Raw genomic sequence first — 56,556 nt, 5'->3', positions numbered from 1 at the left:
ATCTGTATCGTCGAAGCTATGAAAATGATGAACCAGATTGAAGCTGACAAGTCCGGTGTTGTTGAAGCTATCTTGATTGAAGATGGTCAGCCAGTAGAATTTGATCAGCCGCTGGTCACTATTGTTTAATCGTCCGAATATCGCTAAAGGAACTTAACCAGATGCTGGAAAAAGTTGTTATTGCCAACCGAGGCGAAATTGCTCTGCGCATTCTGAGAGCCTGTAAAGAGCTTGGTATTAAAACCGTTGCTATCCACTCTCAGCCAGATCGCGACCTTATGCACGTACGACTGGCCGACCAGGCCGTTTGTATTGGCCCTGCATCCTCTGCAAAAAGCTATCTAAACATCCCTGCTATTATCAGCGCAGCAGAAGTAACTGATGCTACCGCTATCCATCCAGGGTATGGGTTTCTTGCCGAGAATGCTGCATTTGCAGACCAAGTAGAGCAATCAGGCTTTGTATTTATTGGCCCTACTGGCGACGTTATTCGCAAAATGGGTGACAAGGTTTCTGCCATTGCAGCCATGAGAGAAGCAGGCGTACCTACGGTTCCTGGTTCTGACGGCGCCTTGCCAACAGACCCCGACAAAATTCACGCTATAGCGAAACGTATTGGCTACCCTGTTATTATCAAAGCAGCATCAGGCGGCGGTGGTCGCGGTATGCGCGTAGTGAATTCAGAAGCCTCACTCATTAGCTCCATTCACGTGACCCAGTCTGAAGCAGCTGCTGCATTTGGCGACCCGACGGTCTACATGGAAAAATTTCTTGAAAATCCACGTCATGTGGAAATTCAGGTATTAGCTGACGGCCAAGGCAATGCAATCCATCTTTATGATCGCGATTGCTCAATGCAGCGCCGTCACCAAAAAGTTGTTGAAGAAGCACCTGCGCCTAAAATTGACCCTGAAGCTCGTCGCCAGGTCTTACAGTCCTGTGTTGATGCATGCATCAAAATTGGTTACCGCGGCGCCGGTACTTTTGAGTTCTTATACGAGAATGGCGGCTTTTACTTTATCGAAATGAACACCCGTGTTCAGGTAGAGCACCCTGTAACAGAGATGATTACAGGCGTTGATATCGTAAAAGAACAGCTACGTGTCGCTGCAGGTCTTCCGCTTTCTTATAAGCAGGAAGATATTGTTGCTCGCGGACATTCATTTGAGTGTCGCATCAATGCTGAAGACGCTAAAACATTCTTACCAAGCCCAGGTAAGGTTGTTCATTTCCATGCTCCTGGCGGCAATGGCGTTCGTGTTGATTCTCATTTATACGATGGCTATACAGTACCTCCACATTACGACTCACTCATCGCTAAACTCATTACTTATGGAGAAGACCGCGAAACGGCCCTTACTCGCATGAGAAATGCATTAGATGAAATGCTGATTGAAGGTATTCGCACCAACATAGCCCTACATCAAGAGATTGTTCGTGACGCTCACTTTATGGAAGGCGGTATGAATATTCACTATCTTGAAAAGAAACTAGATATGTAAATATCTAATGTCACTTTTAAAGCCCGCACAGCGGGCTTTTTTGTTCTCAGAAGGGAATCTTTGCGCAATACTTTAACCCAACCGTTCGAATAGGATTCTAGATACTATGCCCTGGCTTCAACTCAAAATGGAAATCAAACCCGAATTATCAGAACAGTTCGAAGATATTCTCTTGGCTGCAGGATGCGCAGCTGTCACTTACGAAGACAGCGCAGACCAGCCTATTTTTGAGCCAGACCTAGGCACAACTCCTCTATGGCAGCACACCACTATCACCGGTTTATTCGCTGCAGAGCATGATCTTCAAGTAACCGAAGAGTTTATCCAGCAAGCGCATAAACAGATTTTTGACAACTCACCTTTCCCCCCTTTTAAGGCTGAAATCTTGGAAGATAAAGACTGGGAGCGGGAATGGATGAAAAACTACCACCCAATGCAGTTCGGCAAACGACTATGGATCTGCCCGAGCTGGAGAGATGTACCTGACCCTAAAGCTGTTAACCTAATGCTAGATCCAGGACTCGCCTTCGGCACAGGCACTCACCCAACCACTGCACTTTGCCTCGAGTGGCTAGATGGCCAGAAGCTCGATAATAAAACAGTCACTGATTACGGCTGCGGTTCGGGAATTTTAGGAATCGCATCACTCTTATTAGGTGCGACACACGTAACTTCAGTTGATATCGATCCACAAGCACTACAAGCAACCCGTGATAACTTACAGCGCAACAAGCTACCAAATAAGCTCATGGATGTTTACTTGCCGGAAAATGCTCCATTAATTGAAACAGATGTATTGGTCGCTAATATTTTAGCCGGCCCACTGACGTCACTAGCGCCCGTATTAGCCCAGCGTGTTCGCCAAGGTGGACTCATCGCATTATCCGGCTTACTAAAGCAGCAAGCCGAAGAGATACAAAACACATACGGTGAATGGTTTGATTTAGACCCTGTTACCGAACGTGAGGAATGGATTCGTATTACTGGCAGGAAGCGATGAATGAAAAATCTATAAAAACCTGCTGCCCGGCGTGCAATACACACTTCAATGTTACCACCGGGCAGCTTAAAGTAGCTGCCGGAATGGTACGCTGCGGCAGTTGCTTACATGTTTTTAATGCGACACCAATAAACACCGCCAACAAACCTAAAGCGAGTACTCCTTCTAAAGTGACGAGTACGATACCCACTGTCGCACAAAATAATCAACCTGTTAAAAGCCAGCAGTTATTACGACAAAAACCTATACGCAGTGAATTACTCAATATCCCAGAAGCGGATCTGGCATCTGATATTCTACCCGCCACGCCACCGACTTCATCCACGGCACTGGGGTATATTTCCTATACTTGCATTTCAGTACTTATTGCCCTTTTGATAGCCCAAACATTATGGTTTAAACAAGAGCAGTGGGCTCAGCACAACTTACTAAGGCCCGTATACTCAACACTATATGAACTTGCTAACTTACCATTACCCGAAAAGAAAGCTTCTCAGCTCATCCTAAACAAAAAATTTATTATTCAGCCACATGAAGAATTTGTAGATGCTATCAGGGTGTCACTGTTACTAGAAAATGCGGCACACTTCCCCCAGCCTTTTCCAGGCTTACAAATACTTTTTACCGATTTAAAGGGCCGCACAACCTCACAACGAACCTTAACCGCAGAAGAATATGTAAATACTGCTTTATTTCCAAATCAGCTGATGCCAAGTAACCAACCCATTCAAATACAGATAGATTTAATGGCACCCGGTCGCCGAGCCGTTGGCTACCAATTGAACATGATTTTCGACTAAAACTACTTCGCTCTAAAAAACCTACATGATCAAAAAATCATCAAAACGTCTTGGAGCCTCAGGCGCAAATGGAGTATCATTACGCCCTTCCCTTGAATAAACATTTTCACTGTCCTTTATGGAGAGTGGTTAACTATTGTTTCTGACAACTAAGGCATGTCATGTTCCAAATTGGTCCCTACAACATCGACAGCCAAGTAATACTTGCCCCTATGGCTGGCGTTACTGACCAACCCTTTCGACAGCTATGCCGTCGTCTAGGTGCGGGTCTTGTTGTATCCGAAATGGTGACCTCTGATACGCGCTTATGGAATAGCCGCAAATCAGTTAACCGGCTAAACCATACCGGCGAAGATGAACCTCGTTCAGTACAAATTGCCGGTGGCGACCCTCTCATGATGGCAGAAGCTGCCCGCATGAATGCAGAGCGCGGGGCTCAAATTATTGACATCAATATGGGCTGCCCAGCCAAAAAAGTCTGCAATAAAGCGGCGGGATCTGCCTTATTAAAAGATGAGCCGTTAGTGCTTTCTATCTTACAAGCCGTTGTAGGTGCTGTGGATATTCCAGTAACACTTAAAATTCGTACTGGCTGGTCTACTGATCAAAAGAATGCCGAAACGGTCGCACGAATGGCTGAAGACACTGGCATCCAAGCACTTGCTATTCACGGAAGAACCAGAGCATGTGGGTACAAAGGTGAAGCGGAGTACGACACAATAGCAAATGTTAGAAAAATTATTGAAATACCTCTGTTTGCAAATGGTGATATTTCTTCCCCTGAAAAAGCAAAAGAAGTATTGAGTTATACCGGTGCTGATGCCGTTATGATTGGCAGAACAGCACAAGGGAACCCATGGATTTTTAAGGAGATCGATCATTATCTCCGCCATAACAAACGATTAGAGAAGCCTGCTCTACAAGAAGTTCGAAACACTCTTCTTTCGCATTTAGCCGCTTTACATCAATTTTATGGTGAATATTTAGGCGTCAGGATAGCCCGTAAACACGTTGGTTGGTACTTGCATCATCAGCCAAAAGGCGTATCTTTTCGCGCTCACTTCAACCAACTGGAATCAGCAGTCGAACAGGTAGCCGCTATCGAGCAATATTTTAAACAGGCTCATGTGACAATTGCTGCTGCCTGATTCAAGTCAATGGGTATAGGGTATATAAGTACTGTGGATATTAAAGAAAACTCAACAATAGCTTTTACCAGAACAACCGGATCTCAGGAAGAGACACAACACCAAACATTACGTGACAGCGTTCATACATCGCTGGGGCATTACTTTAAACAGTTAGATGGCCAACCTGTTACTGATGTTTACCAAATGGTATTAGCCGAAATCGAAGCTCCATTATTTGAAACAGTGATGGCATATACCAAAGACAATCAGACAAAAGCCTCTGAGTTACTCGGTCTTAACCGCGGTACTCTTCGCAAGAAGCTGAAACAATACGGCTTACTGTAATTTTTTTCATTTCCAACGATAGTGACATTACCAATGGCTGAGCAAAACTACACACCTATCCGTCGAGCACTGATTAGTGTCTCAGATAAAACCGGAATCATTGAGTTCGCACGCGCACTACAAGCACAAGGCGTAGAAATCCTTTCGACAGGCGGAACATACAAACTTCTGTGTGACAACCAAATTCCTGCGGTTGAAGTTTCCGACTACACCGGCTTTCCTGAAATGATGGATGGGCGTGTGAAAACTCTGCATCCTAAAGTTCACGGTGGAATTTTAGGTCGTCGCGGTAAAGATGACGCCATCATGAACGAGCACGGTATCAATCCAATTGATATGGTAATCGTCAACCTTTACCCGTTTCAAGAAACCATAGCACGCCCTGATTGCGACCTAGCGCTTGCTATTGAGAACATTGATATTGGCGGCCCTACCATGGTTCGCTCTGCGGCCAAAAACCATAAAGATGTTGCTATCGTTGTTAACGCTAATAGCTATGAAGTCGTACTTGAAGAGCTTGCTGCTAACAAAGGCTTGTCTCACAAGACTCGTTTTGACTTAGCCGTGCAGGCATTTGAGCATACTGCTGCATACGATGGCATGATTGCTAATTACCTAGGCGCTATTGTTGAAAGCGACGATATTGAAGACCCTGCTACTTTCCCTAGAACATTTAACACTCAGTTCATTAAAGCGCAGGACATGCGATACGGTGAAAACCCTCACCAACGCGCAGCCTTCTACGTTGAAAGTAACCCAGTTGAAGCCTCTGTAGCCACTGCTCGCCAACTACAAGGTAAGGCACTTTCTTACAATAACGTTGCCGATACTGATGCAGCCCTTGAATGTGTTAAACCTTTCCGTGAGCCTGCTTGCGTTATTGTTAAGCATGCTAACCCTTGCGGTGTTGCCGTTGGTATCGATCTTCTAAGCGCATATAACCTTGCTTTCCAGACAGACCCAACATCGGCATTTGGCGGCATTATTGCCTTTAACCGTGAACTTGATGCAACCACTGCCCAAGCCATTGTTGATCGTCAGTTTGTAGAAGTAATCATTGCGCCAAAAGTGACACAAGCAGCATCTGATATCATCGCAGCTAAGCCGAATGTTCGCTTACTAGAATGTGGCGAATGGGACTCTGAGCGTTCACATGGATTTGATTACAAACGCGTTAATGGCGGCCTACTTGTCCAAGACCGCGACATGGGTATGGTTAACGCTTCTGAATTAAAAATTGTTACTGAAGTTGCTCCTTCTGAACAAGAGATTCGCGACCTATTATTCTGCTGGGAAGTTGCCAAGTTTGTTAAATCAAACGCCATCGTATACGCCAAAAATGGCCAAACGATCGGTATAGGCGCGGGCCAAATGAGCCGCGTATATAGCGCCAAAATCGCAGGCATAAAAGCAGCAGACGAAGGCTTGGAAGTTAAAGGTTCCGTTATGGCGTCTGATGCATTTTTCCCATTCAGAGACGGCATCGATGCCGCTGCAGCTGCAGGTATTAAAGCAGTTATTCAGCCAGGTGGTTCAATGCGCGATCAAGAAGTTATTGATGCTGCCAATGAAGCTGGCATGGCAATGGTCTTTACTGGCATGCGTCACTTTCGCCATTAATCGTTAACGTCAGTGCAGCTTTCGAGCTGCACAAGTAAACAAGAGTAGATTCAGATGAAAGTATTGATTATTGGTTCTGGCGGGCGTGAACATGCACTGGCTTGGTCTGCAGCAAAAGACACCCAAGTGAGCGATGTTTTTATTGCTCCAGGTAACGCGGCAACCGCTTTAGAAGACAAAATGAATAATGTTGCTATTGATGTGATGGACATTGATGGTTTGATCACATTTGCTAAAAGCAATGCGATTGACCTCACCATTGTTGGCCCTGAAGCACCATTGGTTGCCGGAGTTGTTGATAGTTTCCGCGATGCAGGTTTAGCTATTTTTGGCCCAACAGCAGGCGCTGCGCAACTTGAAGGCTCTAAAGCTTTCACAAAAGACTTCTTAGCTCGTCATGTAATCCCTACTGGCTGGTATCAGAACTTTACTGAAATCGAGCCTGCTCTTGCTTATGTTCGTGTAAAAGGCGCTCCGATTGTTATTAAAGCTGACGGCTTAGCCGCTGGTAAAGGTGTTATCGTTGCGATGACATTAGATGAAGCTGAAGCCGCTATTCGCGATATGCTAGCCGATAACGTATTCGGAGATGCCGGCAGCCGTGTAGTTATTGAAGAGTTTCTTGATGGTGAAGAAGCCTCTTTCATCGTTATGGTTGATGGCGACAACGTACTTAGTATGGCCACCAGCCAAGACCATAAACGTGTGGGAAATGCTGATACTGGCCCCAACACAGGCGGCATGGGTGCATACTCACCTGCTCCAGTGGTCACGCCAGATATCCATCAACGCGTTATGGATGAAGTTATCATGCCAACGGTTAACGGCATGAAGGCAGAAGGAAATGAGTACACTGGCTTTCTTTACGCTGGTTTAATGATCATGGCAGACGGCACACCTAAAGTCATTGAGTACAACTGTCGTTTTGGTGATCCAGAAACACAACCCATTATGCTTCGTCTAAAAAGTAGCATTGTTGAATTATGTCAGGCCGCTTTAGCTAAAAAGCTCGATACTACAACCGCAGACTGGGATCAACGAAGTGCAGTAGGCGTTGTAATGGCAGCCGGTGGTTACCCTGCTGACTACAAAAAAGGTGATGTTATTTCACTACCGTCTTCTACTCCTGAAGGAACTAAAATCTTCCATGCTGGCACTAAAGAACTCGACGGTAATGTTGTAACGGCAGGTGGGCGTGTACTATGCGTCACTGCGTTAGGTGATAGTGTTACCCAAGCTCAACAACGCGCTTATCAGCTACTAGAAAAAGTCAGCTGGAAAGATGCTTATTTTAGAACAGATATTGCATACCGAGCCATTGCCAGAGAGCAATCATAGTTCGCTCTATATAAAGCCACTTACGAGTGGCTTTTTTGCACTTATATTTTACCGGAATTAACAACCAGTTAAGCCAAAATTGTCTGCACTTTCAGACGCTACGCATCAACTGAATATTCAGGTTATAATCAATAAAAAAAGCATGTCAGTTATTTGGGTTTTTCATTATTGACACAAACAGCAAGCGAATTCATCAGCGGACTAAACAGCGATTCATGGATATTAAACTAACACCTATTGCTCTATTTATTGCTGCCAGTATGGCAACCACTGGTTGCAGTGCGGATAGCCGAGAAGCCAACAACAGCGAGTACTGCCGTAATGGCGGCTTCAGCACTGACTACACCTGCGATCAGGACAAACAAGTTCCTGATAAAAAGATGATCAATGTAAGAGCATTACCATCCACCGATGAAGCATGGATGGAAGGCAAGCTGGCCGAGATAAAAGCATGGCTTCAGCAAGAGCAAGGGCCATCAGCATCTACTAAAACACTCGCTAACCAGTCTTCTCTAACAACACAAAAAACTCTTGCTGTAAGAAGCCCATCTGCCACTGATCCTGAATTGATGCGCATAGAGACAATGTCGCGCGAAAAAAACCATCGCGCAGCTATGTCCGCAATTAACAGCTTTTTGGCAACCCACCCCAACAGTCTTGAAGGCAAACTTACAAAAAGCCTTGTATTGAATAACATGGGGCAATTTAAAGAAGCCGAAGCACTTCTAAAAAATACCATTGCACGCTACCCAAGTTCACCAGAACTCTACAATAACCTTGCTGTTCTATACTCAGGGCAAGGAGACTATGGCAAAGCCATAGAAACTTTATTACAAGCGTTCAGCACGCACCCTACGTACGCTCAAGTACACCAAAACTTACGTGAATTATATGCGACCGTTGCTTCACAGGCTTACAATCGCGCACTAGACTTAAATGAGACAAATACTGCTCCTCAGTTAGTCATGTTACGCCGGACTTCAAACAACAATGCCCCAGAATTGAACTATCAACCGAGTGCTATTTTGGCCAGCAGTACGACAACTTCTACAAAAAAAGCACCGGTTAGCCAACCAACGGTTGCACTTGTACAACCCACACCTAAAAAGCCAATCGTTACAAAACCGGCTATTAGCAAGCCTGTTATTAAAATACCTAAACAACCCAAGCCGGTTATTGCCAAAGTAGCAGTTAAACCTATAAAAAAACTAGTCGTAGTTGAAGCCTCTACTCCAGCCAAAACAAAACCCATCAACACAAACCAGTTAGCGAAAGAAGCGGCAAACCATGTCACAAACTGGGCTACAGCATGGTCTGAGCAAAACGTTTCGGGCTACTTGAATGCTTACACTACAGGCTATCGTCCGTTAAATGGCTTAACAAATAAGTCGTGGAAGTCACAGCGTAATCAACGCCTAACGAAGCCTACTTTCATCAAGGTTAAACTAGGTAACATCCGTACTAGCATCATAAATGCAAGCACGGCCAAAGTGACTTTTAAACAGTCCTACCAATCTAATACATTTAAAGACTCGTCTACAAAACAAGTAATGTTAACGCGCGTGAACAATGCGTGGAAAATTAAAGAAGAGCGTTCTCTTTAGTAGAACGTCACTCTTTTGATAATAGGCGAACTTCCTGATTAGTTTCGCCTATTATTTTCCAAGTACCGCCTTCTTTTCTGAACGACAGTATTTTGAAAGTATTATCTTGATACCCATCAGAGCGATATAGCTGCCAGAACCTTGCATGTATTTCTACTTCATTTACCCGTTCCAGCTGCACAGGGCCAACTTCAATACTAATCCACGTAGGCTGCTTTAACCTTTTTTTACGCCACCGACGCCACTCTCTTGGCAACATACTTTTGTACGCAGAATACCCTTGAGCATACATCGAAAAGTACTTATCAATGTTTTGTACCTGCCATGCAGTAGACCACTCATTAATCACTTCATTCAGCTGTGTAGTTTCATTCACCGACACAATTTCAAATGCATCGACAGTACTTCCTTGTTCGAATGATTCACTCTTCACAGTCTGCTCTATAGCTTTAGCCTTCGCTTCAGTAACATCGAATGGCGTTGGCGTTGACGAAAACTTTTCCAGCATCGCCAATGACAGCATGCCTGTCATCATGATGCTGCCAGCAAAACATAGTGCAGGTATTTTATAGCGCGACAATGCAGATTGATCAGAGTGAGAACCAGAGATTGAGACTAAACTGCCTACACGCTCATGGACCACGCTAAGAAGAGGCTTATATGACACAGAATGAAGTGTAGTATCAGATATTTTCAGTAATACTCGAACAGAAAACTGGCCTGCCTTTGATACAGGAGCATACCTTTGTATTTGCATGAGAAGATCAACTGGAAGCTTTTCTCCGTCAGCAATAACCCAAAGTACCTCCCCTCTTTCAGACCACTTCCTAAGGCTATGCTGGAGAACAGCATGGTCAGTCGTCGAGATATTTAGTGCATCAACTAATAGTTCAGCAAAGCTGGCGTACTGGCTTGAAGAATGCCAATAGACTACCGTTCCTTCAACTTTACGCTCAAACGCTAATTGTATTGCGTCAGACCCACTGCCTGTTAATTGGACCAGACCAAAGTCAGGTAGAGCCTGCACCAACCACTGAGCTCTTGACTCATCCCTTGCTGATGACTCAGCTGAGCGGCGGTAATTTGGATTGAAAACTGATCCTCGTGTCATTCATATCTCTAGCATACAGAATGATGGTTCTAACAACAGAGTGCTTCTTATGGCTTCCCTTTAGAAGGCGCGCCTTCATAGGCAATCTTCCATTGACCATCCTCTTTCACCCAGTATTGTCGTTTAATAGACTCACCTGCATAATTATTTGATTCATAATCTTGATTGAAAGTGGCTACCATTAAACTAGGGTCATTTGGGTAACGAAAAAGACTCATGTCTTTCAGGTCAATTTTAATGAATTCCTTACTAGAATTGACGCGTTCCTTATACTCAGAGAATGCTTGGTAATCTCGTTCACCATCACGATACTTTTTGGAGTAATGAGTAATATAGCGACTATGCTCTTGGCTTTCCCAATCAACACGCCATTGTTCTATATTTTTTTGAATTGTATTCTGTTGCGCCACCCAGCTTTTTTGATCTATCCAATCAAAACCACTACCAATAAGCACTGGTGTATTTTTTATATCAATCAATTTATCAAGATCAATAAAATCTGGATTTGTTAAAGAGATACAGCCTTCGCTGGCTTTAGGAGGTCGGCTATATGTGTCCACAGGAGAACCATGAACCCATATTCCGCTGCCTGTACGGCCTTTACGAGAATCCCAGACATTTGGGTAGTTAATAGGCAAAGCCCCTGACCCATAGCGCTCAGGAAGCCGATCATCGAAAAAACGATTCGTTACAAAGTAAACACCTAGCGGTGTTTTCAAATCCCCTCTTTTCTGTTTTTCCGTTCCACCTCGACCATATGATGCGTAATAGTCTTTTATGAGTGTTGGCACTCCTTTACGGTTTTCAAAAACAAATAATCGAGAAAATTTTGTATCTATTCCGATCAGATACTTCTGATCCTTACTCATTTTAATCAGACTGCTTGGTATCAATCCAGATTGAGGTTTATCTTTGCTAATCAATAATCGAGCACGCGCTTCATCAATAAGCCCATTTATCTCTTTTTTTCGCTGACTTCTTTCACTACCAATTTGGCCTAACGGATTAGCTTGAGATGCCATCAAATCAGCATAAACTAGCTGAGCCAAGCGAAAATCTGGTCGCTTGGTCGTCAATTCCTTAAACTGAGATAACGCCGTATCAAATTGCTGAGAAGCTAAGGAATCCAAACCCTTCAGTAGGAGTTCTTCATTCCCCTCTGAAATGCCATAATCTGATGCAGCTTGCAACGAAAAGGAGCAGCATAAAAATGAACTAAGGACAATTTTTTTAAGCTTGCGCATGAATAACCCGAATCACTTTGGTCTGAAAGAAATTAATAATCCATAATGTACCATTTATATTCTAGTACAACCGATTATATATATTTTTATTTATTGCAACTCTACTTTAACAACCAAAATACTTAAAAATTCCATTTAATGTGTTTAATTTTTTTTATTTGCTTCATTGCACAATAATTATACGAACAACTCTGCATATTCTTGAACTAGCTTACATGATTCGCCAGTTTGCAAACTTTTTTGCGCCGCAAAATAAACCTCTTTGTAAAACCAAAAGAATTAAAAACTGGCGGAACTTTCTTCCAAACTGTGCTATCCAGATAATAACCCTTTTAAAAAAATGAGTGCATTAAACAACCTGATTTCCACAGTCAACAAGAACGGAGGATCCCGTTATGTTTACCCAGATGGAATACGCAGGCACTTCTGATCTGCATTTATATCATGACAAGGCAAGTAGCCTAAAAGCGGTCATTGCCATCCATTCAACAACGCTGGGCCCTGCAATTGGCGGGTGCCGCTTTCTTCCTTACTCCAACAGTAAGGATGCAATTAAAGACGCCCTCCAACTGGCAAAAGGCATGAGTTACAAAGCAGCCTTAGCGGGCTTACCACACGGCGGTGGAAAATCAGTCATCATGCTACCCGATAATGCCTTTGATCGTCAGGTTTTAATGCGCTCCTTTGGCCAGTGTATCGAACAACTCCAGGGGCGTTATATCACCGCCATGGATAGTGGCACACTTACTTCCGATATGGATGAAATAGCCAAAAGCACTCGCTGGGTAACATGTACAAGCACCTCGGGGGACCCTTCACCTTATACCGCACTAGGTGTAATCGAGGGCATGAAATCAGCAGTAAAACACTTATTTGGAAAAAATAATTTAGAAGGCATTCGCATTTCTATTCAAGGGCTTGGACATGTAGGTATGGCTGTTGCTTCACATTTATCGCTTGAAGGCGCACACCTAACAGTAACCGACATTAATAATGATCTGATTAAAGCCGCTTTAGAGGAATTCAATGCAAAAGCAGTTTCACCTGACGATATATACGCTGCGGATGTTGATATCTTTTGTCCTTGTGGCTTAGGCGAAGTCCTTAATGAAAAAACGATAGGTTCTATCAAAGCACAAATTATAGCGGGCTCCGCCAACAACCAACTTCTCAGCCCCAAGGATGGTTATGCACTCCACCAGCGCGATATCCTTTATTTGCCAGATTATGTCGTCAACAGTGGAGGCTTGATTTTTGTTGCCCTGACTCATGCAAGTGAAGACCAACAAACAATTCACCATCAAGTGGCAAATATCGGCAAAACACTGACAAATTTTTTTTCAACCTCTCAGTCCAGCTCCATTCCACCTTTCGCCCTAGCCAATCAAAAAGCCGAAGCTATTTTAAATAATGCAGCCTCACCCACTCACTCAGATACGAGGGCTAACTTATGAACATTTCTTATGAAGGGAGCATTTCTTTCACACAGTTCATCAATGAACAAAGCGAGGTTGTTAATCCATTACCTGAGTGGGCTCTCGTTGATAAAGTGTTAGTTCATTATTACCAACAAATGGTCATTGCCCGACAGTTCGATAATAAGGCCATCGCTTTACAGCGGACCGGACAACTGGGCACCTACGCTTCTTCGGCAGGTTGTGAGGCCATAGATATTGTCATTGCATCCTTGATGCATAAAGAAGATGTTTTAGTGCCTTACTATCGTAATCATGCCATGCAGATGGTCCGCGGTATGAAATTATCTGAAATTTTACTCTACTGGGGGGGAGACGAAAGAGGTAACAGTTCGCCAGCACAAAGGGAAGACTTTCCAAACTGCGTGCCCATCGCCACACAATGCCTTCATGCATGTGGTATTGCCAGCGCTATAAAAATACGGAATCAGCAGCGCGCTACTGTTTCTATACTCGGTGATGGCGCTACTTCCAAGGGCGATTTCATGGAAGCGTTAAACGTTGCGGGAGTCTGGCAGTTACCTGTGGTGTTTATCATCAACAATAACCAATGGGCTATTTCTGTTCCTCGCGCATTGCAATCTATTGCCCCGACACTTGCTCAAAAAGCTCTCGCTGCGGGCATTCGTGGCGAGCAAGTAGATGGCAATGATGTTGTTGCTCTTCACCAAAGTGTGGAACAAGCACTACAACGAGCACGTGAAGGTAAAGGGCCTACTCTTATTGAAGCGGTTAGCTATCGTTTATCCGACCATACCACAGCAGACGACGCGACCCGGTACCGTCATCCAGATGCTTTAAAAATGGGCTGGGATAAAGAACCCATTAAACGCTTACGTAATTATTTACATGGCCAAGGATGGTGGCATGAAAGTGATGAAACTCAGTGGCTACAGCACTCATCTGCGCTTATCCAAGATGCTGTTGATCAGTATTTGGACACCCCCCCTCAACCCGTCAGCTCCATGTTCGACTATCTCTATGCAGAACTGCCTTTACAGCTTAAGAAGCAACGCGAAGCTGCCATTTCGCGCAGTGAAAAGGAGGCATCATCATGAGTGGTCAAGAAGCTATATGCATGGTGGAAGCGATCAATTTGGCGTTACACCACGCCATGAGAAATGATAACGATGTCATTGTACTTGGGGAAGATGTCGGTACTAACGGCGGGGTTTTCCGCGCCACTGTTGGTCTAAAAGAGAACTTCGGCATTAAGCGTGTGATGGATACCCCCCTCGCTGAAAATATGATTGCAGGACTTTCAATAGGCATGGCCGCTCAAGGATTAAAACCGATTGCAGAAATTCAATTCATGGGATTTATTTTCCCTGCAATGGAGCACATTGTTTGCCACGCCGCCAGATTACGAAATAGAACTCGCGGAAGATTAAGCTGCCCTCTCGTTATTCGCGCACCCTATGGTGGCGGTATTCATGCGCCAGAGCATCACTCTGAAAGCACCGAAGCTATCTTTGCTCAAATACCAGGCTTAAGAGTAGTCATCCCATCATCGCCTCAACGCGCTTACGGATTGCTATTATCTGCAATACAAAATCCTGATCCTGTCATATTCCTAGAACCAAAACGCATTTACCGTAGCCAGAATCAGATCGTAGAAGATAATGGGCACACACTTCCATTAGATACGTGTTTCACGCTCAGGGAGGGCAATGATATTAGCCTTATCAGCTGGGGTTCTATGATTAAAGAAACCTTAGAAGCCGCGAGCCTATTAGCAGAAGAAGGTATTCAGTGTGAAGTGATCGATGTTGCTACTATGAACCCTCTCGATAGGGAAACCATTCTCGCATCTGTCGGCAAAACGGGTCGGTGCGTCATTATCCAAGAAGCTCCGCTGAACTGCTCAGTAGGCTCAGAAATCGCCAGTATATTAGCGTGCGAAGCGTTATTAGACCTACGAGCACCTATCGCGCGCGTGGGTGGCTACGATACCGTCATGCCGTATTTTCGATTAGAGAACCAATACATGCCGCAAACAGACCAGATCATCGACGCCGCAAAGCGCACTATGGAGTTCGATTAATATGAAATACTTCAAGCTACCAGATCTAGGTGAAGGGCTACCAGAAGCAGATATTTTAGAATGGCATGTCAACGAAGGTGACCACATTGCTGAAGACCAGTTATTGGTTTCTGTTGAAACAGCTAAAGCAGTGATTGAAGTCCCCTCTCCGCAGTCTGGAGTGATAGCTCACCTTTTTGGTGCGCAAGGCGATACAGTTCATACAGGCGAACCCTTGGTCGAGTTTATTACTGATGATGAGGAAGAAGACAGCGGCACAGTTGTTGGCTCGCTGGTGACTGCAGAAGCAGCGAGTCAGGAGGATTCATTTATTATTGGGGCATCGCCAAGTTCTCTTGCTCATAGGCAGCAGCGAGCTACTCCAGCAGTGAGAGCACTCGCTAATCGCTTGGATATTGATCTTGATACCATACAAGGTTCAGGTCAGCAGGGCGCGATAAATACGCATGATGTAGAGCACGCCGCTCGTTTCAATAAAGCTTTTGGCGCACCTGAACGCTTAAAAGGTGTACGCAAACATATGGCTATTAATATGAGCCAGGCACATGCCCAAGTAGTGCCCGTGTCTCTTTTTGAAGATGCTCATATTAGCCATTGGCCCGATAAGACAGACATCATGATGCGCCTTATTCAGGCGATTGCTGCGGCCTGTCAAAAAGAGCCTATTATTAACAGCTGGTTTGATGGCCAACAACTAACACTACGCCAACACCAACATATCGACCTCGGTGTTGCTGTTGATACTGATAAAGGCTTGTTTGTGCCTGTATTAAGAGATATTGCAGGCCGCTCAGAAACGGCATTGCGAGAAGGACTGAATAAGTTACGCGATGATGTTTCAGCCAGGACGATACCTGCAGCAGAGCTACAAGGTGCAACCATTACATTAACCAACTTTGGAACCATGGCTGGCCGGTACGCAACACCTATTATTGTACCGCCGCAGGTAGCGATTATCGGAGCAGGTGTTATCCGTGAAGAAGCCGTAATAAAAAATAAAAAATTAGCCATTGGAAAGATATTACCTATCTCTCTAACTTTTGATCATCGGGTAGCTACAGGAGGCGAAGCTGCTCGTTTTCTACGTGTTTTCATACAGTCGTTAGAAGATAACTTAAACTAAAATGAAACCAAGGCCTGATACAAAAGGTCTAAAAATTAGCGAATATAAATGTAAAGTGTGAGCTACACTGAAATTATAGGTGCTTCAAAATAAAGCTTTTCTATGCAGTGCCTTGACCAGCTCGCCAGCAAACATAAGGGTGAATGCAATGGGTATTTTTGAGAATTATAAATCACGTTATACCTCTACTGTACAAGAAGAAATGTCTCTCACAGAGTATCTTGAACTCTGTAAAACCGACCCTATGGCATACGCTAGTGCGGCTGAGCGAATGCTTAAAGCAATAGGAGAGCCTGAGTTAATTGATACCGCAAAAGACCCGCGTCTGAGCCGTATATTCTCTAACAAAGTAATGAAGCTCTATCCAGCATTTCATGAGTTTTACGGCACTGAAGATGCTATAGAAAATGTCGTTTCCTACTTCCGTCATGCAGCACAAGGACTCGAAGAGCGTAAACAAATTCTTTATCTATTGGGCCCCGTTGGTGGAGGTAAATCATCTCTTGCTGAACGTTTGAAGCACCTAATGGAAAAAATTCCTTTCTACGCTATTAAAGACTCTCCGGTATTTGAATCGCCATTAGGATTATTCAACCCTGAAGAAGATGCTGTCATTCTTGAAGAAGAATTCAATATTCCACATCGCTACTTAAAGGGCATCATGTCACCTTGGGCAGTGAAAAGATTACATGAGTTTGGAGGAGATATTTCCAAGTTCAAAGTTGTCAAACTATATCCCTCTATTCTGAACCAAACAGCGATAGCAAAAACCGAACCCGGTGATGAAAATAATCAAGATATTTCCTGTCTTGTGGGCAAAGTTGATATTCGTAAACTAGAAGAGTTTCCACAACATGATCCAGACGCATACAGCTTTTCCGGTGCTTTATGCCACGCAAACCAAGGGGTCATGGAGTTTGTGGAGATGTTTAAAGCGCCAATCAAAGTACTCCACCCTCTATTAACAGCAACTCAGGAAGGTAATTACAACAGTACCGAGGGTATGGGGGCCATTCCTTATGACGGTATTATCCTAGCCCACTCCAACGAATCTGAGTGGCAGACATTCAAAAACAATAAAACCAATGAAGCATTTATTGACCGTGTTTATATTGTCAAAGTACCTTATTGCACACGTATCTCTGAAGAGATAAAAATATATGAAAAACTCTTAGAGAACAGCTCTCTATTTGCTGCACCCTGTGCTCCAGATACATTAAACATGCTAGCGCAGTTTTCTGTACTATCACGTATGAAAGAGCCAGAAAACTCAAATCTTTACTCTAAAATGCGAGTGTACAACGGTGAAAACCTGAAAGACACTGACCCCAAAGCAAAATCCATGCAAGAATATAAGGACTTAGCGGGTGTCGACGAAGGCATGAGAGGTTTATCTACCCGTTTTGCTTTTAAAATCCTTTCAAAAGTCTTTAATTTCGATCCATCAGAAGTAGCAGCCAACCCTGTTCACTTAATGTATGTATTAGAGCGTGAAATAGAACAACAACAGTTTGCACCCGAGGTCCAAGAAAAATATATTGGCTTTATTAAAGAATACATCGCGCCCAAATACATTGAGCTTTTAGGTAAAGAAATTCAAACCGCATATTTAGAGTCATATTCTGAGTATGGTCAGAATATTTTTGATCGCTACGTAACCTATGCTGATTTCTGGATTCAAGATCAAGAGTATCGCGACCCTGAAACGGGCGATATTCTAAACCGTCAGGCAATTAGCGAAGAGCTAGAAAAAATTGAAAAGCCTGCTGGTATAAGCAATCCAAAAGATTTTCGTCATGAAATTGTTAACTTTGTTTTACGTGCACGCGCCAGTAATGATGGTAATAACCCATCATGGTCAAGCTATGAAAAAATGCGCTCAGTTATCGAGAAAAAAATGTTTTCCAACACTGAGGATCTACTACCCGTCATCTCTTTCAACGCAAAAGGTTCAAGTGATGAGCAAAATAAGCATGGCGAATTTGTACAACGGATGACTGAACGCGGTTACACAGAGAAACAGGTGCGCTTGTTATCTGAATGGTATATCCGCGTAAGAAAATCCCAGTAACAGAGTTCGGTTTCTCGCCGAGAAGGAGTACGGAACATGAGTTACATCATTGATCGCCGTCTCAATAGTAAGAAAAAAAGTGCTGTCAATCGACAGCGCTTTCTTCGACGATACAAAAAACAGATAAAACACGCTGTTGAAGAATCGATCAAAAAACGTTCTATCCAAGATATGGACCGCGGAGGAGAGATAACTATTCCCCGCAAAGGCACGTCTGAGCCACTTCTTCATCATGGTCAAGGAGGAAAGCAAACACGCGTGTACCCTGGCAATAAAGAGTTCGATACAGGTGATGAATTCCAGAGACCACAAGGGGGTGGAGGCGGCGGCGCTGGACAAGGGCAAGCTAGTAACCAAGGTGAAGGAGAGGATGACTTCTCGTTTTCCATCAACCAAGAAGAGTTTCTAGACTTTATGTTTGATGGATTAGAGCTTCCCTACCTTGTTAAAAAGCAATTAATGGATGCGACACAATTTGAAACTCATCGCGCTGGCTATACACAGGCAGGTTCACCGGACAAACTCAATATTGTTCGCTCTCTTAGAGCCGCACACGCTAGACGTATAGCCCTTTCGGGTTCTGATAGAAATGAAATACGAGAATTAAAAAAGCAATTATGGTCCCTTGAAAAAGAACCTATTTGCGATGTGAACAGTCAAAAAATACGCGCATTACAGGAACAAATAAAAGCATTAGATATTAACAAAAAACGTATACCCTTTATTGACGATTTTGATCTGCGCTACAATAATATTGTTAAGACGCCAGTCCCTTCTAGCAAAGCCGTTATGTTTTGTGTCATGGATGTTTCTGGCTCCATGACACAATCTATCAAAGAGATTGCCAAGCGCTTCTTTATTCTTTTATATCTATTTCTTACGCGAAATTACAAACAAATAGAAGTGGTTTTTGTTCGACACCACACGCATGCAAAAGAGGTTGATGAAGAAGAGTTTTTCTACTCCCGCGAAACAGGAGGTACCATAGTTTCTAGTGCATTAGAGCTCACAGCCGAAATTCTTCAAGAACGTTACCCTCGTAGTGATTGGAATGTTTATGTTGCGCAAGCATCCGACGGTGATAATTGGGATGGTGACTCGCAGCGATGTTGTAAGCTTCTTAGTGAAAAAATTTTACCGCTGGTTCAGTATTATGCCTATGTAGAAATCACTAATGGGCCGCACCAGAACCTTTGGAATGAATATCAGGAGATCCACCAGAAAAACCCTGAACAATTTGCTATGCAACACATTGAAGACGTTGCAGATATCTTTCCCGTTTTCCGTAAACTATTTGAGCGTAAAACTAAGGGGGCCGCATGAAAAAACAGCCTATTTCAACCGGTGCGGAATGGACCTTTGAATTAATCGAAAAATATGACCAAGAAATTGCTCGTATAGCAGCCGGCTTTGGCTTAGATACCTACCCTAACCAAATTGAAGTGATTACTTCTGAACAAATGATGGATGCCTACGCGTCCGTTGGGATGCCTCTTAATTACCATCACTGGTCATATGGCAAACAGTTCGTTGAGACTGAGCAACGTTATAAGCGTGGTCAGATGGGCCTAGCATACGAGATTGTTATCAATTCCAACCCTTGTATTTCATATCTGATGGAAGAAAACACGATGACCATGCAAGCACTGGTCATTGCACATGCTTGCTATGGGCATAATTCTTTCTTTAAAGGTAACTATTTATTCCAAACATGGACGGATGCTTCTGCCATTGTTGACTACTTAGTCTTCGCGAAACGTTATATCGCACAATGCGAAGAGCGACACGGTATTGATGAAGTGGAGTCTATTCTCGATGCTTGCCATGCATTAATGAATTACGGTGTGAATCGTTACTTACGGCCTAAGCCGCTCACCGCTGAAGAGGAAAAAGAGCGGGTTAATGCACGCGAAGAATATAACCAGCGCCATATAAACCAGCTGTGGAACACCATCCCGAAAAAGGAAGAAGGAGACACTGATTCAAAACAAGCACGTTATCCATCCGAGCCTGAAGAGAACATCCTTTACTTCATTGAAAAAAACGCACCTTTACTTGAACCTTGGCAAAGAGAAATTGTGCGTATCGTCCGAAAAATTGCACAGTATTTTTACCCTCAGAAACAAACTCAAGTAATGAATGAAGGCTGGGCTTGTTTCTGGCATCACACATTACTGCATCAGCTTTATGATGAAGGGCTAGTCAATGATGGCTTTATGATGGAATTTCTTCACTCACATAGCAGCGTGGTCTACCAACCGCCCTTTGACAGCCCCCACTTCTCAGGTATTAACCCTTATACACTCGGTTACAACATGATGCAGGATATACGGCGCATTTGTGAAAAACCAACGCCTGAAGATCGTGAATGGTTTCCGGATATTGCCGGTAGTAACTGGCAAGAAACGCTTGACCATGCCATGCGAAATTTCAAAGATGAAAGTTTTATACAGCAGTTTCTTTCGCCTCATCTCATCAGAGAGCTTAGATTGTTTTCCATCGTTGATGATTCTGACCAACCTACGTTGAAAGTGTCAGCTATTCACAACGAACCGGGCTATCGTAGAATCCGAGAAGAGCTATCAGCCCAATACAACTTGGGGAATCGAGAGCCAAACATTCAGATATACGACGTTGATGTTCGAGGTAATCGTTCGCTAACGCTGCGTCATTTTATACACAATAATCAGCCGCTAGGAGAAGACACTGAAGAAGTGTTGAAACATATTCATACCTTATGGGGATTCGATGTCCACTTAGAATCAGTGACATCAGACAAAGTAACATCTGCCAATTATCATTGCCCATCAAAAGAGAAACTTGAGCTCTACTAACCCACCTCGTTATACTCAAACCACTCGAAATGTATCAGCAACACGGTAGCAGCTTCACCGCTACCGTTTCTATTCACACATAATTAGAGAATAAACAATGGATTGCCTTTTTTGTAAAATAACTAATAAAGAAATTCCTGCTCAGATTATTTATGAAGACGAACATGTTATCGCTTTTAATGATATTAACCCACAAGCGCCATTGCACTTTTTAGTCATTCCTAAAAAGCATATTAGCACCCTGAATGACATCACTGAGGACGACCGTGAACTGGTTGGACATATGATAATGAGTGCTAGTAAAATCGCCAAAGATCAAGGTGTTGCTGAAAATGGATACCGTACGGTTTTCAATTGTAATAACCATGGAGGGCAAACTGTTTACCACATTCATTTGCATGTTTTAGCCGGAAAATCATTAGGCTGGCCTCCTTATCAAGACACACTGAAACAACCTATATGAATGTTTTTTAAGGAAAAAATGAACAAGATATGAACAATTCCATTCATATTTCCTTCATTAATTTATGTATAGACTTCCCCTACCCCAAAAAAATCAATGTGCAGGGAAGTCTGTCATGAAAAAGCAAATTTTTACTTTTACCGTTTCAGCTCTAGCGATTGCAGTTCTCTCAGGCTGCTCAGCTACTAACAACCATTCTACTCACGTGGACATTAAAGATTCTTCTGAGTATAGAGCGCTTCAACAAGAACTCGCTTCTGTAAGAAACGCTAAAGGCGACACTTCTCAACTAGAAACTGAAATTGCACGTCTTACTCGTGAAAGCCAAACTACGAGCCTGCTTCCACCTAACCCTAAAGCAGGTGAATGTTATGCACGTGTCGTTATTCCTGCTAAATATACATTAGCATCAGAAACTGTTCAGGTTAAAGCCGCTGGCCAACGTATTCAAACAACCTCACCACAATACGGTTATGTTGAGCAACGTGTTCTTGTTAAAGAAGCCTACGAGCGTTTGGAAGTTATTCCAGCAACATACAAAAAAGTGACAGAGACTATTGAAGTTGCTGAAGCATCTGAGCAGCTAGTTCGTGTACCTGCAAAATATAAAACAGTCACTGAAAAAGTGCTGGTCCGTCCTGCGCATACTGAATGGAAAAAAGGTACGGGGCCAATTCAGAAAGTTGATTCTGGCACTGGCGAAATTATGTGTTTAGTTGAAGTTCCTGCTGTATACAAAACAGTTACTAAAACAGTCATGATCGCTCCTGAATCTGTAAAAACTGTTGCCATTCCTGGTAAAAGCCAAACAATCACGCGTCGTGTCGTTGCCGAACCAGCAACAACCCGTAAAATTGTTGTTCCTGCTGAATACAAGACTATCAAAGTTCGTAAGCTTACCAAAGCAGCTCAGCAAACAGCTATCGCAATCCCTGCTGAGTACAAAACAGTTGAGAAACGTGCAAAAGTTAGCGATGCTTATCTAGAATGGCGCTCTATTCTTTGCGAAACAAACACTCAGCCAAGCCTAATTCGTGACCTGCAACGTGCACTAAGAGCTAAGGGCTACAACCCTGGTAGCATCGATGGAATTTTAGGTAAGGGCACAATGTCGGCTATTAACTCTTACCAAACAGCTAAAGGCATGGCTTCTGGCCAGTTAACGATTAATACGTTGAAATCATTAGGTGTTTCTATCTAAACGCATATTTATTCCCTTCAAAAGCCCACTTATGTGGGCTTTTTTTTCACCTTCGAATAAACATTACATTAACAATTCACTTAGCAACCAAGCCGCTATAGTCCACATCATTAGCGCTACCAGCGCTTCCACCCACCGCCACACCGAAGGCTTACTCAACCAAGGAGCTAGCGCTTTTGCTAACAGTGTTAAAAAAACAAACCACGAAAACGAAGCGAGTACCGCTCCCATCCAAAAGCTGTATTTTTCGCTTCCTGTAAATTGATTACCAATACTGCCTAGCAAGACTACTGTATCTAAATAAACATGAGGGTTTAAGCAACTAACTCCTAACGCCATTATCAATGCTGACTTGAGGTCACCTTTCGCTTGTCCCGCTGTTAGTGCCTTCACGGATAAAAATGCCTTGAACGCGATGAAGCCATATCCACTCAAAAAAACAAAGCCTAAAACTTGAATTGCTTTCATAGCAATTGGCCACTGTTGAATTACAACTCCCGCGCCAATCATCCCAAAGCTGATCAATAGAACATCAACAAAAATACAAATAGCAGCAACAGGCCAGTGATGTTGTCGCTTAACACCCTGAGCTAGCACGAAAGCATTTTGTGCCCCGATAGCAATAATTAATGCTGCAGCAGCCAAATAACCTTTTGCCATGTAAATAATCATATTTTCACCTTGAATTAAGACTGGTAGATATGATGCTTGAAGAATAGAATTAAACAAAACTAATGATTTTAATATTTAATTAGAAATACTTATGATCGACTATAAACAACTAAAAGCACTTTCCACCGTTATTGAAGAACAAAACTTCGAAAAAGCAGCACTACGGCTACACGTTACGCAGTCTGCTGTGTCCCAGCGCATTAAACAGCTAGAAGAAGTAATCGGCCAAACACTCGTTATTCGATCACATCCCATCTGCCCTACTCGTGCTGGACAAGCTTTACTCAAACACTACAGACAGATCGAAATGCTGCAGAACGAGGTAATGTCAGAGCTAAATCCAACCTTGCAGTCAGGGCATATACGATTAGCAATTGCTGTTAATGCTGACAGCCTTGCTACGTGGTTCTTACCTGCTGTAGACCCAATTCTAAGACAACATAAGGTCTTATTTGATCTAAAAGTTGATGATCAAGATCAAACTCAGCAACTATTGCGTAGCGGTGAAGTGATGGGCTGTATTACCTCTAGCTCATCACCATTGCAGGGCTGTCATTGCATCCCCTTAGGAGTAGTGGTATATCGCTGCCTCGCCTCTCCTGAGTACGTTAATCACTATTTATCTAATGGTTGTAATAGAAATAATTTAATGCAGGCTCCGATTGTTGAATACAATCATAAAGATGCACTGCAACATCGTTATTTGAATCGTTTTTTCGATTTATCTCCAGGCGACTATCCAACTCATCGCGTACCTTCGTATAGTGCTTTTATTGATATGGCAGTTAGAGGATTTGCAGCTGGAATGATACCCGACCAGCAAGCTGATTTTCATATAAAAACAGGCCAACTTGTTGATATAAATCCAGGTTATTACTTATCAGTACCGCTTTACTGGCACGTTTGGAATCTGAAAACACCTTTGGAGAACGAGCTAACGGATGCCTTATTAAAACAAGGGAAAATTGATTTAGCACCTTTTTCTGCCCATAAGGAACTTACATCTCCCTGATAATCATTAGACTTTATGATATAGGTCACCAAAAGCAATTGCTGCACCGCGTCATTATGATGATTTTGTACTAAACTACACCCCAAATACATTCCAAAATATCAACAAAGCAGGATCGTCCTGAGTTTAGGTAAATGAATAATGATTCTTAAAGAAAAGCCTCCAGTACACAATCAGCTTGAATTTTTTATCGAGGAAGCAGTTAAAGCCCGCCCTATTCGTACAGCCGTGGTGCACCCGGTTGATCATAACGGCTTAATGGGCGCCATTGAGGCAGCAGAACACAACTTAATTATTCCTATTTTAATTGGCCCGAAAAGTAAAATATTGGCAGCGGCAGAAAAAGATAGTCTCAATATTACCGATTATGAAATTATTGATGTTGAACACAGCCACGCCGCTGCAGAAAAAGCATGCGAGCTAGCACGCCAAGCTGATGCTGAAGCTATTATGAAAGGCGATTTAGGTAGCTCAGAGCTCATTAGCGCTGTTATTCATAAAACTAAGGGCATTCGTACTGAGCGTCGCCTTAGCCATGTTTTCGTCTTTGATATCCCCAATTACCATAAGCCTTTAGTCATCACTGATGCGGCTATCAATGTTCTACCAAATTTAATGACTAAGCGTGACATTGTGCAAAACTCTGTCGATTTTTGCCGCGCTCTTGGAATTGCAGAACCCAAGGTAGCTCTTCTAGCCGCAGTCGAAAAAGTTAAAGCCTATATGCCGAGCACTATCGATGCGGCATGCCTTTGTAAAATGGCAGATCGTGGTCAAATCACTAACGCTCTATTAGACGGACCGTTAGCATTTGATAATGCTATTTCACTACAAGCAGCCATTGATAAACACATCACTTCATCTGTATCGGGTGATGCCGATATACTCCTTGCTCCAGATTTGGAGTCTGCCAATATGATAGCTAAACAATTAATTTACCTTGCAGATGCAAAATCAGCCGGTATTGCCTTAGGCGCTAAAGTACCGATTATCCTGACCAGCCGTGCAGAGACACCATTAGGACGCATGGCTTCTTGTGCACTAGCCTCACACATGGTTCATCACCCGGTATCGTAAGAAGATAATATGCAAACAATTCTGACTATTAACGGCGGCTCCTCGAGCCTCAAGTGCTCTCTCTTCAAATCAGGAGAGCATCAGGTCACCCCTATTTACCAATTTAAACTGGGAAATATTATGGGAGAACCTCGTATTACGTTAACAGACGGTGGTGGCAATAAAATCGCTCCACCAAAAGTTGATTTTAGTGACATAGAGCAAAATCAGCGCCATAAGGCATCGTTAAGCACCGTCTTAAGCTGGCTTGCACAGAATGTGCCTCATTTAAAGCTAACCGCTTTTGGACACCGTGTTGTACATGGAGGTGAACATTACAGCGCTCCAGTCTTAATTGATGAGCATAAAGTCAATCAACTAAAAGCATTTATTCCTCTCGCGCCACTTCACCAGCCTTATAACTTATTACTCATTGAAGCCTGTCATTTACTTGCTCCAGAACTCCCGCAAGTTGCCTGTTTTGATACAATGTTCCATGTAGGCCAACCTGCTGTTGAGCGCCATTATGCGATTCCTCGAAAATTCACTCAGGAAGGCATACAGCGTTATGGTTTTCACGGATTATCTTATGAGTATATTCAAAAAAATCTAAAGACACTTTCCAATGAAGCGGGTGTGGCTAAAACAATTATTTGCCACCTAGGTGCTGGCGCTAGTATGTGTGCAGTAAAACAGGGAAAAAGTATAGCCTCAACGATGGGGTTCACCGCTGTGGACGGATTACCTATGGGTAGTCGATGCGGAAACCTTGACCCTGGAGTTCTACTATACTTGCAACGTCATCACCACATGGATACTGATGCACTTGAAAAAATGATCTATAAAGAAAGCGGCTGGTTAGGTGTCTCAGGCGTGTCTTCTGACATGCTGGCACTGCATAAGGCTAATTCACCCGAAGCAGAAGAAGCTATTGATATGCTGGCTTATCGAATTGCTTTAGAGCTAGGTCGCCTATCTGCCGCCCTCGAAGGACTGGAGCAAATAGTCTTTACTGGTGGCGTAGGAGAAAATGATGCAAATTTACGTGAACGAATTCTTAGCCGAAGCCAATGGCTAGGAGTAGCACTTGATAGTAAAGCCAATACTAGCAACCTTGGCATTATTAGCGAAGAATCTAGTCGTGTTACTGTTCGGGTTATCCCGACCAATGAAGAAGCCATGATCGCAATCCATACTACAGAGGTTATTGGTAGCTAATTATCAAAGCCAGACCAAAAAAGAGATTAATAAAGTTACCCTGGTAAAAGCATATCCAGGGTAATTTGATCAGTGCTCATTACCCCCGTAAATCCACATAGCTTTAGCTACCCCTGCTTTATCAAAACCTAGACGTTTATAAAAATCTACTGCCTCGCCATCGGCCGTTAACATTTGTTGGTGAAAGTTCGAATATTTCGTTTGCATCGCTTCCATGAGCTTACGACCAATTCCCTTGCCTTGGTGAGCAGGGTGTACCAACATATGAGGGTAATAAACAACGAGATAACCATCAGAAATAGCATTTGCCAATCCGACTAGCTTTCCAGAAATTCGAGCTGTGACTAAAGCATCAGAGTTACGCAAAGCCTTCATCAGCAAATCGGGTTTCTCCGCAGAGGACCAGTGATTTTCACAGTACAGCTCCAAAATTTCATTTTGTTCGATTTCATCAGCCATGTTGACATCAATCACGTTATTTCATTACTCCTGTAATTCAAGAATGCACTTAAGCACATCGGCTAATGCAAGTCCTAGTGTCTGATGCTGATCTTCATCGAGATGTATTCCATCCACCCGACTTGCTTCTGTTGCATCTGCAGAATTATAAAAATAGACCTGCTGCTCTTCTGTTACAGATTTTAAAGCGTCAGCCAATCCAACACACTTACGCTGAGCTCCTTCAAACTTTGCAGCAACGGGACCTTTTGGTGCAAGCATTTGAGGCGGTGCTACTACTAAAATATCAGGTACAGGCATACCAGGTTCTATTGGGGCCTGGCGAATAATATTAATTAACTTCACCGTGCCCTGAGCAGACATCCAAGCATTGTTAGTATGCATAACTTGGAAATCATTGGTTCCCAGCAGCAAAACAATTAGTGATAAAGGTGAGTTTATTTCGATAAGCTGAGCCAATCCCTCGGAGCCGTCGCGGCCAGCTTTAAAAGGGTCACTCCATACAGTACGGCGTCCATTAAGACAGTTCTCAGTTATCCTAACGTTTACGCCTTGGCCTTGTAGCTGATTTTCGACCACACCAGGCCAGCGTTTATTAAAGGATAAACGCCTTCTGCTATTAGGAATAATTCCCCATGAAAGAGAATCCCCATACACTAAGATATGCTTCATCATGTCATCCTTAACAAAATAGCCTTTTCAGAGGCGTTATCGTTGTTTACTGACTATACCTGACGTTGTCGGGTTGCTTCAAACAAACAAACGCCTGTTGCTACAGATACATTCAAACTACTGACTTCACCAGCCATCGGGATTTTAACTAAAAAATCACAGCCTTCACGTGTTAGCCTACGCATTCCCTTCCCTTCTGCCCCCATAACCAGCGCCATAGGCCCCGTTAGGTTTGCTTGATATATCATCTGCTTAGCTTCGCCCGCTGTGCCTGTGACCCAAATCCCTCTTTGCTGTAGCTCTTGCAAAGTACGTGCGAGATTTGTTACTTGGATATACGGAATGACTTCAGCGGCACCGCAAGCCACTTTTGAAACAGTCGCATTCAGCGGAGCTGATTTATCTTTGGGCGCGATAACCGCATGCACACCAGCAGCATCTGCTGTGCGCAAACAAGCACCCAAATTATGAGGGTCAGTGACGCCATCAAGTACCAATAAGAAAGGAGCCTCATCTAGTTGATCTAATAATTGATAAAGAAAGCGCTCTGTTTTGGACTCAATAGGCTTACAGAAAGCAATGACACCTTGATGCACACCGCCCTGAGCTAATTCATCGAGCTTGGGTCTTGATACGCGCTCAACACTAATGTCTCCTATTTCTTCCAATAGTTGGTTAAGGCGTTCATCTTCCCGTCCTTTAAGCAGCATGATGCGTTGTACACGAAACGCATCATATTTAAGCGTGGTCTTTACCGCATGAAAACCAAAGACTAATTCAGACTGCATTACTTTTCTCATCTGCTTGATTATCTAATTTCAGCCAGTCAGCTGCCTGCTCTTGCACTAGCATCATCATCGCAGCAATAAATGCCGGCGAGCTATTTACTGCTGGAATATATTGATATGACTCTCCACCCGCTTTCTCAAAGACCTCTTTGTTTTCTTCTGCTATCTCTTCCAGCGTTTCAAGACAGTCTGCTGTAAAAGCTGGACAAACGACATCAACCTTTTTTACGTTTTTCTTAGCAAGGCTTTCGAGGGTCTTATCCGTATATGGCTGTAACCACTGTGCCGGACCAAAACGTGACTGAAACGTTGTTATCCATTCGTTTTCAGTAAGACCTAACGCACTAGCTACTAATACAGATGTTTGGTGACACTGCTGCGGGTAAGGGTCACCCTTGTCTGCATATTCCTTTGGAATTCCGTGATAAGACAGCACTAACTTATCAACTGGCTGCGTAGGCTGGTGAAATGAGCGAATACTTTGTGCCAAAGCATTGATATAAGCCGGGTGGTTATAAAATGACTTCACGATGCGAATATCGAGCACTTCACGACGGCTTAACTGAAACCTCGCCACTTGATCATAGATAGGAGCAGTAGTCGTTGCAGAGTATTGCGGATACATAGGAATAATTAACACACGCTGGTAGCCATGGCCAGCCAATGACTCCAATCGCTCTTTTAAACTTGGAGAACCATAGGTCATTCCAGCAAAGACACACGGTGCTGTTTCATAACTCTGCTGCAAAAGGAGCTGTAGCTCAATTACTTGTTCATTAAGGATTTTGCGCATAGGGGAATCATCTTCCCATATAGAACGATATAATTTCGCTACCTTACGTGGTCGCAAATTTAAAATAATGAAATTAAGAACAGCTAACCACAGAAGGCGTCTTAAGCCTTTTCCTTCGACAACACGCGAATCTGAAAGAAATTCTCGAAGATAACGTTTTACCGCACCTGCTTCTGGTTTATCAGGCGTTCCAAGGTTTGTCAGTATAACTGCTGTTTTTATTGAATCCGACATGTGGACTATCTGCTTAAAATGAAAAGCATCTATTATCCAGAAGAAGTGCCCAAAAACCCAGTACTGCTTTCACTGATCAGACTAAAATAAAAAAGCCGCATAAAGCGACTTTTTATATTCAATGTTTATTAAAGTACTTTTGAGGCTAAGCTAAGCCAGCAAATACTCCGTCACGAATATCATTAACACTGCCAACACCCGCAACATAAACATACTTAGGTGCGTTAGCTTCCTTCGCTTCAACCCAGCCTTTGTAGTAAGAAATTAATGGAGCTGTCTGATCATGATAAATTCGTAGACGATCACGCACAATGCTTTCAACATCATCTGCACGTTGTACCAGGTCTTCTCCAGTAACATCATCTTTACCTTCCACTTTTGGTGCATTAAACACTAAGTGATAAGTACGGCCTGAACCAGGATGAACACGACGCCCGCTCATACGTTTGATGATTTCTTCATCAGCCACATCAATTTCAACAACAGCGTCAATAATTACACCAGCATCTTTCAAAGCATCTGCTTGAGGAATTGTACGTGGGAAACCGTCAAACAAAAAACCGTTGTCACAATCAGCTTCGCTAATACGCTCTTTAACCAGCCCAATGATAAGGTCATCAGAAACCAGCTCTCCAGCATCCATGACTGCTTTGGCTTTAATACCTAAAAGCGTTCCTGCTTTTACAGCCGCCCGCAGCATGTCGCCAGTTGAAATCTGAGGAATACCGTACTTCTCGGTTATGTACTGCGCTTGAGTGCCTTTGCCAGCGCCTGGTGCGCCAAGAAGAATAATACGCATTAAGGATATCCTCTGCTCTAACTGTTAAAAATGAATTTTTTAGTGTATTCGATCAAACCATTTTTAAGCGGCCTGTTTCGCTCTATACGCTTAAAGCTCAACGCAACTTACACAATATTGGATAAGAACCATACTGGGGCATGTGAATGCCGACAATTCGACATTAGCACTAGCACCACGTCCAACTAATGGTGTAAACCGGTAATTATCCAGCTAAAAAACGTATATATTTCAAATACCGACACGCGAGAGTAAGCCAAAGTGGCCTTTGGCTCAACCCCACATACAAATTATCCCGTATTACGCATACCTGCAGATATACCGGCCATTGTCACCATCAAAGCATGCTCAAGACGCTGGTCAGGATGATTTCGATCACGATAAAGCAATTCGGCCTGCAAAAAATGCAGCGGATCTATATAAGGATTTCGGACATCAATGGACTGCTGAATAACGGGGTTGGCCATCAATAAACCTTCGCTCTGCTTAATATCCAATACCTTTTCTACTGCCACATTCAAACGATGCCGAAGGCTGGAACCTAACACTTTAAGCTCTTCAGAAACTAGTCGAGATTCATAATACTCTGTCAGTCGCGTATCACTTTTTGCCAACACCATTTCCAACATGTCGACATAGGAGCGAAAAAAAGGCCATTTTTCATACATATCATGAAGCAAGGGCAACTCATTATTTCGCACAGCCGTTTCCAATGCCGTATCTGAACCTAGCCACGCCGGTAACATCAGGCGAATTTGCGTCCATGCAAAAATCCATGGAATAGCACGTAAGCTTTCAACACCACCATCCGCTTTGCGTTTAGCCGGGCGAGATCCCAAGGGTAGCTTACTAAGCTCTTGCTCCGGTGTTACCGCTCGAAAGTAAGGTACGAACTGCGAATCATGACGTACAACTGACCTATATGCTTGCAGTCCCGTTTCTGCCATTTTTTCCATCTGATCACGCCACACGTTTTGCGGCAAAGGCGCAGGAGAAAGCGTTGCAGCCAATACCGCTCCCGTATAAAGCTCCAGATTTCGGATAGCTAACTCCGGTATTCCAAACTTAAAGCGGATCATTTCACCTTGCTCTGTAACACGAAGACTCCGATCTACAGATCCCGGTGGTTGAGCTAGTATAGCTGTATGACTCGGACCACCGCCGCGACCAACAGTACCTCCTCGCCCATGAAACAAGGTGAGATGAACATCATGCGCTTGGCACAGTTCTGTCAACGCTTCTTGCGCTTTAAACTGCCCCCAAGCAGCAGCTAACTGCCCTGCATCTTTTGAGGAGTCAGAATATCCAATCATGACTTCTTGATGACCATGCGTGTACTGTTTGTACCAAGGCACCGATAACAAAGCATCGATACAGTCACGTGCATTATCAAGATCATCTAATGTTTCGAATAGTGGCACTACACGGATATCATGACTGATACCCATTTCACGTAGTAATAAAATAACTGACAACACATCAGATGGTTGACTTGCCATTGAAATCACGTAAGAGCCTAATGAGGCAGGATCAGCGTCTGCGACAACCTTGCATGTATCCAGCACTTCACGCACTTCAGGTGATGGCTGCCAGTCATGTGGTATAAGAGGTCGCTTGCTTTGTAACTCTTTTAATAAGAAAGCTTGTCGTCCTTCTTCTGTCCAATGATTGTATGAGCCTAATCCATAAAACTGAGATATTTCCTCAAACACTTGCGCATGACGATCTGAGCTTTGCCGAATATCCAACCTGACAAGCGTCATACCAAAGCAGCCGATACGTCGAATGATATCTTCTAACGGTCCCTCAGCTATGATATCCATACCGCACTCAACTAAAGAGCGATGACACAGCATTAAAGGATCTAGAAGCTTATCCGACGTAAGCATTGGACAGGTGTCATTACTATCACCACTTGGTTTACCTAAACGTTGTTTTATCCAATTTTTAGTGCAATCCAGAGAGTCACGCACCTCACTCAGCAAATGACGATACGGCTCGGCCGCATCCCCTACTTGTTCGCGTAACTCTTGATTACAGTTATACATTGATAACTCAGCACGCAGAGCATCTATATCTCGTATATACAGATCCGCAGCCATCCAACGAGATAGCATTAACACCTCTTCGGTAACAACCGCCGTTACATTAGGGTTACCGTCTCGGTCGCCTCCCATCCAAGAGGAAAAGCGTACAGGGGAACAATCCAACGGCAAACCTTGCCCAAGAATTGCCCGTGTTTGTCCATCTAAGCGTTTTAAGAATTTTGGGACAGCTTCCCACAATGAGTTCTCGATGACGGCGAACCCCCATTTAGCTTCATCTATGGGCGTAGGCCGGATTTGCCGAATCTCATCGGTGTGCCAGATCTGGCTAATCAATTCGTTTAAACGATGGTGTTGAGGCTCGCCTCGGTCTAATCCCTGTAAGCAATCAGTAATAGAATCATATTTTTGGATCAAGGTGCGGCGATTAACTTCAGTAGGATGCGCAGTAAGCACTAAATCAACATGCATCTCTTGTACTGTTTGCAAGATTTGCTTTTCCGGGAGGCCTTCTTTCTTCAGTTTTTTAAGCAACTGGACATAAGAATCTGTCGCCTCTAAATCACAAATTTCTTGATGTCGACGAACCCGATGGTGCTCTTCAGCAATATTCGCAAGATTCAGAAATTGTGTAAAAGCACGTGTAACCGGGAGCATCTCATCTTCACTTAGCTCTTTCAGTTCAGCCAGAAGATTTTCTCTATCACTCTCTGCACCTGTTCGGCCTGCTTTAGCCAGTTTGCGAACTCGCTCAACTTTTTCTAGAAAACCTTTACCTAGATGTTTTTCTATCGTCTGCCCAAGACTATCACCCAACATCCTAACATCATCGCGTAAGGCTTCATGCAGATCATTCATACTAGCTCCTTAGTGAAGATTCCAACAACAATCAACAGAGCATAGATATTATTTATGTTTTGCACAAATTTGTGTGCTAATCATTCAATACAAGTTTGAGTAATAATAGGAAAATCAAAATAATAGGGTAGTCTCGACAAGTTGCACGAACTTAGCGCATAGTACCTTGCAGCTTGTCCAAAGCCGCTTTAGCTAGTGTTTCATTCTCAAAAACAATAGAAACAGGCACAGAATCCTCTAAGCGAAGCTCGATGCGAAAATTCTCATCCATATGCATGCCTCGGTCTAGTAAAGCTTCACTTGAAACAACCGCGCTCATTGGGATTACCCGATAATTATCCACTGTCACTAGCGCGAGCTTTTTATTCGTACGATCAATAACTAGTCTGGGTTCTCCTTTGAGGTCGTCTGTGACATTAAAACCGCTACTTTTCAAACTGGATAATTGCTCTTGGCCTTTCTGCCACCCCCAATAACCCAAACCTGCCATTCCTATGATGGCTAATATAATCCATGTCATTTTCATAGTCCTTTCCGCTTTGCCTCATCCCAAAACTGATCGAGTTCATCCAAAGCATACTCATCCCAGGCTTTACCAGAGCTTTCTACACATGCTTCAACATGATTAAAACGTCTCTCAAACTTTTGATTAGTCGAGCGTAATGCTATTTCAGCCTTAACACCAAGGTGGCGTGCTAAATTAACCTGAGCAAAAATAACATCACCCATTTCATCAAGAATTTCAGCTTGGTCACCTTTCTGAATTGCTTCACGCAGCTCAGCAATTTCTTCTTCTATTTTATCCAGTACCAATAACGGATCATTCCAATCAAACCCCACTTGTGACGCTCGCTTTTGAAGCTTATCAGCGCGACTCAATGCAGGCAGCCCTTTGGGAACGTCATCCAAAATACGATCTTTCTTTTTTCCGATACGTTCTTGCTGCTTAATTTGCTCCCACGCGACATTAACTTCTTCACCTGAAAGTGTTACTGAACCAGGCAGCGTTGTTAGCTGCCCATCAGGAAATACATGCGGATGACGGCGGACAAGCTTAGTGACGAGCTGATTAACAATCGAATTAAACTCAAATAAGGACTGCTCTTTGCCAAGCTGACTATAAAAAACAACTTGGAATAACAGGTCTCCTAATTCATCTTCCAAATGCGCCCAATCTTTGCGCTCAATCGTGTCAGCTACCTCATACGCTTCCTCCAACGTATGAGGAACAATCGAGCCAAAATCTTGCTTAAGGTCCCAAGGGCAACCATGCTCTGGATCACGAAGCCGTTCCATTAAATAGATCAAATCCGGCAATGTATAAGAGCGACTCATTGAGAAAATCCATTACGTTGGCGGTGTACATCAACCACATTTGGTAGCTGGTTAATTTTATCCATAATACGTCCCAACAATTCCAAACGTGAAATCTCCACAGTAAGGGAGAGACGTGCAATATTACTGTTCTTATCCGTTAACGTATTAGCTGATAATATATTAAGTTTTTCATTTGCTAATACCATCATGACATCATGCAGTAAACCCGAACGATCATAGGCTTCAATAATAATATCTACCGGGTATGTCGCTTCATTTCCTTCATCCCAGTCAACCGCTACAACGCGCTCTGCTTCATTTTCACGAAGACTCAGTAGATTTACACAGTCTTCTCTGTGTATTGACACTCCCCTTCCCTGAGTAATAAAACCAACAATCAGATCGCCTGGAACTGGCTTGCAGCACGAGGCTATCGTCGTTAACAAGTTACCCACACCCAGAATGCGTATTCCTGCACCTGTAGGCCTTTTCAGTTTTTCTCTAGCTATCGTTGGTAAGGCTAAGTCTAACTGCTCATCATGGGACGTTGTTTCTACTTGTCTCTGCGCAGCATTTAAAATTTGCGATAAGCGTATATCCCCTGCGCCTAATGCAGAAAACATATCCTCTGGAGACTTATAACTCACTTCCTGAGCAAGCAAACTCATGTCAACTTCGTTCATTAGGATAGCCAAACGCTTAAACTCTCGTTCAATTATGTGACGTCCAGCTTCTTCATTTTTGTCTCTATCTTGCAATTTAAACCAGTGCGCTACTTTGGCTTTTGCTCTGGATGTTGTTAAGTAGCCAATATTTGAGTTAAGCCAGTCTCGACGAGGCTGTTCCTCTTTACCCGTTAATATCTCTACTTGATCACCCGTTTTCAACGGCTTATTCAAAGAGATAATACGACCATTTACCTTAGCCCCTCGGCAACGGTGCCCAATTTCAGTATGAACCCTATAAGCAAAGTCCAGTGCAGTAGAGCCTAAAGGCATATCAATGACGTGCCCATCAGGGGTGAACACATAAAGACGGTCTTGGACTACATCACCCCGCAAGATGTCACCAAACCCTTCGGTATCACCAAGATCTTCATGCCACTCTAATACTTGCCTCAACCAAGCAATTTTATCTTCGTAGGCATCACTTTTGGAATGCGTATCTGTACCTTTATAAAGGTGGTGAGCACACACGCCTAATTCAGCTTCTTCATGCATCTCTGGTGTGCGAATCTGTATTTCTAATACCTTGCCCTCCGGCCCAAACACCGCTGTATGCAAAGAACGATATCCATTAGGCTTTGGGGACGCTATGTAATCATCAAACTCGTGCGGTATATTTCGCCATAAACCATGAACAATACCTAGAGCTGTATAACAATCTCTAATTTCAGGCACCAATATTCGAACAGCTCGGACATCGTATACCTGGCTAAACTCAATATTTTTTCGCTGCATCTTCCGCCAAATACTGTAGATATGCTTGGCCCGGCCATTCACATCCGCATCAATATTCTGAGCACCAAGATCCCTTTTCAGAGTAGTTACAACTGTCTCAATGAAATCTTGACGATCTAAACGCTTTTCATCAAGAAGCTGGGCAACATGCTTGTAGTCATTTGGTTTTAAGTACCGAAAAGAAAGGTCTTCCAATTCCCATTTGATATGCCCAATACCCAAACGGTGAGCGAGAGGAGCATAAATATCAAACACTTCTCGAGCAACGAGGAAACGTTTTCTGCGAGAGGATTCCTTAACGCCACGAATAGCACTCGTACGCTCGGCAATCTTAATGAGTGCAACACGCACATCATCAATCATCGCCACCAGCATTTTACGCACGGTATCAATTTGGCGAGCGTTAGCGCCTAAGACAGTATGTTCTACACGCGGGTTAGCTCGGCTACCAATAGCAGCCATCTGTAGCACACCATGAATCAACGAACCGATAACCGGCCCAAATTGATTCTTAACTGTATCGAGTTTTAGCTTATCTTCACGAACACTACGATACAAAATTGCAGCAACAATTGACTCTTGATCCTGCTGCAGTTCAGCCATAATTTGAGCCATTTCAAGGCCCGTAAGATAACTATTATTAGATGTTGCTTCTGCTTGGTCATGAACTTGTTTTGCAATATCACAAGCCAGTCGTACCTGCTCTATATCATCAATCTCAACTTGCTGCTCTAAACGCCACAGCCACAAATCAAGATCAACAGTCCCATCATCATGAATGGGATGATCATCACGCACTTTAACCATGGCTAATTGCCACTCCTCTGGTCACGACTCTGCCGCTTTTATGGCGGTTCTTTTTCTTATTTCACAGTGAAGAAAAACAAAACTCGGTAGCACACGGATTTTCTGTCACTGTGAAGAGTCGAATATTCTATTCATAAGACATAAAATAATGAGCAAGTTCCATGCTTTTTCAGCTTGCTCTATACACGATTATGAAAAAAGCCGCTGTTGCGGCTCTTTCATTATAGATTATATGGGGTCAAACACCCCGGTTGACAAGTACCTATCACCACGATCGCAAATTATACAAACAATGACAGCATTTTCGACTTGCTCGCTGAGCTGTATCGCACCAGCTACTGCCCCACCGGATGAAACCCCACAAAAAATACCTTCTTGCATCGCTAAATCCCGCATCGTAACTTCAGCATCTTGCTGAGAAATATCCAATACTTTATCAACGCGGGATTCATCATAAATGCTAGGTAAATATTCTTTAGGCCAGCGGCGAATACCAGGAATTTGAGAGCCGTCTTCTGGCTGCAAACCTACAATACTAACTGAAGAATTTTTTTCTTTTAAAAAACGAGACGTACCCATAATTGTTCCAGTAGTACCCATGGAGCTTACAAAGTGAGTAATACGTCCTTGGGTTTGCTCCCACAGCTCCGGCCCTGTTCCTGTATAATGCGCTACAGGGTTATCTTGGTTTGCAAATTGATCTAATACCGTACCTTGCCCATTTTTCTGCATGTCCAAAGCAAGATCACGGGCAAACTCCATGCCTTGCTCTTTTGTTACTGATATAAGTTCAGCACCATATGCTGTCATTGCAGTCTTGCGCTCCATGCTCATATTATCTGGCATGATAAGCACCATCTTATAGCCCTTAATCGCTGCTGCCATAGCCAAAGCAATACCCGTATTACCTGATGTAGCTTCAATCAATGTATCACCCGGCTTAATATCGCCGCGCTGCTCTGCTCGTTCAATCATACTTAACGCGGGGCGGTCTTTAACCGAGCCTGCTGGATTATTACCTTCCAACTTACAAAGAATCACATTACCACGCGAATTACCGCCAAGGCGTTGTAAACGGACCAATGGGGTTTTTCCTACATAATCAGCTATTGTGGGAAACTCTCTGCTCATTTAATTTACCTGCCCGCGTCTTAAAACAAAATGGACTAAAAATCTAAGAGATTATTACTTAACATTCTACTAAGGAATAATAAAGCTCACCAAAACAGGAGTCAAACAATTAGAGGGGGCAAGATACACAACAAAACAGACAACTTAAAACCAAGCAAAGGCATTAAGCCTTAGTATGCACTTCTAGCTTATTGAGTGATCGAGAGAGCGAAAAACCTAACTGCTGACTCAACTCACGCGCCTGTATTTTAAGCTGCTTTGCCGACCGTGTATCAATACTCGTACCCGCGAAAATCAACCAATTACCACTTTGAGTTGCACAGCTGCGTATATCTGGAAATAGTTCACGTAACGTATCGATAGTGGCTTCGCCTTGATGATCACGCCAACAGTTTAATACCAGCCAGCCTCCGGGTTTTAAGCGGTAATAGCACTCATGAATAAAGTCAGGTCGAAGCTGCTGTTCATCTATTCCATCAGCGCCATAGATATCACTAAAAATGATATCTGCTTTTTTACTGTCAACACATTGCAAAAAATCTTGTGCATCCATCTGATGCAAGAGCAGCCTTTTACTGCGTGGTAATTGAAAATACTTGTACGCAGCGCTTATGACACCAGCACGCAGCTCAACAACCTCTTGCTTTAACGAGGGGAAATTAAAATGTAAGCAGCTGTTTAAACTCCCTGCACCTAACCCAAGACTTATACAACGCTTGGGTTCGCAGAATAAAAGAACTAACAGCATCGCACGTACATATTCGTGCTGAGGTATAGTAGGCTCACTTTTAAGCCAGCAGCTTTGCTCATCAACATCGCCAAAAGAAAGATAACGTTTATTACCATCATCTAATACCCGTATAACACCGAACTCATCGTGACCACGATAAATCTCTTTTCCGGGAATCGACATGAAACATCCTTAAACAAGTTTAAAAAGGTAGAAATCGCTGGGGGGGTATTTCAAGAAACTAGCAAGTCTGTTTTTGCCGCACAAATCAGATCGTTTCGATGTAACCCATTAATTTTATGCGTCCACCATGTCACGGTCACTTTTCCCCACTCCGTTAAAATAGCTGGGTGATGTGATTCTGCCTCTGCAAGCTCTGCTATTTTCTGTGAGAACGCCATCGCATCAACAAAATTGCCAAATGCAAAACTTCGTTCCAACTGAAGAATGTTGTTGCGTGTTTCTAAGTACCACTCAGGGATTTGCGGCATAAACTCTTGTAGTTCTTCTTGCGTAATTACAGGAGCACCGGCACGACAAGCCTCACAATGTAAACCGCTTAGTTTACTCATATCATGCATCCTTAGACTCACTCAGAGATATTTTAGTTACAAGCTAGCTCGAATTTTCAAACCAAGCTCTGTGCTATAACCTATGCTCGACATCTCTATTTTACCCTCAGCGTTAATAATATAGTAAGTAGGGAAAGCTTTAATTTTATAAGCGCGAGCGACTGCAGAGTTCCCTAACAACACGGGAACATCGATATCTAGCCCAGTAACAAAATCTGAAACCGCCTGCTCATCACTATAATAAAGCAACAGCAACAACCGGCAACTTACCTTCAAGGCAAGCGAGATTACCCATACTGAATTTGCAGATAGAGCACCAAGGTGCAAAAAAATAGATTAAGGAACGCTGATTTTGCGAATAAATTGGGCGTGCGGCAAGAACCGTTAACGGAGAAGGTACTATTGACGGTGTATCTACATCATCTTTAGATGATAAATAAAGCGGCAACAACTCAAACATCGGAGCCGCTTCTTGTGTCGCTAAAAGATGGCTCCCTTGCCAAAGAGAAATACCAAAGAGGATGGCGCTAGCCACTAGTATCTCTATACTCCAGCGGCGTATTTTTTTGATAATCTTACGCCTTACCTTTTAGATTCGTTCTTCAGTTTTTTTGTCTGCACCGCCTAAGACTTCAGCCAAATTACTTTTAGACAGTTCGCCTTTAAGGTTTCCTTCCTCATCAACTACGGGCAATGAATAGTCAGCATCCAACGTTTCCGGAATAACACTTTCAAGCATAGCATCAGGCGAAATACTAGGTAGGTCTTCCCAAACGGTGTCATCCATCTCTTGAGAGGTAGAAGCGTCATCACAACACGCCTCAAGTGTGTCTTGCGTTACAACACCCTGGTAACCATCATCATTCACATAATAACCATAATCACCTTTGATCGCTTTCATTTGTATAAGCGCTTCTCCAATCGTATCAGCAGTAATACGTCGAGATGGCGGCTTCATCACTGTTTCAACAGTTAACGCTCTAGCTCGGTTTACATCTTTAACAAAAGCTTCAACATAGTCGTTGGCAGGGTTAAGCAGGATTTCATCAGGCGTCCCTTGCTGCACCATTTCACCATCTTTTAAGATGGCAATACGATCACCAATACGTAAAGCTTCATCAAGATCGTGCGTAATAAAGATAATTGTTTTATGCAATGTATCTTGCAGCTCAATCAGTTGATCCTGCATCTCACTACGAATAAGAGGATCCAATGCAGAGAAAGCCTCATCCATTAGCAATATTTCAGCATCAGTACATAGGGCCCTTGCTAGACCAACACGCTGCTGCTGACCACCAGATAGTTGCGCGGGGTATTGAGCTTCATATCCGGCCAATCCAACCGTTTCCAGCCATTCTTTCGCTTTAGCAGACCAAACGGCCTTACTCTGCCCTTGTATAGATAAACCATAGCCAACATTTTCGAGCACTGTACGATGCGGCATCAACCCAAAACGCTGAAATACCATTGACATTTTATGTCTTCTGAAGTGCTCCAACTCTTTAGGAGGCAGCTTCATAACATCGGTGTCTTCTACTTTAATAACGCCTTCTGTAGGGTCAATTAAGCGATTAAAGTGTCGGATTAATGTCGACTTGCCTGAGCCAGACAAGCCCATAATGACAAATATTTCACCTTTGTTGATCGTTAAATTAATATCCTTTAGGCCTAATGTATGTCCGGTCTCAGCAAGGATATCGTCTTTCGAGCGGCCCTCATGCACCATTGGCATAACTGAATCTGGCTTACTACCAAAAACTTTATAAAGGCCTTCAATCGTAATTAGTGGTTCAGGCATTTTCTATACCCTGCATATGTCGTTGGGTTCGTTTTGCATAAGCTTGTGAAACACGGTCAAAAATAATAGCAAGTGCAACAATTGCTAGACCGTTAAACAAACCTAACGTGAAATATTGATTGGTAATCGACTTCAATACAGGCTGCCCTAATCCTTTAACACCAATCATTGACGCAATAACAACCATAGAAAGTGCCATCATAATCGTCTGATTAATACCGGCCATAATCGTCGGCATAGCCAATGGTAGCTGAACACCAAACAATCGTTGCGTTGGGTTGGCACCATATGCTGTAGCAGCTTCCATCACCTCGGAATCCACTAAACGTATTCCCAGATTAGTTAAGCGAATTACAGGGGGAATTGCATAAATAATAACCGCTATAACACCCGGTATTTTCCCGATGCCCAGCAACATAACCACAGGTATCAGATATACGAAAGCGGGCATCGTTTGCATGATATCGAGCATAGGTGTAATAACGCTACGCGCTTTATCAGAACGCGCCATTACAATCCCAATGGGAATTCCTAGACCAATCGCCATTAGGGTGCAGACCGTAATGATACTCAAGGTCCTCATGGTGTTATCCCACATCCCGAAATAACCAATAGCCAAGAATGAAACAACGACGCCTAACGATAGTTTCCATGAGCGGCTTACTAAATAAACCAAACCAGCCACTGCGACAATGACAATAAACCAAGGTGTCGTCAGCAATAATTTTTCAAACCAAACAAGAAAGGTCAGTAGAGGATCGAAAAGAGACTCTATAACCTCCCCGTACTCTCTTGAAAATTCACGATAAGCTGAGTCCAGCCCTTTACGAATTTCAAGTAGGTCTACGCGATCCATCTGGGGGAATTTTGTTAACCATGACGACTCAGCCATGTGGGCACCTCGGGGTTTCAAACAGGAAGGGCAACGGCCAGCAAAAGCTGGCCTGAACTTTCAGTATTACAGGTTATCTAGTGCTTTTTGCACTTTTACAGCCACATCTGCAGAAACCCATTTCATCCAATCACTTTTGTTATTGGTTAAGTAGTATTCCATCGCCACATCACCATCAGCCTGATTATCTTCCATCCAAGCAAGTAGTTCGTTCATTTTATCATTCTTAAATGAACGGTTAGACAAGTACTCATAGGCAGCAGGAGAATTAGCAGCGAAACTCTCTGTAGTTACAGTTTGCACTAAAGAAGGCGGGTACATTGTCACCTTAGGTTCAAGACAGTCTATATTAGATGAGCAGTTAATAAATTCTTCTTTATCAACACCTGATCCAAAGTCAACTTTAACCATTTTGTACTTACCAAGCACGGCGGTAGGTGCCCAGTAATATCCAAACCATGGTTCCTGTCGTGCATACGCTTTAGCGATAGAGCCTGATAAACCAGCACCCGAACCTGGATCAATTAGATCAAACCCTGCATCTTTGAGTTTTAAAGCGGTAAAGATATTGCCTGAAGAGATCTGGCAATTCCACCCAGCTGGGCAGCCATAAAAAGCTGATTGTTCAGGGTCTTCTGGATGCTTGAACATCGCGGCATTTTTAAGAACACCCTCAATTGTTGCCAAGCTTGGGTCTTTATCCACCATATATTGAGGGACCCAGAAACCTTCTTCACCACCATCAGATAAAGATTTACCAGCGAAACGTAAACGCTTCTCAGCAACACCTTTATCTAAGGCATCTTTCATCGAATTACTCCACATTTCAGGAGCAATATCTGGTTCGCCTTTTTCTATCATAGCTGTACCTGTTGGCATGGTATCGCCAGGGACAAGTTCAGCTTCACAACCATATCCATTTTCAAGGATAAAACGGTCAATATTGGCGATCAAACTGGCAGAACTCCAGTTCATATCTGCAATAGTGACTTTTCCACAATGTGTATCAGCTTGCGCAAAAGCACTTGCAAGTAACAGCGGCACTGCCATTAACACTGGCTTCATTGATTTCATATATTTATTATTTCCTGAATTTGACCTTTAAGACAATATACTTTACACCTCTAATGATTACATCTCAAATAATTATTCTTGTCATAATCTAGCATTTTTATATAATGCAACCTCTGGCTTCTTGGAACTAACTATGAATACCACTCCGTACTGGCAAGAAGTCCTCGTATCGCTTCGCAGGATTATTCGCGCCACCGACATGCAGTCGAAACGCATCATGAAAACCTGTGGATTAACTATTCCGCAAGTCATGGTATTACGCGCTATCGCCACATTAGGCGACGTTACCGTTAAAAGAATTTCTGATGATGTTTCGCTAAGCCAAGCGACAGTAACAACGATTCTAAATCGTCTTGAAGACCGTAAGTTCGTTGAACGTGTAAGAAGTGTGAAAGATCGTCGCATTGTAAATGCGCGGCTGACAGAGTCAGGCCAAGCAACACTTGCATCAGCGCCACCCCTTTTACACGAAGAGTTTATAAATCGCTTTGAAAACTTGGATGATCAAGGGAAAATTAAAATTCTTTCATCCTTACAACAGGTCGCAACAATGATGGATGCAGAGTCTATCGATGCAGCACCTCTACTGGATATAGCAGCCCCTGCAAAAGACTCTCTACCAGAAGGTAAATAAGTACTTTAAGCGGATTCAGCTACTGCAAAAGCGACCACGTAATCTTGCTCATCACTATAAGAGATATGGATAGTGGCAATACCTTGGCGCTCTGCATGCTCTTGAGCGCCAGCTGACAGCGTAACTTCAGGCTTACCCAAATCATTGTTTGTAATTTCAATATGCTGCCAACTAACACCACGCCCTATACCGGTACCCAAGGCTTTCACAATGGCTTCTTTTGCTGCAAAGCGTTTTGCAAAAAAGCGCTCGGCGACACCTGATCGCTCATAAGAACTCAATTCAGATGGTGTTAGTACCCGTTTAGCCAAGCCCGGAGTACGCTTCAGCGCATCACGGGCTCGTTCCAGCTGCAAGATATCGGTACCAATACCTCGAATCATTTTACTAATTTCATTTAAGTAAGGCATCTCGTTGATGCTGGACACGCGCTTGCGTATTTTGCATTAACTGGCGCATTTCAGACACCGCTCCTTTTAAGCCAACAAAAACAGCACGGGCAATAATCCCATGACCTATATTCAATTCATTAAGCTGAGGAATCTCGGCTATCTGCTCAACATTATGATAATGCAAACCATGACCGGCGTTTACAATTAGACCTTTCTCGTAAGCATATGCTGCTGCTTTTTGAATACGCTCAAGTTCAACTTTTTGGTCTTTAGCATTATCAGCATCGGCATAAGCACCGGTGTGTAATTCAATAACAGGTGCACCACAAGCTATCGTCGCATCAATTTGGGCAGTATCAGGATCAATAAAAAGCGACACTTCAATGTGATTAGCGGCTAAGCGCTGAGTCGCAGATTTAATCTTTTCTAACTGTCCAACAACATCCAAGCCACCTTCTGTCGTTAGCTCTTCACGTTTTTCCGGCACTAAGCAGCAGTGCGATGGCTTTACTTCAGATGCGATAGTAATCATCTCTTCTGTCACAGCCATTTCAAAATTCATACGCGTTTGTAGCGTATCTTTGAGCATGTAGATATCACGATCCTGAATATGGCGTCTATCTTCGCGCAAATGCACTGTAATACCGTCAGCACCAGCCTCTTCGGCTAAAGCTGCAGCCAAGACAGTATCTGGATAACGTGTTCCTCTAGCTTGTCGCAGAGTCGCCACATGATCAATATTTATACCTAAAAGCAAACGGCTTGGCTCAACCACAATTTTTCCTCATTGTTTCTTAAAGAGTGCTCGGCTATGTAAAGGCCGACCCGCGAGTAAATGATCTATAGCTAAACGCATCAAGCGTTTAGCTGATTGCCGAATTTCAGGTCCATCATAGCAATCCTCATCAATAGCCAGAAGATCTTTTCCATGAAAACAACGGCTACGGTCACTTTCAGCTATTCTTTTAACTAACTTAAACTGCCAAGCATTCACATCAAACAAGTAAATCTGATCAGTAAAAACTGCATCCGTAGATAGCCCGTAACCCGTTTCTGCTAGTAACCGGTGTTCGAAAGTACGTAAAGCACCTTCGATATCTTGACCTAAAATTAACTCATTTAGAACATACTGGTAATAAACATAAAGACGAGGATAGGGATCGAAAGGTGATAACAGACGCTGCATCATTTCATTGACATACATGCCGCACATCAAAGCATTGCCCTGCAGGATTCCATTCATACCCACAGGCTCTGCTTGTATCAGTGTTTTAAGTTCTTGACGGCCACGTAAAGCAATTTGAAGAGGCACAAAAGGCTGCAAAACACCACGCAGTTTAGAACTTGGGCGACGCGCTCCTTTTACTACAGCACTGACTCGCCCCTGCTCCAACGTAAAAAGATCTACTAAAGCGCTTGTTTCAAGGTAGGGGCTAGAATGAAGTACATAGGCCGCTTGCGCATCAACCTTGTGATTCATTATTCGCCATGGTCATACCCAAGACTACGTAACGCGCGCTCATCATCCGCCCAACCACGACGAACTTTCACCCAGAGTTTCAACATGACCTTACAATCGAACAAGTTTTCAATATCAAGACGCGCATCTCGGCCGATCGTTTTCATTCGATCACCTTTATCTCCTATGATGATCTTCTTCTGGCCGTCTCTCTCGACCAAAACAAGCGCACTAATCGTTAATAAAGAGCCATCATGTTCAAACTGCTCAATCTCAACAGTAGCGCCATAAGGTACTTCATCTCCTACATTTCGCATCAATTTTTCACGAACAATCTCAGCGACCATAAAACGAGAACTACGATTAGTCAGCTGGTCTTCAGGGTAGTGATGTGTGCCTTCAGGCATATAGCTGCAGATAATTTCTTCAAGCTTATTTACATTAGTACCGCTTTTCGCCGATATAGGGATAATATCAGCAAAGCTCATTTTCTCAGATAGCACACCCAATTGAGGTAGCAAAGAAGACTTGTCAGCGAGTTGATCTACTTTATTAACGACTAAAACAACAGGACATTTTGCATGCTTAACCTTATCCAGCACGATCTGATCTTCTTCAGTCCACGCCGTTCTATCAACAAGAAACAACACCAAATCAACGCCACGCAACGCTTCTGACGCCGTTTTATTCATATAGCGATTTAGTGCTTTGTTCTGCTCTTTATGCAACCCGGGTGTGTCAACAAACATAATCTGCAGATCATCAATAGTTTTGATACCGAGTATTTGATGACGGGTTGTTTGAGGCTTCTTCGAAGTAATACTAAGTTTTTGACCCAACATAAAGTTCATCAGTGTTGATTTTCCCATATTAGGACGACCAACAATCGCAACAAAACCACAGCGTTGCTCATCAGCACTATTATTTTTAGGCTGAATCCAACTTTGCATATCTTCACTCATTTTGTCACCTCTTCTAGTTGAAGAAGTGCTGACTTAGCAGCTTCTTGCTCCGCTTGTCGGCGACTGTTCCCTACACCTTCAGTTGGATCTTTCAACGGCTCTATATTACAAAGAATATAAAAAGTTTGCGCATGTGCTTCACCGTCAACACTTGTCAATTGGTAATCAGGCAAAGGTAAACGACGAGATTGCAGATATTCCTGCAAACGTGTTTTTGAGTCTTTAAGCGCTTCATCAATATCCAGTTTATTTAGGCGCTCTTCGAACCAGCCTAAAATAAATCCTCGAACAACTTCAAGATCACTGTCTAAGTAAATAGCACCAATCAAAGCTTCTACACCATCAGCTAAAATAGAGTCACGACGAAAGCCACCGCTTTTCAACTCGCCAGGGCCTAGGCGTAAGTAGTCGCCTAACTTCAGTTCACGAGCAATTTCAGCAAGCGTTTCACCCTTTACCATACTGGCGCGCAAACGACTTAACTGTCCTTCACGAGCATTGGGAAAGCGCTGAAAAAGGTCATCAGCTATAACAAAGTTCACAATAGAGTCGCCGAGAAACTCGAGACGCTCATTATTCTTTTTCCCACAGCTTCTATGCGTTAATGCTAACTCACAATATGCTATATCGTTAAATGAGTAACCGAGTCGGCGTGTAAGATCTGGTATTGGTTTAATCAAGGTATTACTGCTTCGTAAGATTCAGAGAATTTAACAACGGCATCAACATTAAAGAACATAGGAAGTCTAACTTCATACTGTAAATCAAATAATAACACACCTTTGTTATTAACAATTGATAGTGCATTTTGATCAGGTAAGGTTACCTGATTGATATTTAGACGAGTGTAAATATTCCCTTTAATAGCAGCAACTGGCTTACGCAGCTCATCGTAGTCATTTGCAACCCCCTCGACCACCGCCTTGATAGTCACATGGTCTAGATAAGGCGGATAAATCTTAAACGCTATTGCGAATAAACTTCCTACCATCATCAATACAATCAACATATTGAAAAAAGAAGTACCTTTCTCTCGCTTAAACATCGCTTTCTCCGTTATGTCAGATATTAATGAATAGCACGCATGGCTGTAACATCAGGCACACTAAAGAACGTAGGCCAGTGCATCCAAACAGCGAAAGCCTTGCCAACCAATAGTTCATCCGGCACAAAGCCCCAATAACGGCTATCGTTACTGTTATCTCGATTATCACCCATTACAAAATACTGCCCTTGAGGAACCGTCCACTCTCCAACCATACCGGGTGCTTTAACATCATTATAGATTTCATGCGCAACATCGCCCAAATTTTCATTATAAAGTAGGATTTCAGGTGCTCTAGGTGGCAGTTGTGCTAATAAATCCTGCATTTGAGGCTCACCATTTACATAAACGATCTTGTCTTGGTAGCGAATAACATCACCAGGCAAACCAACAACTCGTTTTATGTAATTAACGGCAGGATCATTCGGATATTTAAAAACAACAACATCGCCACGAACAGGGTCATTGATAGGAACGACTTTTGCATTCACTACCGGCAAACGTAAACCGTAGTGGTATTTATTCACAAGAATAAAGTCACCAATTTGTAGCGTTGGTAACATTGAACCTGAAGGTATCTGGAAAGGCTCTACAATAAATGACCGCACAACTAAAACAACAGCAAGAACAGGAAACATCGACTTAGAAAAGTCAGCCCACCATGACATTCTAGTCACGGTTTCTTTCACCTCTTCAGGTAAGTCGCCTCCAGCTGATTGCTCTGCGACCAGCAAAGCAGCTTTACGGCCTCCGGCAAATAATAGTGTATCTAACAGCCATAAAACGCCCGTTACAAACGTGGCCAGCACCAAAATTAGCGCAAAATCGAAATTCATGATTCTTCCTTAACTATCCATTTTCAATACGGCGAGGAATGCTTCCTGTGGGATGTCCACACTACCAACCCGCTTCATGCGCTTTTTACCTTCTTTCTGTTTCTGAAGAAGCTTCTTCTTACGACTAACATCGCCGCCATAGCATTTTGCTATAACGTTCTTACGTAGTGCTTTAACAGAAGTTCGAGCTATTACCTTCCCACCAAGTGCTGCTTGAATAGCCACATCAAACATCTGTCGCGGAATAAGTTCCTTCATTTTTTCACATAATACACGGCCTCGATACTGCGCATTATCTTTATGTAGAATCAACGCCAGAGCATCAACTTTTTCACTATTGATAAGCACATCCATACGAACCAAACCTGCTGGCTCAAAACGAATGAAGTTATATTCAAGGGAAGCATAACCACGACTAACAGATTTCAAACGGTCAAAAAAATCCAAAACCACTTCAGCCATCGGAAGCTCATAAGTTACTTGAACTTGCTGACCAATGAATTGTAGATTTTTCTGTACACCACGTTTCTCTACACACAGACCGATCACCTGACCAAGATAGGTACTAGGTACCAGAATATTAGCTAGAACAATAGGTTCACGCATTTCTTGAACACGTGCAGGATCAGGTAACTTAGAAGGACTATCAATGTGTATAATATCGCCAGTATTGAGAACTATTTCATAAATAACAGTCGGTGCCGTCGTAATTAAGTCTAGGTCATATTCACGCTCTAGACGCTCTTGAATGATCTCCATATGAAGCATTCCAAGAAAACCGCAACGAAACCCAAAACCTAACGCATCAGATGTTTCCGGCTCAAAAAACAGCGATGCATCATTCAGCGTCAGTTTATCAAGCGCATCTCTGAAATCTTCATAGTCATCCGAGCTTGTTGGAAAAAGTCCAGCATAGACCTGCGGCTGCACTTTCTTAAATCCTGGTAATACAGATACATCAGGTGTTTTAAGGTGGGTTATCGTATCCCCAACAGGCGCACCATGAATATCTTTAATTCCTGCTACTACAAAGCCAACTTCACCCGCTTTGAGCACACCTGTTTCTTTCCGTTTCGGTGTGAAAATGCCAACAGAATCAACCTGCTGAGTCTGTCCTGTAGATTTCAGTAGGATTTTATCTTTTTTCCGCAAGGTTCCATTTTTCACACGAACAAGAGAAACGACACCCAAATAGTTATCAAACCATGAATCAATAATCAACGCCTGAAGAGGCGCATCAGCATCTCCTTCAGGAGCTGGAATAGTTTGCACTAATGCTTCAAGTACCTCATCAATACCCATGCCGCTTTTTGCAGAGCAAGCAATAGCATCAGTGGCATCAATACCTATAACCTCTTCAATCTCATAACGAACACGATCCGGTTCAGCCTGAGGCAAATCCATTTTATTCAAGATAGGCAACACTTCTAAGCCTTGTTCTAAAGCGGTATAACAATTCGCTACAGACTGGGCTTCGACACCTTGAGCTGCATCAACGACTAAAAGAGCACCTTCACATGCTGCGAGAGAGCGGGAAACTTCATACGAGAAATCCACATGCCCTGGCGTATCAATGAAATTCAGCTGATAGGTATTACCATCTTTTGCCGTATAATCTAAGGTGACACTTTGCGCTTTTATAGTTATGCCGCGCTCTTTTTCTAACTCCATTGAATCAAGAACTTGTGCAGCCATCTCACGTGATGACAAACCACCACATGTCTGGATAAAGCGGTCAGCCAAAGTAGATTTACCATGGTCAATATGGGCAATAATAGAAAAGTTGCGAATGTGCTCGATGTTACTCACGATATATAATTCTCAGGCGCTTAAAACGATTAGCGAAGCTTGCAAAAAGGCGCAAGTTTAACGTATTTCTGGGGTTTCGGCTATCTCAAGCACCTGAATTATGCAATCACTTACAGAAAAAAAAACACCCCTGATGGGGTGTTTTCTTACAAAGTGATAACACTTTAGTTTTTACCTAGCTTCAGAGGTATGAATAATGGGCTTCCTCGACGCACTATACGCATTGGAACAGGACGACCTTCTGGAAGACTATTAATCAATGAAACGAACTGCCTAATAGACTCTACCCTTTTGCCATTTAGCATAGTGATAATATCGCCCGCAACAAGCCCCGCGTTGGCACCTGCGCCATTAAGGACTTTATCAATAGCGATTCCATTTCGAAGGTTCCATTTTTTCTTCTGCTGCTCAGTTAGCTCCGCAAAGATGACATTAAGACGGTTACTCTCAGGTACTGCAGAAGTTCGGCTCGAGATCTTTTGCGGTGCATCTCCATCTGCCAAGGTACCAATCTTTACACGTATTTTTTCACTTCTCCCAGACCTAATAATATTTAATTTTATGTTCCTACCAGGAACAACTTTACCCACTTGATGAGGGAGATCTGAAGACAGGTTTATAGGCTGTCCATCAAACTGAATGATAATATCACCGTCCTGTAAACCCGCAGCCTCCGCCGGACTATTAGGAAGGACTTTCGCTACTAACGCGCCAGCGGGTTTATCTAATCCAAAAGACTCAGCAAGATCTTTATTAACCTCTTGGATAACAACACCGAGCCAACCTCGAGTTACAAAACCATCAGATTTCAATTGTGTTGATACATTCATAGCCACATCAATAGGAATAGCAAATGACAACCCCATAAAACCACCCGACCGGGTATATATTTGGGAATTGATACCTACCACCTCACCATTCAAATTAAAAAGCGGCCCTCCAGAGTTTCCTGGATTTATAGCGACGTCTGTTTGAATAAAAGGCACATAAGTCTCGTTCTCTAGCGCTCGTCCCGTAGCACTAACTATTCCAGCAGTTACCGTATGGTCGAAGCCAAAAGGAGAACCTATAGCCAAAACCCATTCTCCTGCTTCAAGTTTTGATGAGTCACCAAATTTGACTACAGGCAACCCTTTTGCATCAATTTTTAATAACGCAATATCAGAGCGCTCATCGGAGCCAACAACCTCTGCTTCTAGTTCACGGCGATCATTAAGTCGAACTAACACTTGGTCAGCGCCTTTAATCACATGATGATTAGTCAAAACATAACCATCAACACTTATGATAAAGCCTGACCCTAAAGACTGTGGTGCTTTATGAGAAGGCGAATCAGGTGCTTGCTCTGGGCCGGGAAGCCGGAAGAAATGCCGAAACATTTCAGGGATTTTCTCACCATTTGGTCCCTGAAAATCAAAACTAGACGACCCTTGACGAGGCCTTTTTTGTATTGTACTAATATTTACAACGGCGGGCGCCGCGTGCTTTACCAGAGTTTTAAAATCTGGTAATTCAGCTCTGGCAGGCGCCATAAGAAATGACGAGAATAATAAAAACGCAATCATAAAATTTTTCATGACCCTAATACCCTATCATCATTCAATAATATTCGAAGCAACACGGGTTTGAACCGGCATTGTTTTTCAAGTTTTTGGCTAAACAATTTTGCCCCAACAAAGCCAACAAACAGACCTACAAATGAAGCCGTTATTATCAGCTTTTCATCGACACCCAAGAATTGAGCAATTCCACCCAAAAGCACCATAAAAAGAAGGGGCATCAAGTACAGTAGTGCAGACGCTTTAAGAAAACTTCCTTCATCAATCCCAACGACAACTCTATTACCTATTTCAACCCCAATTCTATTAGGGTTATCTATCTCCAGGCTCGTCATTTTAGAAGAGGCCCACTCAGATATAGCTTTCTGGCCGCAACTTTGACGAGCCTGACATTGACCGCAAGATGAACTTCGAGAAGACTCTATTAAGACACGGCCTTCAGTAATATTAACAACGGTTGCATACTCTTCAATCATAACTACCGTACTGACTTCACTGATTCAGCTATGCGATCAGCAATCATCAAAGGCACATCACCAACCACAGTGATAAAGCCTTTTTCTTTAACTCTTCCAACCGCGACTATATTATTTGATTGGACCACACCTGCCGGCACACTTTGACGGCCAAGAGGCTCAACACTAATCGAGACAGAGTGCTTCCCATCACTAAACAGCATGACTTCAGCATGAGGCATGACTTCATGACGTACCTTCGAAAAACCTTCTGGAAGCCATTTAGTTTGCCATGCAGGCTGACTAGAGCTCAACAAGTGTTGATGCTGATCAATATAACGATTTAAACCTTGTGAAAGTCTAATCACTTCGGGCTCTCCACCTTCTACTGCAGCACTACGTCTTGATGGATAATTGCTGCTGTACTGAGCTCGAACAAAATCTTTTGATGTTTGCATGGATGGAATCGTATAGGCTTGCCGTAGTGTCGTATCCTCATCTTGCATAAATTGCTGGCCACCCAAAATAACAACGGCAGTAACTGAAGCAGCCATAGCGACACTAGCCAGCGGCTTCCACCAAGCATTATGAGAAGTATTTATAACATCAGATTTAAGGGCTACATGATCACTTTGAAGTTCTTCATCTTTCAATGCTGTTCGAAGCGTTGAAACTAAATCAACACTTACAGTCTCTTGATCAATTTTTATACCATGCATTACGTTCTGTGCTAAATGGTAGCGCTGCCACTTATCTAAAGACGGCCCACTTTTTTTTGTAGATTGCCCGTCTTCGATTCGGGCCAGCATCCGACGTAACTCAAAAGACGATACTTCACCGTCCATTGCCGCCGAAAGCGACTCGTTAAACTCATCGCTCATTATATTACCCTCATCGTTTTAAATTCATAATAAACACCGACCGCCTCATTCCATCAGTGGTGCTATCTCTTTATCTATTGCTTCCCTTGCCCTAAAAATACGAGATCTAACTGTACCAACAGGGCAATCCATAACAGCTGCAATATCTTCATAGCTCATCCCGTCAAACTCGCGAAGCGTCAAAGCTGATCGTAAGTCTTGAGGCAGTTGATCTAACGCTTTTTTAAGTACAACCTCTAACTCATCTCTAAATAGACTATTTTCAGGGTTCTCAAGTTCCCTTAATTCATCACCACCATCAAAATATTCAGCATCTGCAACATCAACATCAACATCTGGTGTTCTTCGACTTCTAGAAACCAAGTGATTTTTTGCTGTATTAATGGCAATTCTATAAAGCCATGTATAAAAAGCACTATCGCCCCTAAAACGAGGCAACGCCCGATAAGCTTTTATAAAAGCTTCTTGTGCTATATCCATCGCTTCATGATGGTCATAGACATACCGGCTAACTAAGCCAATTATTTTATGTTGATATTTTCCAACCAAAAGATCAAAGGCTCGCTTATCTCCGGCCTGAACCCTTTCTACCAGTTGTTGATCAATATCCGTCTGGTTTTCACTCGACACCACAAACCCTTATAACCAATGAGAACAAAAACCTATCCGATAACTACGGACACTAAAAAGAGCGCAGTATGTAACTGGATACCATTAAAATGCAAATAAATAGCTCTTCAATAGGACTTTACACACTATTAAAAGTTCACAAAAAAACATGATTTAAAATATATAACGAATTGAGACAGAAAGCGGCATAATAGGCAGCTCTATAAAATTATACTATGTGATCAGAATGCAACAAGAATTTGACATCCTCATAATTGGAAGTGGAGCTGCTGGTTTATCCCTAGCACTACGCCTAGCAGACTCAGCTAAGGTCGCCGTACTTAGCAAGGGAAGCTTAACGAGCGGATCCACATGGTTAGCTCAAGGCGGTATTGCAGCGGTACTCGATGAAAGCGACCTCATTCAAGACCATGTATCTGACACTCTTACAGCAGGAGCCCATTTAAGCCACAGCGATGCAGTAGAGTTCACAGTAAAAAATGGGCGTAAATCAATAGAATGGCTAGTTGATCAAGGCGTCCCTTTTACTAGAGATGGCTCCCGCTATCACCTTACAAAGGAAGGAGGACATTCTCATAGAAGGATCATTCATGCAGCAGACGCTACAGGAAGAGCCGTACAAGAGACACTGATAAAACGTGCCAGCGAACACAGCTCAATCCATCTATTCGAATATTGCACCGCTGTCGACTTGATTACTAGGCGCAAACTAAGATATGCAAACAACCGGTGCCTGGGCGCCTACGTATTAGACTCATCAACAGGGCACGTTAATGTATTCAAAGCCAAGTTTGTTGTATTAGCAACTGGCGGGGCATCTAAGGCATACTTATATACAAGCAATTCTGATGGTGCTAGTGGAGATGGCATTGCCATGGCTTGGCGGTCTGGATGCCGAGTTGCAAATATGGAATTCAATCAATTCCACCCAACTTGCTTATATCACCCTCAAGCAAAATCTTTTCTAATAACAGAAGCTGTTCGCGGGGAAGGAGGGAAGCTTCTATTGCCTGACGGGACCCCTTTCATGCATCGGTTTGATAAACGAGAAGAATTAGCTCCACGCGATATTGTTGCTAGGGCAATAGACCATGAAATGAAACGATTAGGCGCCGACTGCCTATACCTAGACATATCAAATAAACCAAAATCGTTTATTCTCGAACACTTCCCTACTATTTATGATCGCTGCCTAAAACTAGGTATCGACATCACTGTAGACCCTATTCCTGTAGTGCCTGCCGCTCACTATACATGTGGCGGAGTAATAACAGACCAACAAGGGCGATCAGACCTAGAAGCGCTATATGCCATTGGGGAAACTTCGTTTACTGGGCTACATGGAGCCAATCGATTAGCATCCAACTCACTACTGGAGTGCCTAGTTTTCGCAGAATCTGCCGCTGACAATATTCTAGCAAAGCTTAATGAAGAAGCTGATCAAGTAAACATACCTGACTGGGATGAATCACAAGTAACCGACTCAGACGAAGATGTTATTATCTCACATAACTGGGATGAACTAAGACGTTTCATGTGGGACTACGTAGGTATTGTGCGCACAAACAAGCGGCTACGCAGAGCAAAGCATCGTGTTGACTTATTACAACATGAAATCACTGAATACTATTCTAATTACAAAATTAGCAAAGACCTTTTAGAGTTACGAAACCTTGCATCTGTATCTGAACTCATTATACGCTCTGCCGCTCTTCGAAAAGAAAGCAGAGGACTGCACTATACGCTCGACTACCCCAACCAAGGAGCGGAAGCACGAGATACAATACTTACACCCATTAACTATGAGTGGCCTCAGTAGCAGCGAACGAGAGTTTCCCAAGACTTAACGCAACCTTTAATCGACGATAATCATTTTTCGACATAGAGTCAGGAAACACACAGATATAGATACAGCTTCCAGATACAGGTATAACTTTAAAAAAACATACCCCCGGAAGAAGGTGAATTTTTTCTATTCTCAAAGCACTCACCCACCCCTTGTCTTTGCATAATAGCTTCATGGATAAACGATCCAAATCCCACACTATCTGGGATACTGATAGCCGAGGCAAAACCAAAGAAAAAGTAAGTGCAGCCCATACAATCAATATAAGAGCAATCAGTGCATCGTTCAGGCCTGAATAAACCAACGCGCATAGGGCAACCACACTGCAGGCGAGACTACAGAAACGAAAACCCAATGAGGCATTTATCTCTAAATTAAGAGGGCTGAACACGGGCTAAGATGATACGGACAATTCTATGCAAACCTGCATCACTAGGAATTTCTCTTTCCATAAACCATAGAAACAAATCTTGATCCTCACATGCTAGCAACCTAACAAAATGGTCTTTATCGTCCTCAGACAGATCTCGAAACGCGTCTTTCACAAACGGAACAAATAACACATCAAGCTCTAACATACCGCGACGACTTTGCCAGGTTAAACGACGAATATCTTCTTCAGAATACATATCAACTCAAATATATTTATTTAGTGAGTCGTTATTTAACACCAATACGAAACACTTAAAAAGCGTGTTTCGTCATTTAGTAACTATTTAGTTATTTCAATCTTCTGCTTTAAAGCACAGCTGCCAA

57 protein-coding genes are annotated in these 56,556 nt (G+C 43.1%); 23 read left to right on the top strand and 34 right to left on the bottom strand.

The features are described from left to right. The 9 genes from QZZ55_RS10350 to QZZ55_RS10310 form a co-directional block, all read left to right on the top strand. On the top strand, positions 1 to 129 hold a 129-nt coding region (locus QZZ55_RS10350), incomplete at its 5' end, for a biotin/lipoyl-containing protein (RefSeq protein ID WP_293267267.1). Positions 130 to 161: 32 nt separating this feature from the next. Then, complete coding sequence (gene accC / locus QZZ55_RS10345) at positions 162 to 1,502, top strand: acetyl-CoA carboxylase biotin carboxylase subunit (protein ID WP_293267248.1); 1,341 nt, start codon at positions 162 to 164, stop codon at positions 1,500 to 1,502. 106 nt (positions 1,503 to 1,608) lie between these two features. Further along, on the top strand, positions 1,609 to 2,502 hold the full coding sequence (gene prmA, locus QZZ55_RS10340; protein ID WP_293267247.1) for a 50S ribosomal protein L11 methyltransferase: 894 nt from the start codon (positions 1,609 to 1,611) through the stop codon (positions 2,500 to 2,502). Next, on the top strand, positions 2,499 to 3,302 hold the full coding sequence (locus QZZ55_RS10335) for a zinc-ribbon and DUF3426 domain-containing protein (RefSeq protein WP_293267246.1): 804 nt from the start codon (positions 2,499 to 2,501) through the stop codon (positions 3,300 to 3,302). Before prmA ends, QZZ55_RS10335 begins: the two co-directional genes overlap by 4 nt. A gap of 161 nt (positions 3,303 to 3,463) precedes the next feature. Beyond that, complete coding sequence (gene dusB, locus QZZ55_RS10330; protein WP_293267245.1) at positions 3,464 to 4,450, top strand: tRNA dihydrouridine synthase DusB; 987 nt, start codon at positions 3,464 to 3,466, stop codon at positions 4,448 to 4,450. A gap of 39 nt (positions 4,451 to 4,489) precedes the next feature. Next, a complete protein-coding gene (fis, locus tag QZZ55_RS10325) occupies positions 4,490 to 4,777 on the top strand; it encodes a DNA-binding transcriptional regulator Fis (RefSeq protein ID WP_293267266.1) in 288 nt (95 codons plus the stop codon). Between the two features lie 33 nt (positions 4,778 to 4,810). Next, positions 4,811 to 6,397 (top strand): bifunctional phosphoribosylaminoimidazolecarboxamide formyltransferase/IMP cyclohydrolase, encoded by a 1,587-nt coding sequence (purH, locus tag QZZ55_RS10320; protein WP_293267244.1) that lies wholly within the window; start codon positions 4,811 to 4,813, stop codon positions 6,395 to 6,397. Positions 6,398 to 6,451: 54 nt separating this feature from the next. Next, positions 6,452 to 7,735, top strand: coding sequence for a phosphoribosylamine--glycine ligase (gene purD, locus QZZ55_RS10315; RefSeq protein WP_293267243.1), 1,284 nt, complete (start codon positions 6,452 to 6,454; stop codon positions 7,733 to 7,735). Positions 7,736 to 7,950: 215 nt separating this feature from the next. Then, positions 7,951 to 9,339 carry a tetratricopeptide repeat protein gene (locus QZZ55_RS10310; protein WP_293267242.1) on the top strand — a complete coding sequence of 463 codons (1,389 nt, stop codon included), beginning with the start codon at positions 7,951 to 7,953 and terminating at the stop codon, positions 9,337 to 9,339. A 7-nt stretch (positions 9,340 to 9,346) separates the two neighbouring features. On the opposite strand, the gene QZZ55_RS10305 is transcribed toward QZZ55_RS10310, so the two are convergent. Next, on the bottom strand, positions 9,347 to 10,450 hold the full coding sequence (locus tag QZZ55_RS10305; RefSeq protein ID WP_293267241.1) for a hypothetical protein: 1,104 nt from the start codon (positions 10,448 to 10,450) through the stop codon (positions 9,347 to 9,349). Between the two features lie 47 nt (positions 10,451 to 10,497). After that, positions 10,498 to 11,694 carry a L,D-transpeptidase family protein gene (locus QZZ55_RS10300; RefSeq protein ID WP_293267240.1) on the bottom strand — a complete coding sequence of 399 codons (1,197 nt, stop codon included), beginning with the start codon at positions 11,692 to 11,694 and terminating at the stop codon, positions 10,498 to 10,500. A 395-nt stretch (positions 11,695 to 12,089) separates the two neighbouring features. On the opposite strand from QZZ55_RS10300, the gene QZZ55_RS10295 reads away from it, so the two are divergent. The 9 genes from QZZ55_RS10295 to QZZ55_RS10255 all read left to right on the top strand — a co-directional run bounded on the left by QZZ55_RS10295 (position 12,090) and on the right by QZZ55_RS10255 (position 22,905). Further along, a complete protein-coding gene (locus QZZ55_RS10295) occupies positions 12,090 to 13,148 on the top strand; it encodes a Glu/Leu/Phe/Val dehydrogenase dimerization domain-containing protein (RefSeq protein ID WP_293267239.1) in 1,059 nt (352 codons plus the stop codon). Beyond that, positions 13,145 to 14,227: a pyruvate dehydrogenase (acetyl-transferring) E1 component subunit alpha gene (gene pdhA, locus QZZ55_RS10290; protein WP_293267238.1), complete on the top strand. Its 1,083-nt coding sequence runs from the start codon at positions 13,145 to 13,147 to the stop codon at positions 14,225 to 14,227. The genes QZZ55_RS10295 and pdhA overlap by 4 nt, the downstream gene beginning before the upstream one ends. After that, positions 14,224 to 15,213: an alpha-ketoacid dehydrogenase subunit beta gene (locus QZZ55_RS10285; RefSeq protein ID WP_293267237.1), complete on the top strand. Its 990-nt coding sequence runs from the start codon at positions 14,224 to 14,226 to the stop codon at positions 15,211 to 15,213. Before pdhA ends, QZZ55_RS10285 begins: the two co-directional genes overlap by 4 nt. Before the next feature lies 1 nt (position 15,214). Then, positions 15,215 to 16,336 carry a dihydrolipoamide acetyltransferase family protein gene (locus QZZ55_RS10280; RefSeq protein ID WP_293267236.1) on the top strand — a complete coding sequence of 374 codons (1,122 nt, stop codon included), beginning with the start codon at positions 15,215 to 15,217 and terminating at the stop codon, positions 16,334 to 16,336. 148 nt (positions 16,337 to 16,484) lie between these two features. After that, a complete protein-coding gene (locus tag QZZ55_RS10275) occupies positions 16,485 to 18,407 on the top strand; it encodes a PrkA family serine protein kinase (protein ID WP_293267235.1) in 1,923 nt (640 codons plus the stop codon). Between the two features lie 36 nt (positions 18,408 to 18,443). Further along, positions 18,444 to 19,730, top strand: coding sequence for a YeaH/YhbH family protein (locus tag QZZ55_RS10270; protein ID WP_293267234.1), 1,287 nt, complete (start codon positions 18,444 to 18,446; stop codon positions 19,728 to 19,730). Next, entirely contained in the window at positions 19,727 to 21,241 is a 1,515-nt protein-coding gene (locus QZZ55_RS10265; RefSeq protein WP_293267233.1) for a SpoVR family protein, read from the top strand. The genes QZZ55_RS10270 and QZZ55_RS10265 overlap by 4 nt, the downstream gene beginning before the upstream one ends. Positions 21,242 to 21,338: 97 nt before the next feature. After that, entirely contained in the window at positions 21,339 to 21,704 is a 366-nt protein-coding gene (locus QZZ55_RS10260; RefSeq protein ID WP_293267232.1) for a histidine triad nucleotide-binding protein, read from the top strand. 115 nt (positions 21,705 to 21,819) lie between these two features. Then, entirely contained in the window at positions 21,820 to 22,905 is a 1,086-nt protein-coding gene (locus tag QZZ55_RS10255) for a peptidoglycan-binding domain-containing protein (RefSeq protein WP_293267231.1), read from the top strand. Positions 22,906 to 22,968: 63 nt separating this feature from the next. Here the strand turns inward: QZZ55_RS10255 and QZZ55_RS10250 are convergent, their stop codons facing one another. Then, positions 22,969 to 23,577, bottom strand: coding sequence for a LysE family transporter (locus QZZ55_RS10250; protein ID WP_293267230.1), 609 nt, complete (start codon positions 23,575 to 23,577; stop codon positions 22,969 to 22,971). A gap of 91 nt (positions 23,578 to 23,668) precedes the next feature. On the opposite strand from QZZ55_RS10250, the gene QZZ55_RS10245 reads away from it, so the two are divergent. From QZZ55_RS10245 to QZZ55_RS10235, 3 genes are all read left to right on the top strand, one after another. After that, on the top strand, positions 23,669 to 24,589 hold the full coding sequence (locus QZZ55_RS10245; protein ID WP_293267229.1) for a LysR family transcriptional regulator ArgP: 921 nt from the start codon (positions 23,669 to 23,671) through the stop codon (positions 24,587 to 24,589). Between the two features lie 141 nt (positions 24,590 to 24,730). Beyond that, the gene (locus QZZ55_RS10240; protein WP_293267228.1) at positions 24,731 to 25,666 is read left to right on the top strand and encodes a bifunctional enoyl-CoA hydratase/phosphate acetyltransferase; all 936 of its coding nucleotides are present in this window, start codon (positions 24,731 to 24,733) and stop codon (positions 25,664 to 25,666) included. Between the two features lie 9 nt (positions 25,667 to 25,675). Beyond that, positions 25,676 to 26,863 carry an acetate/propionate family kinase gene (locus QZZ55_RS10235; RefSeq protein WP_293267227.1) on the top strand — a complete coding sequence of 396 codons (1,188 nt, stop codon included), beginning with the start codon at positions 25,676 to 25,678 and terminating at the stop codon, positions 26,861 to 26,863. A gap of 69 nt (positions 26,864 to 26,932) precedes the next feature. On the opposite strand, the gene QZZ55_RS10230 is transcribed toward QZZ55_RS10235, so the two are convergent. From QZZ55_RS10230 to QZZ55_RS10150, 17 genes are all read right to left on the bottom strand, one after another. After that, the gene (locus QZZ55_RS10230; RefSeq protein ID WP_293267226.1) at positions 26,933 to 27,337 is read right to left on the bottom strand and encodes a GNAT family N-acetyltransferase; all 405 of its coding nucleotides are present in this window, start codon (positions 27,335 to 27,337) and stop codon (positions 26,933 to 26,935) included. Between the two features lie 9 nt (positions 27,338 to 27,346). Further along, positions 27,347 to 27,997 (bottom strand): SGNH/GDSL hydrolase family protein, encoded by a 651-nt coding sequence (locus QZZ55_RS10225; RefSeq protein WP_293267225.1) that lies wholly within the window; start codon positions 27,995 to 27,997, stop codon positions 27,347 to 27,349. A gap of 50 nt (positions 27,998 to 28,047) precedes the next feature. Next, complete coding sequence (gene rlmB, locus QZZ55_RS10220; protein WP_293267224.1) at positions 28,048 to 28,782, bottom strand: 23S rRNA (guanosine(2251)-2'-O)-methyltransferase RlmB; 735 nt, start codon at positions 28,780 to 28,782, stop codon at positions 28,048 to 28,050. Continuing rightward, the gene (gene hemH, locus QZZ55_RS10215; RefSeq protein ID WP_293267223.1) at positions 28,772 to 29,809 is read right to left on the bottom strand and encodes a ferrochelatase; all 1,038 of its coding nucleotides are present in this window, start codon (positions 29,807 to 29,809) and stop codon (positions 28,772 to 28,774) included. Before hemH ends, rlmB begins: the two co-directional genes overlap by 11 nt. A 145-nt stretch (positions 29,810 to 29,954) precedes the next feature. Then, the gene (gene adk / locus QZZ55_RS10210) at positions 29,955 to 30,608 is read right to left on the bottom strand and encodes an adenylate kinase (protein ID WP_293267222.1); all 654 of its coding nucleotides are present in this window, start codon (positions 30,606 to 30,608) and stop codon (positions 29,955 to 29,957) included. 290 nt (positions 30,609 to 30,898) lie between these two features. After that, positions 30,899 to 33,511, bottom strand: coding sequence for a phosphoenolpyruvate carboxylase (gene ppc, locus QZZ55_RS10205; protein WP_293267221.1), 2,613 nt, complete (start codon positions 33,509 to 33,511; stop codon positions 30,899 to 30,901). A 151-nt stretch (positions 33,512 to 33,662) separates the two neighbouring features. Continuing rightward, on the bottom strand, positions 33,663 to 34,031 hold the full coding sequence (locus tag QZZ55_RS10200) for a hypothetical protein (protein ID WP_293267220.1): 369 nt from the start codon (positions 34,029 to 34,031) through the stop codon (positions 33,663 to 33,665). A 2-nt stretch (positions 34,032 to 34,033) separates the two neighbouring features. After that, a complete protein-coding gene (mazG, locus tag QZZ55_RS10195) occupies positions 34,034 to 34,846 on the bottom strand; it encodes a nucleoside triphosphate pyrophosphohydrolase (protein WP_293267219.1) in 813 nt (270 codons plus the stop codon). Continuing rightward, positions 34,843 to 37,095: a GTP diphosphokinase gene (gene relA, locus QZZ55_RS10190; RefSeq protein WP_293267218.1), complete on the bottom strand. Its 2,253-nt coding sequence runs from the start codon at positions 37,093 to 37,095 to the stop codon at positions 34,843 to 34,845. The genes mazG and relA overlap by 4 nt, the downstream gene beginning before the upstream one ends. Positions 37,096 to 37,323: 228 nt before the next feature. Then, a complete protein-coding gene (cysM, locus tag QZZ55_RS10185) occupies positions 37,324 to 38,226 on the bottom strand; it encodes a cysteine synthase CysM (RefSeq protein ID WP_293267217.1) in 903 nt (300 codons plus the stop codon). Positions 38,227 to 38,389: 163 nt separating this feature from the next. Continuing rightward, positions 38,390 to 39,139, bottom strand: coding sequence for a spermidine synthase (locus QZZ55_RS10180; protein WP_293267216.1), 750 nt, complete (start codon positions 39,137 to 39,139; stop codon positions 38,390 to 38,392). Positions 39,140 to 39,189: 50 nt separating this feature from the next. Then, complete coding sequence (locus QZZ55_RS10175; RefSeq protein ID WP_293267215.1) at positions 39,190 to 39,528, bottom strand: 4a-hydroxytetrahydrobiopterin dehydratase; 339 nt, start codon at positions 39,526 to 39,528, stop codon at positions 39,190 to 39,192. A gap of 36 nt (positions 39,529 to 39,564) precedes the next feature. Next, on the bottom strand, positions 39,565 to 39,777 hold the full coding sequence (locus QZZ55_RS10170; RefSeq protein ID WP_293267214.1) for a hypothetical protein: 213 nt from the start codon (positions 39,775 to 39,777) through the stop codon (positions 39,565 to 39,567). Then, entirely contained in the window at positions 39,764 to 40,063 is a 300-nt protein-coding gene (locus QZZ55_RS10165) for a hypothetical protein (protein ID WP_293267213.1), read from the bottom strand. Before QZZ55_RS10165 ends, QZZ55_RS10170 begins: the two co-directional genes overlap by 14 nt. A 54-nt stretch (positions 40,064 to 40,117) precedes the next feature. Continuing rightward, positions 40,118 to 41,326, bottom strand: a complete 1,209-nt coding sequence (locus tag QZZ55_RS10160; protein ID WP_293267212.1) for a glycine betaine/L-proline ABC transporter ATP-binding protein — start codon at positions 41,324 to 41,326, stop codon at positions 40,118 to 40,120. Then, positions 41,319 to 42,218 (bottom strand): proline/glycine betaine ABC transporter permease, encoded by a 900-nt coding sequence (locus QZZ55_RS10155; RefSeq protein WP_293267211.1) that lies wholly within the window; start codon positions 42,216 to 42,218, stop codon positions 41,319 to 41,321. Before QZZ55_RS10155 ends, QZZ55_RS10160 begins: the two co-directional genes overlap by 8 nt. A gap of 66 nt (positions 42,219 to 42,284) precedes the next feature. Continuing rightward, a complete protein-coding gene (locus QZZ55_RS10150) occupies positions 42,285 to 43,292 on the bottom strand; it encodes an ABC transporter substrate-binding protein (protein WP_293267210.1) in 1,008 nt (335 codons plus the stop codon). A gap of 133 nt (positions 43,293 to 43,425) precedes the next feature. Here QZZ55_RS10150 and QZZ55_RS10145 point away from each other — a divergent pair, with 133 nt between their 5' ends. Continuing rightward, the gene (locus QZZ55_RS10145; protein ID WP_293267209.1) at positions 43,426 to 43,926 is read left to right on the top strand and encodes a MarR family transcriptional regulator; all 501 of its coding nucleotides are present in this window, start codon (positions 43,426 to 43,428) and stop codon (positions 43,924 to 43,926) included. A 5-nt stretch (positions 43,927 to 43,931) separates the two neighbouring features. On the opposite strand, the gene acpS is transcribed toward QZZ55_RS10145, so the two are convergent. From acpS to rpoE, 12 genes are all read right to left on the bottom strand, one after another. Beyond that, a complete protein-coding gene (acpS, locus tag QZZ55_RS10140) occupies positions 43,932 to 44,336 on the bottom strand; it encodes a holo-ACP synthase (protein ID WP_366512308.1) in 405 nt (134 codons plus the stop codon). Further along, on the bottom strand, positions 44,320 to 45,093 hold the full coding sequence (pdxJ, locus tag QZZ55_RS10135; RefSeq protein ID WP_293267208.1) for a pyridoxine 5'-phosphate synthase: 774 nt from the start codon (positions 45,091 to 45,093) through the stop codon (positions 44,320 to 44,322). The genes acpS and pdxJ overlap by 17 nt, the downstream gene beginning before the upstream one ends. Positions 45,094 to 45,102: 9 nt before the next feature. Continuing rightward, positions 45,103 to 45,798 carry a DNA repair protein RecO gene (gene recO, locus QZZ55_RS10130; protein ID WP_293267207.1) on the bottom strand — a complete coding sequence of 232 codons (696 nt, stop codon included), beginning with the start codon at positions 45,796 to 45,798 and terminating at the stop codon, positions 45,103 to 45,105. Beyond that, positions 45,798 to 46,739, bottom strand: a complete 942-nt coding sequence (era, locus tag QZZ55_RS10125; protein WP_293267206.1) for a GTPase Era — start codon at positions 46,737 to 46,739, stop codon at positions 45,798 to 45,800. Before era ends, recO begins: the two co-directional genes overlap by 1 nt. Next, positions 46,736 to 47,419 (bottom strand): ribonuclease III, encoded by a 684-nt coding sequence (rnc, locus tag QZZ55_RS10120; protein WP_293267205.1) that lies wholly within the window; start codon positions 47,417 to 47,419, stop codon positions 46,736 to 46,738. The genes era and rnc overlap by 4 nt, the downstream gene beginning before the upstream one ends. Further along, on the bottom strand, positions 47,416 to 47,784 hold the full coding sequence (locus QZZ55_RS10115) for a DUF4845 domain-containing protein (RefSeq protein ID WP_293267204.1): 369 nt from the start codon (positions 47,782 to 47,784) through the stop codon (positions 47,416 to 47,418). Before QZZ55_RS10115 ends, rnc begins: the two co-directional genes overlap by 4 nt. A 23-nt stretch (positions 47,785 to 47,807) precedes the next feature. Beyond that, positions 47,808 to 48,620 (bottom strand): signal peptidase I, encoded by an 813-nt coding sequence (gene lepB, locus QZZ55_RS10110; protein ID WP_293267203.1) that lies wholly within the window; start codon positions 48,618 to 48,620, stop codon positions 47,808 to 47,810. A 9-nt stretch (positions 48,621 to 48,629) separates the two neighbouring features. Next, positions 48,630 to 50,429: a translation elongation factor 4 gene (gene lepA / locus QZZ55_RS10105; protein ID WP_293267202.1), complete on the bottom strand. Its 1,800-nt coding sequence runs from the start codon at positions 50,427 to 50,429 to the stop codon at positions 48,630 to 48,632. Between the two features lie 164 nt (positions 50,430 to 50,593). Further along, complete coding sequence (locus tag QZZ55_RS10100) at positions 50,594 to 52,006, bottom strand: DegQ family serine endoprotease (RefSeq protein WP_293267201.1); 1,413 nt, start codon at positions 52,004 to 52,006, stop codon at positions 50,594 to 50,596. After that, positions 52,003 to 52,464, bottom strand: coding sequence for a SoxR reducing system RseC family protein (locus tag QZZ55_RS10095; RefSeq protein ID WP_293267200.1), 462 nt, complete (start codon positions 52,462 to 52,464; stop codon positions 52,003 to 52,005). Before QZZ55_RS10095 ends, QZZ55_RS10100 begins: the two co-directional genes overlap by 4 nt. Before the next feature lie 2 nt (positions 52,465 to 52,466). Then, entirely contained in the window at positions 52,467 to 53,324 is an 858-nt protein-coding gene (locus tag QZZ55_RS10090) for a MucB/RseB C-terminal domain-containing protein (protein WP_293267199.1), read from the bottom strand. A gap of 45 nt (positions 53,325 to 53,369) precedes the next feature. Then, complete coding sequence (gene rpoE / locus QZZ55_RS10085) at positions 53,370 to 53,954, bottom strand: RNA polymerase sigma factor RpoE (protein ID WP_293267198.1); 585 nt, start codon at positions 53,952 to 53,954, stop codon at positions 53,370 to 53,372. A gap of 226 nt (positions 53,955 to 54,180) precedes the next feature. Between rpoE and nadB the strand changes: the two genes are divergently transcribed. Continuing rightward, positions 54,181 to 55,773 carry an L-aspartate oxidase gene (gene nadB, locus QZZ55_RS10080; RefSeq protein WP_293267197.1) on the top strand — a complete coding sequence of 531 codons (1,593 nt, stop codon included), beginning with the start codon at positions 54,181 to 54,183 and terminating at the stop codon, positions 55,771 to 55,773. Here the strand turns inward: nadB and QZZ55_RS20000 are convergent. Together QZZ55_RS20000 and QZZ55_RS10075 are read right to left on the bottom strand one after the other, a co-directional pair. Next, complete coding sequence (locus QZZ55_RS20000; RefSeq protein WP_366512307.1) at positions 55,751 to 56,191, bottom strand: protein YgfX; 441 nt, start codon at positions 56,189 to 56,191, stop codon at positions 55,751 to 55,753. The two genes, nadB and QZZ55_RS20000, sit on opposite strands and share 23 nt — an antisense overlap. Beyond that, entirely contained in the window at positions 56,175 to 56,429 is a 255-nt protein-coding gene (locus QZZ55_RS10075) for a succinate dehydrogenase assembly factor 2 (RefSeq protein ID WP_293267196.1), read from the bottom strand. Before QZZ55_RS10075 ends, QZZ55_RS20000 begins: the two co-directional genes overlap by 17 nt. Positions 56,430 to 56,556 lie beyond the last annotated feature (127 nt).

The sequence above is a fragment of the Neptunomonas sp. genome (assembly GCF_016744175.1).
GTDB lineage: Bacteria > Pseudomonadota > Gammaproteobacteria > Pseudomonadales > Balneatricaceae > Neptunomonas.
The sequence above is the reverse complement of the archived record's forward strand: the minus strand, read 5'-3'. Positions and strand labels throughout refer to the sequence as shown.

Bases quoted from the DNA above. Each gene is read 5' to 3' on its own strand.
- relA (WP_293267218.1), bottom strand. From the start codon at position 37,095: ATGGTTAAAGTGCGTGATGATCATCCCATTCATGATGATGGGACTGTT.
- QZZ55_RS10100 (WP_293267201.1), bottom strand. From the start codon at position 52,006: ATGAAAAATTTTATGATTGCGTTTTTATTATTCTCGTCATTTCTTATG.
- ppc (WP_293267221.1), bottom strand. From the start codon at position 33,511: ATGAATGATCTGCATGAAGCCTTACGCGATGATGTTAGGATGTTGGGT.
- QZZ55_RS10250 (WP_293267230.1), bottom strand. From the start codon at position 23,577: ATGATTATTTACATGGCAAAAGGTTATTTGGCTGCTGCAGCATTAATT.
- QZZ55_RS10335 (WP_293267246.1), top strand. From the start codon at position 2,499: ATGAATGAAAAATCTATAAAAACCTGCTGCCCGGCGTGCAATACACAC.
- adk (WP_293267222.1), bottom strand. From the start codon at position 30,608: ATGCGTATTATTCTTCTTGGCGCACCAGGCGCTGGCAAAGGCACTCAA.
- QZZ55_RS10145 (WP_293267209.1), top strand. From the start codon at position 43,426: ATGAATACCACTCCGTACTGGCAAGAAGTCCTCGTATCGCTTCGCAGG.
- QZZ55_RS10160 (WP_293267212.1), bottom strand. From the start codon at position 41,326: ATGCCTGAACCACTAATTACGATTGAAGGCCTTTATAAAGTTTTTGGT.
- QZZ55_RS10295 (WP_293267239.1), top strand. From the start codon at position 12,090: ATGTTTACCCAGATGGAATACGCAGGCACTTCTGATCTGCATTTATAT.
- QZZ55_RS10235 (WP_293267227.1), top strand. From the start codon at position 25,676: ATGCAAACAATTCTGACTATTAACGGCGGCTCCTCGAGCCTCAAGTGC.
- QZZ55_RS10175 (WP_293267215.1), bottom strand. From the start codon at position 39,528: ATGAGTAAACTAAGCGGTTTACATTGTGAGGCTTGTCGTGCCGGTGCT.
- QZZ55_RS10265 (WP_293267233.1), top strand. From the start codon at position 19,727: ATGAAAAAACAGCCTATTTCAACCGGTGCGGAATGGACCTTTGAATTA.
- purD (WP_293267243.1), top strand. From the start codon at position 6,452: ATGAAAGTATTGATTATTGGTTCTGGCGGGCGTGAACATGCACTGGCT.
- hemH (WP_293267223.1), bottom strand. From the start codon at position 29,809: ATGTCGGATTCAATAAAAACAGCAGTTATACTGACAAACCTTGGAACG.
- QZZ55_RS10270 (WP_293267234.1), top strand. From the start codon at position 18,444: ATGAGTTACATCATTGATCGCCGTCTCAATAGTAAGAAAAAAAGTGCT.
- era (WP_293267206.1), bottom strand. From the start codon at position 46,739: ATGAGTGAAGATATGCAAAGTTGGATTCAGCCTAAAAATAATAGTGCT.
- QZZ55_RS10155 (WP_293267211.1), bottom strand. From the start codon at position 42,218: ATGGCTGAGTCGTCATGGTTAACAAAATTCCCCCAGATGGATCGCGTA.
- QZZ55_RS10180 (WP_293267216.1), bottom strand. From the start codon at position 39,139: ATGTCGATTCCCGGAAAAGAGATTTATCGTGGTCACGATGAGTTCGGT.
- QZZ55_RS10095 (WP_293267200.1), bottom strand. From the start codon at position 52,464: ATGATTGAAGAGTATGCAACCGTTGTTAATATTACTGAAGGCCGTGTC.
- nadB (WP_293267197.1), top strand. From the start codon at position 54,181: ATGCAACAAGAATTTGACATCCTCATAATTGGAAGTGGAGCTGCTGGT.
- mazG (WP_293267219.1), bottom strand. From the start codon at position 34,846: ATGAGTCGCTCTTATACATTGCCGGATTTGATCTATTTAATGGAACGG.
- QZZ55_RS10245 (WP_293267229.1), top strand. From the start codon at position 23,669: ATGATCGACTATAAACAACTAAAAGCACTTTCCACCGTTATTGAAGAA.
- QZZ55_RS10150 (WP_293267210.1), bottom strand. From the start codon at position 43,292: ATGAAATCAATGAAGCCAGTGTTAATGGCAGTGCCGCTGTTACTTGCA.
- recO (WP_293267207.1), bottom strand. From the start codon at position 45,798: ATGAATCACAAGGTTGATGCGCAAGCGGCCTATGTACTTCATTCTAGC.
- rlmB (WP_293267224.1), bottom strand. From the start codon at position 28,782: ATGCAGTCTGAATTAGTCTTTGGTTTTCATGCGGTAAAGACCACGCTT.
- prmA (WP_293267247.1), top strand. From the start codon at position 1,609: ATGCCCTGGCTTCAACTCAAAATGGAAATCAAACCCGAATTATCAGAA.
- pdhA (WP_293267238.1), top strand. From the start codon at position 13,145: ATGAACATTTCTTATGAAGGGAGCATTTCTTTCACACAGTTCATCAAT.
- accC (WP_293267248.1), top strand. From the start codon at position 162: ATGCTGGAAAAAGTTGTTATTGCCAACCGAGGCGAAATTGCTCTGCGC.
- QZZ55_RS10240 (WP_293267228.1), top strand. From the start codon at position 24,731: ATGATTCTTAAAGAAAAGCCTCCAGTACACAATCAGCTTGAATTTTTT.
- QZZ55_RS10200 (WP_293267220.1), bottom strand. From the start codon at position 34,031: ATGACATGGATTATATTAGCCATCATAGGAATGGCAGGTTTGGGTTAT.
- purH (WP_293267244.1), top strand. From the start codon at position 4,811: ATGGCTGAGCAAAACTACACACCTATCCGTCGAGCACTGATTAGTGTC.
- QZZ55_RS10115 (WP_293267204.1), bottom strand. From the start codon at position 47,784: ATGTTTAAGCGAGAGAAAGGTACTTCTTTTTTCAATATGTTGATTGTA.
- cysM (WP_293267217.1), bottom strand. From the start codon at position 38,226: ATGAGCAGAGAGTTTCCCACAATAGCTGATTATGTAGGAAAAACCCCA.
- QZZ55_RS10225 (WP_293267225.1), bottom strand. From the start codon at position 27,997: ATGATGAAGCATATCTTAGTGTATGGGGATTCTCTTTCATGGGGAATT.
- QZZ55_RS10255 (WP_293267231.1), top strand. From the start codon at position 21,820: ATGAAAAAGCAAATTTTTACTTTTACCGTTTCAGCTCTAGCGATTGCA.
- dusB (WP_293267245.1), top strand. From the start codon at position 3,464: ATGTTCCAAATTGGTCCCTACAACATCGACAGCCAAGTAATACTTGCC.
- lepB (WP_293267203.1), bottom strand. From the start codon at position 48,620: ATGAATTTCGATTTTGCGCTAATTTTGGTGCTGGCCACGTTTGTAACG.
- QZZ55_RS10280 (WP_293267236.1), top strand. From the start codon at position 15,215: ATGAAATACTTCAAGCTACCAGATCTAGGTGAAGGGCTACCAGAAGCA.
- QZZ55_RS10305 (WP_293267241.1), bottom strand. From the start codon at position 10,450: ATGACACGAGGATCAGTTTTCAATCCAAATTACCGCCGCTCAGCTGAG.
- QZZ55_RS10275 (WP_293267235.1), top strand. From the start codon at position 16,485: ATGGGTATTTTTGAGAATTATAAATCACGTTATACCTCTACTGTACAA.
- QZZ55_RS10260 (WP_293267232.1), top strand. From the start codon at position 21,339: ATGGATTGCCTTTTTTGTAAAATAACTAATAAAGAAATTCCTGCTCAG.
- QZZ55_RS10285 (WP_293267237.1), top strand. From the start codon at position 14,224: ATGAGTGGTCAAGAAGCTATATGCATGGTGGAAGCGATCAATTTGGCG.
- QZZ55_RS10300 (WP_293267240.1), bottom strand. From the start codon at position 11,694: ATGCGCAAGCTTAAAAAAATTGTCCTTAGTTCATTTTTATGCTGCTCC.
- QZZ55_RS10310 (WP_293267242.1), top strand. From the start codon at position 7,951: ATGGATATTAAACTAACACCTATTGCTCTATTTATTGCTGCCAGTATG.
- acpS (WP_366512308.1), bottom strand. From the start codon at position 44,336: ATGCCTTACTTAAATGAAATTAGTAAAATGATTCGAGGTATTGGTACC.
- QZZ55_RS10090 (WP_293267199.1), bottom strand. From the start codon at position 53,324: ATGAGCGATGAGTTTAACGAGTCGCTTTCGGCGGCAATGGACGGTGAA.
- QZZ55_RS10075 (WP_293267196.1), bottom strand. From the start codon at position 56,429: ATGTATTCTGAAGAAGATATTCGTCGTTTAACCTGGCAAAGTCGTCGC.